We start from the raw sequence: 57,671 nt of genomic DNA on the forward strand, positions 1-57,671 counted from the left end.
TAGGGTCTAACATTTTCAACTTTAAGATGGCGCAGCGGACGGGACTCGAACCCGCGACCCTCGGCGTGACAGGCCGATATTCTAACCAACTGAACTACCGCTGCACTTAAAATTTTAACGTAAAGACTTGGTGGGCGCTGACGGGATCGAACCGCCGACATTCTGCTTGTAAGGCAGACGCTCTACCAACTGAGCTAAGCGCCCTTAAAAGGGCTATCATGTAAATGGCGCAGCGGACGGGACTCGAACCCGCATATTAAAGCGTGACAGGCCGATATTCTAACCAACTGAACTACCGCTGCACATACATAATATTGCTATTAAAGTACAAACAATTTATTAAAAAATTAAGTGGCGCAGCGGACGGGACTCGAACCCGCGACCCTCGGCGTGACAGGCCGATATTCTAACCAACTGAACTACCGCTGCACTTAAAATTTTAACGTAAAGACTTGGTGGGCGCTGACGGGATCGAACCGCCGACATTCTGCTTGTAAGGCAGACGCTCTACCAACTGAGCTAAGCGCCCTTTACGACTTCATCGTTTGTGTGGTGCATTATAGAGAATCTGTACCGCCTGTCAAACGCTTTTCGGTCTGTTTTGGTTTTTTTACATCTGAGTGCTTAAAAAATAGGTCATTCGCTATAAAAACAAACAATTTCGGCCACTTATTAAGCATTTTGAGTGAAAATTTTAGAATTGAGTAGCAACGTTTTTAATCAAATGAACGCAACTTTCTGATCAAAGTGGCATCTTTACACATTTAATGCATTTTTATAAAAATTTTAATTCATCTAAAGCACGGCCTGTAACACTCAATTAGCATTCTTTTAGTCTTCTGCTAAAGGCTGTGCTGAAATAAACACCAAAGCATCTTCATCAATCAACTCAAATAACTCGATTACATCTTGATTGCGCATACGAATACAGCCATGCGACTGAGGAATACCCATCGGTTCGGTATCCGGTGTGCCGTGAATATAAATATAACGCTGAAAAGTATCGCAGCCTGCACCCTGATTTATATTTTCTTCCAAACCACTGAGCCATAAAATGCGCGATAAAATCCAATCTCGTTCAGGATATTTTTCCGCCAAAGTAGAACTATAAATTTCACCGGTCGCTTGACGGGCAATAAAAACCGTATTTTTTGCTGCACTATGACCAAACTTAAATGCAATTTTATGCCAACCGCGCGGGGTCTTGCCGGAGTTTTCTTGCTCGCCAATGCCATTTTTACCTGAAGAGATGGCATAGCTTTTTTGATGCTGCGGCAAGATTAAGGTTTGTGTCGCCAAATCAATTAAGATCTGTGCTTGTGCTAAAAAATAAGACATCTTTTTACTCTATTTTTTGATCTGTAGCAGAGACGGATTCTGGACGCAGCCACAACCAAATTGCCACGCTTAACATGGTGACATCGGTAAAAATTTTCACCCAAAGCGGTGCTGTGGTAAATAACATTAAGATAGCACTCATCGACATCATCACACTGGCCAACCATTTGGCCTTGCGCGGTACGGTACCGTTAGCCCGCCATGCTCTTAAGGTTGCACCATATTTAGGATGACTCAGTAACCATGCATCCATTTGTGGCCAACCTTTGGAGGCAGACCATGCCGCGAGAATAAGAAAGACTGTTGTTGGCATACCCGGTAAAAGCGCTCCGATAAAGCCGAGGATGATAAAAATCACCACCAAACTTCGCCAAAACAACGTTCTCATAGCACTGTTCCACACACATAATTGCGGTAGTATAAAGCGTTTTTGCATTTTATCCGTGCTAATTCTGCACTTTCTAATCAGCGCCAGGTATTTTTATGTTTGCTTTAAATCAAGCGCCAACTCTTGATGAGCCTTGGCTACAGTTTAAAAATTTACAGGTCAGACAACTGGCGTTTTGCCTGAGCAGTCCCAATATTTTACAGTCGATTCCCTCAGAACTGCGTTTTAAGCAACATACTTTTCAATTACACAGCCAGCATACATGGGCCATCCATTTTAAAAATTACCATGCGCGACTGTTGTATTTAGATCAGCATCCGCAAGAATTAGAACTATTTTTACGGCGCCTTAAAAGTACGCGCTTAGGTTTACGCTTTGAGATGTTTATCTGGTTTTGGTTACTCGATCAGGCCTATCATCCCTATCAAGTCTTGGGACATAGCATTCAAAAAATAGTCGCACGACAAACCATCGGTGAATTAGACTTTTTACTCCTGAATCACGAAAACAACCAAGTAGAGCATTGGGAAGTGGCTTTAAAATACTACTTAGCCGAAACCGATTACACTTTGCCATGTTGGTATGGTTTAAATCGCAGCGATCAATTAATTCGAAAATTAAATCACTTTAGCCAACAGCAATTCCAATTTGATGAAGCGCTGGAGCAGACGATTGAGCAACGCTTTGTGGTGCTAAAAGGTCAGCTCTACCTTCCGCTACAACATCGCCTACGCCCCTTGCCAGATTGGGTCAATCAAGAGCGACGTTTGGGCTATTGGGGTAGCACTATTCCTGCCAATCATGCGCAGTTTTATCGTTTGCACCGCCAAGAGTGGATTTGCCCCGCTTACACCCCCACCAGTCAGCCTGCACATTGGTGGATCAACGGGTTATATCGACAATACGATCAACCCAATTATTATATGTTTAGAAATTCGGCGCTGCTTTTACAAGACTTTAAAAGTCAGATTGATCAGAAAAGTCTATCTCTATAACAATTGATTACTTTTCTACCATCAAAGACTCGTATTTTTTATAGTCTCAATTAATTAATCTGAATACACATCAAAATAATGACTTAATGCACTGGAGATGATGATGAAAAAGATTCTAGCGACTTCCCTGATTATGGCGTTTGTTTTAACCGGTTGTAATACGTTTAAAGGTATGGGTAAAGATGTATCAAAAGCAGGAGATGCCGTAACGCATACTGCTGAGAAAACTGAACATAAAATGTAATTTAACAACTGACATATAAACCTTATCCTTGGATAAGGTTTTTTTATATTTAAAACTCCCCTTATTTTGCGAACTCCCCTATTATATTGGCATATTTAGCATTGATTTGGCCGGTATGAACCACTCAGAAACTCTAGCACTTAGCTTACAATTATTACGTCAACCCTCTGTCACGCCAGTCGATCATCACTGCCAAAACATTATTGCAGATCGTTTAGAAAAAATTGGCTTCAATATTGAATCAATGCATTTTGAAGATGTCGATAATTTATGGGCACGCAAAGGTACAACTGAACCCGTTTTATGTTTTGCAGGTCATACCGATGTGGTGCCAACGGGCAGTCTTGATGCATGGAATTCAGACCCTTTTCTACCTGAAATTCGTGACGGTAAGCTATATGGCCGTGGTAGCGCAGATATGAAAACAGCGCTTGCAGCAATGGTGGTGGCCTCTGAGCGTTTTATTTCTAAGCATCCAAATCATCAAGGCTCGATTGCTTTTCTAATTACGTCCGATGAAGAAGGCCCGTCTATTAACGGCACAGTAAAAGTAGTAGAGACCTTAGAGGCACGCAATGAGAAAATGACATGGTGTTTGGTGGGTGAACCCTCAAGTACAGATCGACTGGGCGATATTGTTAAAAATGGCCGTCGTGGTTCATTAAATGCAAAGCTTACCGTTAAAGGCAAACAAGGTCATGTGGCTTATCCACATTTAGCCATTAACCCGATTCATACTGCATCGCCTGCGCTTACAGAACTCTGCACAACCGTTTGGGACCATGGCAATGAATACTTCCCTGCCACTTCTTTTCAAATCTCCAATATTCAATCCGGCACTGGTGCCACCAATGTCGTACCGGGCAGCATGATGACCTTATTTAATTTCCGCTATTCAACGGAAGTGACCGCAGAACAGCTCAAAGCACGCACTTTAGAGATTCTTGATCGCCATCAAGTCGATTATGAGATCGAGTGGACTTTATCGGGCTTGCCATTTTTAACACCGGTCGGTGAGTTGGTGAATGCCGCCAAGAATGCTATTCGTCATGTGACTGGCGTTGAAACAGAACTTTCAACCAGTGGCGGTACATCTGATGGTCGTTTTATTGCACCGACTGGTGCGCAAGTGCTGGAACTGGGTGTTTTAAATGCCACGATTCATCAAATTAATGAACATGTCAATGTCGCTGACCTTGAGCCATTGGCAGAAATTTATGAACAAATTTTAGTCGGCCTATTGGCTTAAATTTATTTAGCCTCATCAAAAAAGGAACTCAATGGAGTTCCTTTTTTATTTGCAACAGATCGGTAATCTAACTACTCAATTACAGCCCTAAAGTGCTCTGAATTTCTGTCAAATTGGGGATATGAAAAATCTGATCGGCCATACGCACGTATTGAAAAATTGTAGCGTCACTCGCATCACGTTCTTCATCCACAATTTCAGAAATACGCAAACGAATGGTTTTCGGCATTTCATTACACATCAAGGCAAAACGTTGATTTACTTCATCACCCTCAATTACCAAGGCAACACCTGCATTTTCGGCAGGATTATTGACCGCATGCACCGGCAATTTCACTTCATGCCATTCGACATACGGCACATGCGTTGGGCTGTTTAATGCTGACAAAACAATATTTTGCGGCAATAACATCGGCTCTTTACCATAGCAGTCAATAATATAAGCATCGATAAAACCAGTCGATACGGTAATCAGGTGATGTAATTCTTGTTGACTCAGCTTATCAATTGCAGAGCTTGAAACATTATTTTTGCTCATTTGGTTACCCCATGCTGGTCTCTAATAAATTTTCAACATTGCTTAGCAACTCTGCTTCTTGGAATGGTTTACCCATGTAATGCGTCACACCCAAGCTAAAGGCACGTTCACGATGCTTTTCACCAGTTCTTGAGGTGATCATAATGATCGGTAAATCTTGATGCACATCATGATGACGCACCAAGTTGGTCACTTCAAAGCCATCCATGCGCGGCATTTCAATGTCCAGCAACATTAAATCAGGTTTAACATTTTCCAGCTGCTCCATCGCATCTACGCCATCTTTGGCCGTGACAACATCATAACCTTGACGCTCAAGTAAGCGCGAGGTTACTTTTCGTACGGTCACCGAGTCATCGACAATCATAATTAAACGACGAGTATCGTTTTGACGCTGTGAGTCTCGATGCTCTGTAGTGTTCTTGATACGCTGACTGGTTTGAATTTGACGCGCAATATTTTGCCCATCTAAAATCAAACACACTTGACCATCCCCTAAAATGGTCGCACCGGCAACCGCACCAATCGATGTGAATTGCTGGCCAATCGGTTTCACCACAATTTGCGCACGCGAACCAATCAACTGATCCACCAGCAAAGCAATGGTTTGACCGCTGTTGCCTTTAATTAACAATACCGGTAAAGAATGCGCGACATTGGTTAAACGTGGTAACGCTTGGTCAGCCACAAATTCGGACAAATAGCGTAACTTATAAGAAGTATTGTCAATTTTAAACAAGTCGCTCTTGCTATTGAAATACTCTTCTAAGGCTGCTGGTGCAATTCGTACAATACGTTCAATTTGAGCCAATGAAATTGCAAATTGTTGATCGCCTGCTTTCACCATCAAGGCATCACTGACCGCAACCGTAGTCGGTACGCGAATGGTAAATGTCGTGCCTTGACCTAATGTTGAATCAACTGAAACATGACCGCCCAATGCTTTAATTTCACTTTGTACCACGTCTAAACCGACACCACGACCAGAAATCTGTGTTACTTCTTTGGCGGTACTAAAACCCGGATGGAAAATTAATTGTAAAATTTCCTGCGGCTCAAGCTGTTGTTCAGCTTTAATCAAGCCCAGATGCAGACCTTTTTCTTTAATCTTGGCCGCATCAATCCCTTTACCATCATCACTAAACGACACCAATACGTCGGTTCCTTGACGACTAATATTCAATTCAATATGGCCCACATCTGCTTTTTTCGCTTGCAGGCGCTGTTCCGTGTCTTCAATACCATGGTCAATCGCGTTACGCAGCATATGCTCAAACGGAGTCACCAAACGCTCAAGAATGGTCCGGTCCAACTCACCTTCTGTATTGTTAACAATCAGTTCAGTCGGACGATTTAACGTCGATGCAGTTTGACGCACAATCCGTTGCAAACGTGGCAACAGCCGTGAGAACGGCACAAGGCGTGTGCGCATGAGACTTTCTTGAATTTCAGCCTGAATACGCGATTGCTGTAAAAGCAAGCCTTCAGCATCGCGAATTTTTTCTGACAAGGTGGTTTTAAAATCCACCAAATCTGATGCAGATTCTGCTAAAGATTTTGACAATTGGTTAATGGATGAGTATTGATCCATCTCCAATGGGTCAAAATCGGCATAACGGGCTTTTTCCGAACCATGCTTGGCAATAATTTGTGACTCTAACTCACCATCCATTCGACGCAATTGATCCGCCAAACGCTTCATGGCCAATTCCATATCGTTTAACGTTGCCCCAAATTGGCTTAAACCCATTTCAATACGCGAGCGCGTAATAGAATTTTCACCCGACAGATCGATCATTTTCTCGACCAAGTCGGCAGAGATACGAATCATCTCGTTGCTGTTGTCGTGTTGTGAACTTAAGCCCCACTCACCCAACATCGCCGGTGGCTCAGTACCATCGCCTTCAATAAACTCAAAGGTTTTGGTAATCGCCAAGGTATTGGCTTCTGCCACACGATTAGGCAATTGTGCCGTACTATTTACAAACTCAATCGACTCTAGACTTAATCGTAGACTGTCAAAATTACTATAATCGCTTGCAAATATGGCGTGTTTTAACCACGTAAAGGTACTTTGTAGCAACAAGTCATAGACGTTTGAATTGAAATGATGAATTGCAAATTGTTCAAAAATAGTTTCAAGTTGATAAGAAATCACCGCAACCGATTCATTTTCAACCATACGCGCACCGCCTTTTAGACTGTGGGCTGCACGTTGTAATTGAAGCAAAATACTCCGGTCGCTTCGTTGCTCGAACCACTGCTTTAACAATGCGGCAGTGGTGTCTAAAATTTCTTGTGCTTCTTCTAAGAAAGCTTCTAAGGCAATTAAACGAATACTGTCTTCTGGCTCTTCAGATTCAACTGCTGTTACAACTATAGCATCCTGCGCTAGGCTGCTCTGCGTTGCAACTTGTTCTTCCACAGCAACGGCTGCTTCTTCAAGCGGCGCGATTGTAACGTCAATTGCAGTGCTTAAGTTCGCTACGGCACTCTGGCTTAAGCGACCTTGTGCAATCTGTTCAATATCATGCAAAATCGCAATCGATTCGGTTGCAGGATAGTCAATTTGTTGCTCACGAATAATTTGAATTCGATCGGCAACGTCATCTTGCACCAAACGTATAATACTGACCAGCTGTGGACTCACCTTAATTTGCTGACGAATCACCCGCTCATAAATCGATTCTAATTCATGCGAAATTAAACCAATATGTGGTGCCTGAATCATATTTGCACCACCTTTTAAGGTGTGTAAATATCGCATTAAATTATTCAGTGAAGTGGTGCTGTTTTGATCTTTGGCCCACGTATTAAGGTCTTGGTCAATACCGACCAATAATTCCTCAGCTTCTTCTAAGAAGATCTCCAGCAAATCGATATCAAATTCACGATTAACCTCTGCGGAGTGCATTTGCGCACGATCGGCACGTATTCTTTGTGAGATATCCGCTAAATCGACTGTCGGCGCTGCGACTGTCGGTACAGTAACTGTTGTTGAAGCAGCTACAGCAGCTGTTGCGACTGCAGCTGGCACAGCCGCTACATCAAGCTGTTGCAGGTCTTGCTGAACAAAGGCAGATAGATCATTCAATACGCCTTGAACATCGGCTGTTAAGATGACACGCTGACCTGCGGCCAAGGTATCAAATAAATGAATAAACTCTTGATGTGCCTGTCCAAACAACTCATAAGCATAGTCAATATTGAGCAGTTCTGGCTGTAAAACAAGCGCTTGATAACTTGATTTTAATTCTGTTGTAAACTGATGAATACCAGCAGCAGCACGATTATCCGTATGATCCAATAATTGTTGAGCTTGCTCACTTAAGGCATCAATATACTGTGGATATTCAGCTTTAGCGCGTTTCTCAAACTCAAATTCAGCATCTAACAGCAAATCAATGTTTAATGCGATCAGTTTCGAAACCAGACCTTGCGGATTAACATCTTCATCAATGGTCGTGGCAGCAAAACCATAGTTACTCCACGCACTATTAAAGGTGGCGTAAATAACATCTAATTTTTGCGTATCGCCTTGTCTTAAGGTATGCAAATAGTCGCGCACAAACTCAGCATACTGTGTTAGCAATGCTGTTTGATTTGAGCTAGAGACAATCTCATCTTGCAGCAAGGTCTTAAACAGATGCTCTACTTTGGTACTGGCTTCAAAAATTTGATCGATTTGCGCCATCGATGAGCTGCCGCGCAAGGTATGCAAGGCGCGAATAAGGCCGTTATAATCTTGACCTTGTTGTTGACCCTGAGCCAAAAAGCGATCAATGGTGGCCAAATGATCTTCAGCTTCTTCAATAAAGATCGCAACCGTTTCTTGGATATAATTATTATCTTCTTGTTCTAAAATATGGGCATCAGCTACAGGCTGATCTTGCAGCTCTAAACCAGTGATACCCTCTTCAGTGGTCAAGCAAGTTGCAAGCTGAAGTAAATCTTCTAATGCAGGTTCTAGACTTAGGTTCTGCTGGATTTGTTGTCCCAATAAAACCAAAGGACGTAAATCGATTTCAGCCAGCTGAACCGTTTTAAAAATGGGATACAATTTATATTGATAGATATTAAATACAGTTTGAGCAAAACGTTGAACCGTTGTATCTAAAGGCACTGAACCCGAGATCACACGATTTAAAGTGTCTTCAACTGCCCATGCCAACTCACCGGAAGATTTTGCCCCCACCATGCGTCCAGAGCCTTTAAGCGTATGGAAATGGCGGCGAATATTGGTCAGAATCTCTTGGTCATGCGGAGTTTGAGACCAAGCAGGCAATAACGTACTTAATTCAACAAAGATCTCTTCTAGTTCTTCAACAAAAATTTCTAAAATTTCTGCATCTTGATCAAGATAACTATCTTCAGGAAGCGTAGTCGTTTCAACTAAATTTTTTAATATTTCTTTCATAGCTTAGGCTTCTTACGTTTATCTGCCACCAAGAAGGGCGCTCAAACTTAATTGTCACCATCACGCGAAACCTAACTTTGAAAGTTAAGTTCATCTGGTCGATACTTATCTATAATTTATAAGCGAACCTTACCCTAAAGTAAGGCTCGCCTCTCGACAGCGCGAAGCTTACCTTATTCCGGTAATTTAAAGTCGGTTACAGATTCACGTAACGATTCAGCCATGTTGGCCAATTCAGATACTGAGCGTGCTGTATCAAACGTTGCTGTGGTGGTTTGTGAAGTAATTTCTTGTACCACATTCATGGTGCTTGAAATATGACCTGCTGAGGCAGACTGTAGTTTGGCTGCATCAGAAATGTTGGCAATCAATTTCGCCAAGTTGGTCGATACGCTTTGAATCTCATCCAGTGCAACACCCGCATCTTTAGATAAGTTAGCACCACGTACTACCTCAGATGTGGTTTGTTCCATCGAAATTACAGCTTCGTTGGTATCGGTCTGAATGGTTTTTACCAAGCCTTCAATCTGTTTGGTTGCAGACGCTGAACGTTCAGCAAGACGCTGTACTTCATCGGCTACCACCGCAAAACCACGGCCCGCTTCACCGGCCATCGATGCTTGAATGGCTGCATTTAATGCCAAGATGTTGGTTTGATCGGCAATATCGTTAATCAAGGCAACGATGTTACCAATTTCTTGAGAAGATTCACCCAAACGTTTAATACGTTTTGAGGTTTCTTGAATCTGTTCACGAATGGTGTCCATCCCCTCGATTGAGCGGTTTACCACATCTGCACCATTGGCAGCAATGCGTACTGAACGCTCAGCTACCACAGCAGACTCGGATGCGTTTGACGATACTTGGTCAATCGACATGGCCATTTCATTAATTGCTGCAGAGGCACCGGCAATTTCTTGCGCTTGATGCTCAGATGCTTCAGCTAACTGGTTGGTAATTCCCTGCGTATTGGCCGTATATTGCGCAACTTCTTGCGATGTATCGGTAATCCGCGAAACCAAATCACGTAATTGGTCAATTGCAAAGTTAATTGAGTCGGCAATGGCGCCGGTAAAATCTTCCGATACCGTTGCGTATGAACGTAAATCACCATCTGCCAAATCGGCAATCTCATCGAGTAAACGTAAAATTGCGTTCTGGTTACGATCGTACTCTTCTTGCAAACGTACTACGCGTTCTTTATCTGATAAACCACGTAGCGTCAGTAATTTAAATGCAGCAACTAAGAAACCAGTCAGTAATAACAGTAAGAATAAACCCGGAATAGCGATGGTTAAACTTGAGCCTGTAGAAAGTTTATTTAAGCTGGCCAACAATTCATCGGACTGTGAAAAAATAGAGGCAGATGCTTGACGTACTTTCACAATTTGGCTTGAGTTTTTAAGAATAACTGAAGATGCTGATTTTAATACATCATCATATTCCGTTTTAATACCGTTTAATGACTCACGTAATGCAGGATCTGATAGACGTTCTACACCCAGTTCGGCATTACCATTTAACTGCGCTTCTAAATAAGAACCAAAAGTTTCCGTATCCGCACTAAAGTCATCCGCAGATTCACGAGAGCTTGCAGTTCCAGTTAACACCGAGCTAATCGAACGTAAAATACGTTCTGCAATAAATACTTGGTTTTTAGCAATAATAACTTGGTTACTTGGCATGTTTTGACGTGCCATTTGGTCAACCATTAAGTTATATTCCGCTTGAATTCCGGGAATAGTTTCGCCAATGGCAATATTGGTGTCATATAACTGGTTAATGATTTTTTGTTGTGACGAAATCAAATCAATACCATCTGAAACCGATTTCCACTGCTTTTCTACTTCAGATAATGCCTGAGTTTGAGCATGAATATCTTTCACCGTCTCAAGATTTTCAGCAAAAGCCTTTTGAGATTGGGTTAGTTTATCAATCGATTCTTTGGTCCCTGAAGCAGTCGCCTCAGTGGCCTGACGAGAAATCGTCTGTGACAATAGACGTAAATCACCCACACTACGGGTTAATTCATTATTACGCGGTACACTATAGAATAAGTACAACAACAGGAATAGTGCTAAGACAAGACAAAAAATTGCACCCAAAATTAAGGGCTTGGACTTCTCACTGTCACCAAATACACGTGATAACTGATCTGTTTGTGCTTGAATCTTAGTTAATAAAGCATGACCAACCTTGCGATTGCTGCCTTCACCTGTATTTTTCTTTTTAAGTTTAAAGCCCATCCAGCCTCTCCCCGACTTTCGCCATCATTATTCAACACACAACTATTAGTTTATAAATTTTATAGATGCATTCATGTACTTTGGATTTTGTAATAAACGGCTAAATAAGAAAACATGCCAGTGTTGATTGTGCTGATAAAAATGCCCCTGACAATATTCTTTTAAATTACTATCTAACTCACTTTGATCAGAAAAGAAACTTTTCTTATTAAAGTGTTGAATCCCCAAAACTTGATCTACAACTAAACCGACATAATGGTCATTATGACTAACACACAGTACTTTTTGAGTGGGTGAAAACTGACTTCTTTGCCCAGAAATATATTGAGCCAAATCAGCCACTGAAAGTAACCGTCCACGAATATTGGCCAAGCCCATCACCCAAGATTGGGTATTAGGCACTGGCGTATATTTAGGTGGATAGATCACTTCTGCAACTTCCCCCAAAGGAGCAACGAAATACTGCCCCATCATTTCAAAAGCAATACCTGACCATCGGTTTACTTCATTTTCAGTGGTAACGTAGTTTTTATTGCCACGTTTAGCCAGCCGAAGTAATTCGATAAATCCATTCGCTGCCATAGCGCTTATCCTGCATTGAGGTATTGATTAATTACATCAATTAACTGTTTTTCATCTACAGGTTTGGTCAAATAATCAATTGCGCCTTGACGTTTGCCCCAAACACGGTCAGTGGCTTGATCTTTGGTACTTACAATCACAATAGGAATATGCTTGGTGGTCTCGCCACGTGCAATTTGACGTGTGGCTTGAAAACCATTTACACCCGGCATAACCACATCCATTAACACCAGATCTGGCAACTCGGCTTGTGCCATAGCGACACCATCAGCGCCATTTGACGCCTCTAGAACTTCAAAACCATGTTTGGTTAGAATTTCTCTAAAACGAAAGGTTTCAGTTGGTGAATCATCCACTATAAGGATACGTGACATGCTTTGCCCCAATAAAAATTAACTTATGCTGTTACGTGAGTTCGAATTGCGTCTAATAATTCATCTTTACTAAAAGGCTTGGTTAAATACTGATCAGATCCAACCACTCGACCTTTGGCTTGATCAAATAAACCGTCTTTACTTGACAGCATAATGACCGGAATATTTTGATAATTTTGAGAGTTTTTGATTAAGGCACAAGTTTGATAACCATCCAAACGCGGCATCATAATATCGACAAATACGATATCTGGATTAGCTTCAGCAATTTTAGCCAATGCTTCAAATCCATCAACGGCAGTCACGACATCACACCCTTCGCGTTGCAATAATGTTTCTGCTGTACGACGAATGGTTTTTGAATCATCAATCACCATGACTTTTAGATTTTGGAACTTATCGTCCATTTAATGACCCTTCCCATTGTTGAAATGCGCAATCAATTTGAGCAGAAAGTTTTATTACAAGTTATAACCATTTTTAACATATCTTTACTTGTCTTTTCAATGTACATTTTTTCTACCAAACCTCACTTACGAGCATTTAGCAAACCTAAATCACACTTTGAACAGAGCAATACGTTTTTTTTGACTTTAGATGGTTTTTTATTCTCAATTTTGAGTCTAATATACCATTTTCATTACTTGAAAATAAGTAATCTAGTCAACTTAAAACTGGGGGAGACAATGTGAAGTAAGTTTAAACAAAAACTTGCTTTCATTGCACAAATATAAATGACTCGAACATTCATTTTTCTGTTTTTGATGATTTTTCAGGTAACCGACCTATATGCCCAGAGCGTAAAACCAGCATGGTATCGCTACTATGACAGTCGGGGAATTCCCAACATCAGCACCAACGTCACACCCAATCATATTCGTTATGGCTATGAAGCTTTAGATCAAAATATGCAAGTGATTCAGCGTAATCGTGCCTATAATTCTGAAGCAGATATCAAACAAGCACCGCAACGTGCGGCACTGGCTAAAAAAAATGAAGCCGATTTAAAATTAAAAAAAGCCTACAGCAACAGTCAAGTGGCGCTGCAAAAACGCAATGATGCTTTGCTATATATTAAAAAACAGATCGCCTTTCAGCAAGAACAACTGAAACAATTACAAAATGATCGGATTTATTTTAAACGCCAACAGCTTGAACATTTACGCAAAGTAGAAACAGTTCCAGTGGCGTTAAAAAACAAGATCGATTACAACCAGAAAAATATTGAGGTGAAAAAGGAACTCATTGTCTCGTTACATACCCAATACGATAATACACAACTGTACTATGACAAAATCATTGCACGCTTAAAACTACTTGAATAAATTGCTTTTGTGTAGACATCAGCTTACTTTTACTGCAATCAATAAAAAAGGTTAATGTGCATGCGATTTCGACAGAATTTTAAAAAATTTATTCCAGCGCAGAAAACACAATATTTGATGTGTGGTCTATTCTTTTTAAATCTCTGTTTAAGTTTAAGTGCGTGTCAAAAAAATGAAATTGAGCCAAGCGTTAAAAAAATAGAAAAAATTGAACTTATTCCCCAAGATTTGGTGCTAGTCAAAGAGGGTTTTTCAATCGCTAAAACTGCATTTACCGGCACGATTGGCGCTATCAATCAAAGCAGCATACAGGCACAAGTCACAGCAACCGCAACGGCGGTCAATGTACAAGTGGGACAAAGCGTCTCTAAAGGCCAAGTTCTGGTACGTTTAAACAATCAAGACAATGCAGCGCGACTTGCCCAAGCTCAAGCCAACCTTCGCTCAACCGAAGCCCAAGCCACTTTAGCTCAAAATATGATGCAACGTAAAAAGCGCTTACTGGATCAAGGCTTTATCGCCAAAGTGGACTATGAACAAGCCGTCGTGGATTATCAAGCCCAGCTACAAAATGTGTATGCACAACAAGCCAATGTCAATATTGCGCAAAAAGCGGATGCCGATGGAACGATTTTCAGTCCAATTTCAGGCGTCGTGACTCAGCGCCAAGTGGATTCAGGCCAAACCGTTGCGGCGGGTCAAACCTTGTTTGAAATTGTTGACCCGAATCATTTAGAAATTCAGGCCAAACTGCCCAGTGATCAGCAAGCAGCCTTAAAGGTCGGTCAAGCCATTGAATATAATATTCAAGGAAATCCCACCCCATTAACTGCCGTGATCAGTCGTATTTCCCCGATTGCCGATCCTGTGAATCGCCAGATTGAATTCTTTGCGCGTCCGAATGAAAATATTAACTCACTCAGTATTGGGGCTTTTGTCGAGGGCAATATTCTTGCATCAAATCAAGTCGCTGGGCAGCTTATTCCACTCGACCTGATTCAGCATCTAGAAGATCAAGCCTATGTCTGGGTGATTCGTCAAAACAAGATTGAAAAGGTCAATCTACAGGTTTTAGAGCAACGCTATAGTGATAATTTAGCTGTGGTTCAGGGTTTACAATCAGCTGATCAAATCAGCCGGATTAAATTTAGCGATATAAATCTTCATCAACCCGTCACCATCAATCAAAAATAAATATTAAGCACAGGTCCTCAGTATGTGGTTTACTCGAATAAGTGTTAAATATCCTGTCTTTACCATCATGATGATGTTGTGCTTAATGGTCTTGGGTCTCGCCTCTTGGCAGCGCATGGGCGTTGAAGAATTTCCAGATGTCGATTTTCCATTTGTGGTGGTGTATACCAGTTATGCTGGCGCCTCTCCGGAAACCATTGAATCTGAAATCACCAAGAAAATGGAAGAACAGATCAATACCATTTCTGGTTTAAAACAGGTGATTTCCCAGTCAAGTGAAGGCCTATCGACCATTATTGTCGAGTTTAATTTGGATGTTTCTTCTGCTGTTGCGGCACAAGATGTACGCGATAAGATCTCTTCTGTCAGTGCACAATTCCGCGATGAAATTCAGGACCCAGTAGTTGAGCGTTATGACCCTACAGCCAATGCCATCATGTCGATTGTGTTTGAATCCGAAAATCTATCGTTACGTGATTTAAGTTCCTATTTAGAGCAACGTATCACGCCTCAACTTCGGACTATTTCAGGCGTCGGTGCCGTCAACTTACTGGGTGATGCACAGCGGCAAATTCGCATTGAAGTGGATCCGCATAAATTACAAAGCTTTGGTCTGGGTATTGATCAAGTGATTAACACATTAAAAAGTGAAAACATTGAAGTTCCGGGCGGAACCTTAAAACAATCCAGCTCTGAGTTGGTGGTGGAAATAAAATCTAAAGTGCTGCATCCGCAATCATTTGGGGATTTGATCATTGCCAATAAAAATGCTGCGCCCATTTTTTTAAAGCAAGTGGCCACCATTCGCGATACGCAGGCAGATTTAGAATCCAGTGCCTATTTAAATGGCAAAGCCGCGATAGCAATTGATATTTTACGCAGTGCGGACGCCAACGTGGTTGAAGTGGTCGATGCCACCTATAAAACCATCGCTGAGATTGAGCAACAATTGCCGGCCGGTACGGTGGCCAAAGTGGTGGTGGATAACTCCAAAGGAATTCGTGCCAGCATTAAAGATATTGCCCGTACCATTGTCGAAGGCGCCCTACTGGCGGTATTGATTGTATTGCTATTTTTAGGTTCCTTTCGCTCCACAGCCATTACCGGTTTAACCCTGCCGATTTCTTTATTGGGTACGCTCACGTTTATTTGGGCCTTTGGTTTTTCCATCAATATGATGACGCTGCTGGCACTGTCTTTAAGTATTGGCCTGTTGATTGATGACGCCATTGTGGTGCGGGAAAATATTGTCCGTCATGCCGATATGGGCAAAGATCATGTCACAGCCGCTTTAGACGGTACTCAAGAAATTGGACTGGCAGTTTTAGCCACCACATTGACCATCGTGGCGGTATTTTTACCGGTGGCCTTTATGGGCGGTATTATTGGACGTTTTTTCTATCAATTTGGCGTCACGGTCAGTGCGGCAGTGTTAATTTCCATGTTTGTCAGCTTTACCCTCGACCCCATGTTGTCTGCACATTGGGTTGAAAAACATGATCCAAACAAGAAACCGAATAGCGTGAAACGCTTTTTTAATTGGGTCTCTAGTAAACTCGATAACTTAAGTCATTACTATGAAAAACTGCTCAAACTGGCGTTACATTTTCGTGTGATTACCCTGTTGGTGGCCATCGCTTCGCTATTTGGCGCATTGGGCTTATCTAAGCTGATTGGCACCGAATTTGTGCCGGTGCCGGATAAAGGTGAAATTCGAATTAAGTTTGAAACCCCTGTTGATGCATCCCTTGAATACTCCCAAGCCAAGTTACTGCAAGTGGAACAGATTATTCGCCAGAATCCTGAAGTGCTTAATACCTATGGGATTATTAACGGCGTGACCGATCGCGGTAAAAACCATATCAGCCTGCGAGTAACGGTTACACCAAGGCAACAACGCAAACAAACCCTTAACGACTTAAACAATCAATTTCGTCAGCGATTACAATCGGTGGCAGGAATTATGGTGACCTCTGTCGCCTCTGCCGATGAAGTGGTGTCTGGCGGTCAAAAGCCCGTGCTGATCTCGATTAAAGGTCCAGACTTAGCCGAATTACAAAATATCTCCAATCGCTTTATGGCAGAAATTGCTCAAGTCAAAGGGATTGTCGATTTAGAAAGTTCACTTAAAGCACCGAAACCCAGTTTAAATATAGACATTAATCGTCTATTGGCCAGTGATTTAGGCCTGTCGGTCAATCAGATTGCCAACGTGATTCGTCCGCTCATTGCCGGCGATAATGTCACCTCTTGGCAAGATGAAAAAGGTGAAAGCTATGATGTTAATCTGCGTTTAAGCGAAAAAAATCGCAGTCTGCCACGCGATATCGAAAACCTTTATTTAAGCTCGCAAAAAACTGATGCTTCGGGACAACCTATTTTAGTTCCCTTAAGCAGTGTGGCCTCATTTAAAGAAAGTTTTGGTGCATCACAGATTAATCGTCGCGATTTAGCCCGTGAAGTGTTGGTAGAAGCCAATACTGCTGGCCGCCCTGCAGGCGATATTGGTCAAGACATTCAAAAAATTCAACATGAGTTTAAATTACCGGCAGGCTATAGCTTTGATACTCAAGGTGCCAATAAAGATATGGCGGAATCAGCCGGTTACGCCCTGACGGCGATCACATTATCCATTGTCTTTATTTATATTGTCTTGGGTTCACAATTTAATAGTTTTATCCATCCTGCAGCGATTATGGCCTCCCTGCCACTGTCTTTAATTGGCGTATTTTTAGCATTATTCTTGTTTAATTCGACCATGAATTTATTCTCGATTATCGGCATTATCATGTTGATGGGCTTGGTCACTAAAAACGCCATTCTATTGATCGATTTTATTAAAAAAGCCATGGATCGTGGTGTCGATCGCTATGAAGCCATTATTGATGCGGGTAAAACCCGCTTACGTCCCATTTTAATGACCACCAGTGCGATGGTGATGGGCATGATTCCTTTAGCATTGGGCTTAGGTGAAGGCGGCGAACAAAGTGCCCCGATGGCGCATGCGGTGATTGGCGGCGTCATCACCTCCACCTTGTTAACTTTAGTGGTGGTGCCCGTGATCTTCACTTATCTAGATGACTTTAAGAATTTTATGCTGCGTCAAATACGTAAAATCATGGCATAATTCAATCAATTCACTTGAGGGGACATTCTAAAATGTTCACCTCATTTTTTTATCGTATACTCTTATGCTTTAACGCTTAATTATCAGGACAGTTTCCATGCGCGCGAGTCGCTTTTTATTTGCCACCCTAAGAGAAACCCCCAGTGATGCCGAAGTTATTTCACATCAGCTTATGTTACGTGCGGGAATGATTCGTAAATTGGCTACGGGTTTATACACTTGGTTGCCAATGGGCGTACGTGTGCTAAATAAAGTCGAGGCGATTGTCCGTGAAGAGATGAACCGCGCAGACGCACTTGAAGTTTATATGCCGGTCACTCAGCCCTCTAGTTTATGGCAAGAATCAGGACGTTTTGTCGAATATGGTCCAGAACTTCTACGCTTTAAAGACCGCCATAACAACGATTTTGTACTTGGCCCGACGCATGAAGAGGTCATCACCGATCTTGCTCGTGGCGAGTTAAAAAGCTACAAACAACTGCCGATTAATTTCTATCAAATTCAAACCAAATTTCGTGATGAAGTACGTCCGCGTTTTGGCGTGATGCGATCACGTGAATTCACCATGAAAGATGCTTACTCATTTCATGTTGATCAAGCTTCGCTGCAAGAAACGTATGATGTCATGTATGACACTTACTGCCGCATCTTTACGCGTTTAGGTTTGAATTTCCGTCCAGTACAAGCGGACACTGGCTCAATTGGGGGTTCAGGTTCACATGAGTTCCATGTCTTGGCCTCAAGTGGTGAAGATGATATCGCTTTTTCTAGCGACTCCGACTATGCCGCCAATGTGGAAATGGCTGAAGCTATTTTGGTTGGTGAGCGTAAACCGGCCACTCAAACCCTGAACCTAGTGGATACGCCAGAGCAAAAAACCATTGCTGAAGTTTCGAGTTTCTTAAAATCTGATCCAGCACAATCCGTAAAGGCCTTGTTGGTACAAGGTGTTGCTGATGATCAAGGTCACGCACCTGTCGTGGCACTGTTTTTACGTGGCGATCATGAACTGAATGAAATTAAAGCTGAAAAACATGCCGCCATTGCCGCCCCTTTAACTTTTGCCACTGAAGAGCAAATTTCAGCGCTCGGTTTAAGCAGCGGTTTTATTGGTCCACAAGGTTTAGTTGAAAAAGGCTTAACCGTGATTGTCGACCGTGCCGCATCCGTTCTATCCGATTTTATTGCAGGTGGCAATGAAGTGGATAAACATGCGATAGGCGTAAACTGGGAGCGTGATGCACGCTTTAGCGAGGTGTATGACCTGCGTAATGTGGTTGAAGGCGATCCATCTCCAGATGGTCAAGGCACCCTTCAAATTAAACGCGGTATTGAAGTTGGTCATATTTTTCAATTGGGTCAAAAATACTCTGAAGCTTTAAACTGTAAAGTACTCGGTGAAGATGGCAAACCGCTTGTAGTGACCATGGGATGCTACGGCATTGGGGTGACGCGTGTGGTGGCTTCTGCTATTGAACAAAATTTTGATGATAAAGGCATTATTTGGCCTATGGCGATTGCACCTTTTGAAGTCGCTATTGTACCGATGAATGCGCATAAATCACCACGCACTTTAGAAGCGGCTGAAGCACTGTATGCCGAACTACAAGCTGCAGGTTATGATGTCCTATTGGATGATCGTAATGAACGTCCGGGGGTTAAATTCTCAGATCTTGAATTGACCGGTATTCCACACCGCATCGTGATTGGTGAAAAAGGCTTGGATGCAGGTACCTTTGAATATAAAGGTCGTACTGACAGTGAATCCGTCAATATCAGTAAAACAGAACTGCTGGCTAAAATTGCCAAATAAACTGTCACTTATTTAAGTAAAAAAAATCCCGCTCAAGGCGGGATTTTTTTCAACTGTAACTTAGCAAAATTTTAAAGAACCAAAACAGTTCCGATATGCCGGTGCAAGTGTCGTAATATTACCGGCTTTGGCATTGCCATTTTGTACCATATTCGACATTAAGCTGGTTAAAGAGTCATTTACATTGAGGGTAAAAGCATCTTGTAAATACATTGACCAACCTTGCCCGACCGCTTTTTCATACCCCGGATATTTAATCCCACCCGCTAACGAGGTCAGGGCAATGCCAAATAAATTTGAATTGACATCAAGTTGATGCACATTGTTTAAATTATAAGGCAAAACATAAGCATTTAGATTATTGGTCAGTAAGGTGTTATAGGCTGCATCACTTAACGAGCCTTGTACAGGAACAGCCAGACCTAGACCCGTCAATGTTTGCTGTTTCATATAGGTCTGAATACCGCCGACCAATAAAGGCAATAAAGCATTTGAAATACCTGCACCCGTCAATATATTACAGCCCCCAAATATAGAATCACCACACGATTGATTGACTTTCAATCCTGCCACCACATTATCCACGGTGGTTCCTAATCCTAAATTCGCAATTCCCACTTGAGTTAATCGGGTGCCATTTAAGGAGGCATTTGCATTGGAGGATGCTGCTTTGGTATCAATGGTTAAATCTCGATAGCGAACTTTAGCAAGATCTAAATTTAAAATTTCTGCATCTTTAACCCCTAAAAATGCAGAGGCTTGAGTGTAGCCAGACCCGAAAGAAGTTGAAAATTTTGACGCATCAATATCGGCACAATTTGCCGTACCTCTTTGACAGGTCACCGCAATATTTTGTTGTGCAGAAATATTCAAATTGGTTAATCCACTTAAATAACCACTAAAAGATTTCATATCCCCAATACTCATCGGGCCTTCTGCTTTTTCAGCACCTACCCGTATACCGACTACTTCTCGTGTTGCGGCTTGATCGCCGCCTTTAATCGCAAACTGAAAGAAGGGATTGGTTAAGACAAAATCTTTTAAAGCCGACTGATTGGCAATCGTATTATTGGAATCTAATCCTGTGGGCTGGCCTGGTAGCGTTGTCGGTAAAGTAATACAGGCACCCATTGGATTGGTGACACAACCAAAAGATAGCTCAGAGATATCAATATCACACGCGCCTGCGCCATTTGCACCGCCACAGCCCAACTGTAAAGATTTAATATTGGTATTTAACGAAAGTTCTGCCTGCATGGCTAACTTAAAAAAATCTAATCCCTGCGTACTGTCTTTTTCTTTGACCAATGAGAATAGCGCTTGACCTGTTACATTGGCCAGTGAATCATCATCTAAATGCGTCATGGCATAACTCATACTGGATACACTAAATGCAGAAGCCACTAAGCCTTTTAATAATATTTTTTTCATTATATATCCCTATTTATAATGATCTTTTAAAGTATTGATGGTTTTATCTAGGCGTAATTCCTAAAGTGCTACGCATTGCCCCACCGGTGATGGCAAAATCTGCAACTTTTTGCATATTCCCTGACGGTGACATGGCCATTTCAGCGCGGAATACACGGCCGATATTGCCTGCATCAATTTGCGCCTTCGTTAAAAAAGTAGATGCATGATTAAAATTGACTTTATTGTCTAAAACCAAAGTATCTTTTTTGACAGAAACTCTAGACTCTAATGCCACTTGCCCTTGCAGTTTATTCAGATTGACACTAGAAGATGTTGTGCTGCCATTTTCTTTTAGATCTTCAGTAGTCACACTGATATAACTTCCCAGCACCGCCTGATTTTTTTTCTCAGCATCGGTTAAATCAGTAAATTCAAAATTGGCTTTTAGACTTAAAAAATTACTCTCTGGTGTCGCTGTAGATGAATTGACTCCAGGAATAATAAAGAGCTCTCCCTTACCATCCAATTTAAAAGCAATTGAACTAAGTACATCATCTTTACGGGCAAAATTATCAATCGGAACTACTTTTTGAGTACAACTGTTTACACCTGTAGGACAGTTATATAAAGAACCGGGTAATTGACCGATTGCTACTTCAGCCTTGGCAGCAAACAATAAATGGTCGGCTTTAATGTAAATACCATCATCTTCAAATCCAATCACGCCATCTGATTTTAAATAAGCATCGATATTACGTAAACCGGCATAGTAGTTGACTTCTTCGCCATGTGAACCCTGAGCACCATCCACCACAATAATTGAGGTGGTTGAAGGTGCATTGGTCTTTTTATCAATACCGTAGCCTTCAGTTGAAAAAGCTGTGTTATAACCCAAGCCAGACTTTATCGTATTGTTATAAGTATAATTCTTAGCAAATAAAGCTATATTTGCATTTAAATTAAAAACAGGAATACCAATCCCCCATTCACCGGAAGGACTGGTTATTTCAGCAATGGAGTTATCGGCAATAAAACGCGTTTTGCGTGCAATGGCTTGAAAGTCTAAGCCACGAATGGCGATTAAGGCCACATTCTGCCCACTATTTTCAGGGGTCAGGTTGTAGCTTAAATAATTATTTCCGGCCCCGAGCACTTTTTTAATATTGTCATTAATAATGAAACCTAAACTCTTAATTTGTGCTGTATTAATATAAATATCACCAAAATCAATATAGGCATTGCGTCTATTTAAATCTGAAACTGAAGTCGAATTACGAATCGTTAATGGCGATAAATTTGAAAACTCCAGTGCATAACTACCATGTCCGGTATGCCCAATTTCTAAAGTGGTCGGCGTATCTGTGGCTGTTAATAATGAATTACCAGCTCGTGTAAAATCAGCAGAGAGCCCCATATGTAAGCCACCTGCACCTGCAAATTCATAGCCTGTAGCGGTCTTGGTGGTTTCGATTAAGTCGGGTGCTGTGCGGCTTACCGAGTTAAATTCTGCCAGTCCATTTTGGTTGGCATTTAAAAAAACTTTGCCATTGGTGACTGCACCAGAGGCGCCCATACGAATTAAGTTTTTCTGATTACCAGCATTCGCTCCATAACGTAAATCAATATTGATCGCTGGATTTTTTGCGCCACTGCGACTCGGATCGACATCGGTTAAATCGGATACTTTGTGTAAATTGATTAGATGATCTGTTTGACCATCTTTACTTTTAGTGCTTAATACCATCCCCTCACTGGAGTCTAAATACAAATAACCATCTAAAGAAAAGTTAAAATTAAAATCTTTTAAGGTTAAAAATTTTCCGTTAAGCCCATAGCCTAAACTGGCATTTTGTAACTGAAAATCTAAATGGGCTTTTTCATCACGATTGAACAAGCCCGCAGAGGTTTGCAGAAAAATGTTTAATGGCGATAAAGTTGAAAGACTTAAAGTACCTAAATTTTGTGAAGGCGTCGTACAGTCTGCGGAAGTACACAGGAGCATTAACTTTTCAATGGTGGCTTCAAAAGGAGAGATGCTGGCTTGAATTTTCACTCCCGCACTTTGATCGGTTTTGCCTACATCAAAATCAAGCGTACTTTTAATGGTGCTTAGATTTAAACCTTTCACCTCAACGTTATGTAGTCCTAACTTCATACTGCCTGTATTGCTGTAATCTATCCAATTGGCCTGATCAATGGTGATTTTAGAGGTTTCGTAAGCAATGGATATTCCATCTTGACCAGTCACCGCACCTAATGAAGAATCATTGAGCTGCTCTAAGGCATGGCTATGTTGTGCTAAAAAAATACAGACCGTTAGTAATTTTAATTTCGTTATTTTTTTCATTCTAACCTCCTTGTTTTTTCGAATAATTTATTTAGCAACGACTGCCCGCTGTTCCACTACAGTTATAGCTAAAAATTTTCAAATTACCCGACATATGCAAGTTGCCATGTACATTAACCCCCATGAACCCCGTTTCAGCACCTTGATCAAAAGCAGGAACAACTTTATTGTTATCGTAAGTTGTATAGGTACTTTTATTTAAATAACCTTCTTCGGCATTACTCTCAACAGCTAAACTTGAAAAACCTAAATTTCTTATTTTTAAAGGTTTATTATCATAAAAAGTCAAATTTATCGCAGTTTGAGGATTGCCATCTTTGTTGATGATCGTTGAACCATCTAAAGAAAACTTATCGATTTGAATCGTGCCTTGAATTTGCTTAAACACCAACCACTTTTTATTGTCTATATTGCCTACTTTTTCAACATGATTATTCGGAGAAAATGCAAACCGGCACAGTACATTGGCAACACAATCATATTGATAATAGGCTCCGGAAGGATTACCCGCATTAATCAGCGTCAGATCTGAAATCTGTTTTTTACTCATATCATTGGCGTATTGATGATTTAAAGATAATGTCCAACTCAGATCGACGCCCCCTTGTCCGGTGACATCTAGCAGCTGAGCATTATCCAGATTCATTAATTCTGCATGAACTGTACCACTGAGCAATAAAACCATCGCAATAGATATTTTATTTAACATTTTACATCCCTATAAACCGGTAGTTTTAAACTTAAGGTGCTGAATTAAAACACCATCAATTGCTGCAGAGCCTAAGTTAACCGCTGTTCCTGCTCCATTTTTAAACATCACACCTGTGGCATTTACATCCCTATTGGCTTTTAATAAGTTACTGGTTGGATCGCGTGTCACACTGCCAATAGAAATACTGCTGTGTGTGGCATTGTTGCCTTGGTAGGTAATGGTATTTCCAGATGAGAGCAGCGAAGAACCATTAAATCCACAAGTATAGACATTGCAGGTCGAACCTTGATAGGGACTATTGGCAGATAAATTGCTATAAGGTGCTGTATAATCGGTATAAATTTTATTATAAATATTTGCCACATTCGGTATGCGCGTAATCTCAAGAATAATATTATTACCTTCAGAGCCTAAAATAAAAGGCTGATGAATACTTCCCAACACCAAATTAATATTGGGACTATATAAATATAAACCTTCTTGATTATTAAATAACGGCGCTTCCGAATTTTGTTTTAATGCCGGAGTAGAATAATTTCCATCATTTAAAGTGGCTGTACTTAATCGAATGGCTTTGCTGTTTAAATTACTATCTGTTGATTTTAAGTTTTCAGGATTATCATTGGTATTTAAACGTAAAATACTGGCCATGCCTAAAGTTTGATTATATTGCGGTGTAGTGGAGGACATGGTTTGGAAAAGTTTGACTTGTGATCCATTTAAACTCAGTCCATTGGCTACGAATTGTAGCCTCAAACGTTGGTTTTTATCTAAATCAACATCATTGGTCGGATCAGTAGTCATTGGTTTAGCCAATGGTGCACCTGTAATTGGATTAACACTATGACTGGAATTCCAGCTCCGTGAGAAAGCATCCAACCAAAAGCCCAACTTAATATTATTATCACTTTCATCGGCACTTACTTTCGCTAAAGGCGCCTCTAAAGCCAAATAACTAATATCCCCTGCGGTATTGGTACTAGAAAATTGTTGAATATTGTTGGCAATACCTGCTCGAAATAACCAAGGGTTAATTGCACTCCCCCAATCAAATCCATTATTACTAAATCGTTGATTTAAATTATTATTGCTGGCCGATAAAGCCAAACCATAAATAAAAATATCTGCTTTGGTTCTTTTATTGGCAGCATCAGCCGCACTTATCTTAAGATTGGCATAATTTTCCCCCGTAGGAATAATTCGAATAAAGCCTGTGTCATATTTTTCTGGATTAATCAGACCGACTTGGTTATAGCTTGAGGCACTGGACAGATCATTTGCGGCCTGAAAAACCATTTTAAAGTTTTCAGGGAACAGTGCCATACCCTCACCTGTGGTTTGTGCAAGATGATCATCTGACAAAGATTCAAGCGCATGAACTGATTGGCTAACCAGAAGAACAGCAATTACACTTGCCAAACAGAATTTTTTAAATCCTGTACTGCAACGTTGAGTCATCACGACTTTCCTTTTTATCAGATGCTCCGCATCATTATTTTCGTTTTATCCTAAACTTGGTATTACCGTTTTTATTTATTGGTCGTTACGACAATATTCTAACCAAGGATCTATCATTTTTTATTATGCTGAATATTTACTCAATTGCAAAAAAAATGGCTCAAATAGGGGCAATTTCCGATGAATGAATCGCACAAAAAACAAACGGACCCAAATGGTCCGCTTGTCGAATTATTTATATTTTACGCTTTAGGTAAAGTCACCCCAGTTTGACCTTGGTATTTACCGCCACGGTCTTTATAAGAAGTTTCACAGACCTCATCTGACTCAAAGAACAACATTTGCGCCACACCTTCACCTGCATAAATACGTGCCGGTAAGTTGGTGGTATTGGAAAATTCCAACGTCACATGCCCTTCCCACTCAGGTTCAAGTGGTGTCACATTCACAATAATACCGCAACGCGCGTAAGTCGACTTACCCAAACAAATGGTCAATACATTACGTGGAATACGGAAGTATTCAACTGTACGTGCCAAGGCAAATGAATTGGGCGGAATAATACACACATCAGATTCAATATCGATAAAGCTTTTATCGTCAAAATTCTTTGGATCGACAATGACGGAATGAACATTGGTAAATACTTTAAACTCACGCGCACAGCGCACGTCATAACCATAGCTTGAAACACCATAAGAAATCAGTTTTTCACCCGACTCATCATAACGCACTTGGTTTTCTGCATACGGTTCAATCATGCCGTGATTTTCGCTCATTTCACGAATCCAACGATCAGATTTAATGGTCATTCTGTCATCCAAAATAGTTAAAGCAGTTATTGCGCTGTACTTTAACTGAAATTGCGAATAATGAAAATGAGGAGAAGATTTTTTATAAAATCTCTGCCTTAATCTGCTCATTTTAAATGGGTTGAAATCACGCTAAAAACACACAAAATCAGCACGCAGATACGCTTAGAATTCCCTTTAAAAGCTTAACCTTATTTAAGCTTTTAAAGGTCAGTGTAGCGTGAATTGACGATCTTTAAAAAATTCGATTGCTGGCTTTGTGCATTGCAGGCAATTGATCTAAAATTTTCTGTGCAATGGCCATATAATTTTCAGCCGCATCATCACCGACAATTACCGAAGGTGTTCCTGCATCTGCATTTTCTCGAATCTTAACATTTAAAGGCAAACGCCCGAGTAAAGGAATGTGATATTTTTCAGACAATTGATCACCACCACCTGTACCAAAAATTTGCTCCTCATGCCCACAATTGGAACAAATATGTGTCGACATATTCTCAATCACGCCCATCACTGGAATCTGTACTTTATTAAACAGCTCAATGCCTTTCGTGGCATCCATTAAGGCGACATTTTGAGGTGTAGTAACAATAATAGCCCCAGTCACAGGAATACGCTGGGCAAGGGTTAATTGAATATCACCCGTGCCAGGCGGCATATCAATCATTAAAACATCTAAATCAGGCCACAAAGTCTGATTAAACAACTGCATCAATGCCCCCGTTGCTTTAGGACCACGCCAAGCCACAGGGGTATTATTATCACCAGTTAAGTGTCCAATTGATAAAACAGCCATGCCATAAGCATCAATGGGAACAAAATTTCCTGCTTCAATCATCGGCGTACGTCCGGCATTACCCAACATGGTGGGAATACTTGGACCATAAATATCAGCATCCAAAACACCAACTTTTAAGCCTAATTTTTGCAGTGCTAAGGCCAGATTGACCGTGGTGGTTGACTTACCCACGCCGCCTTTCCCCGAAGATACCACAATGACATTTTGAATTCGTGGATGTTTAGGGACATCTCTTTGTTGAGGTGCAGCTTTTTGAATTGGTGGATTATTGGGATCGGCTAGATTTGCTGTTTCCGCACTATTCGTCTTTTGCGAAGCATCGATTACCGGTGGAAGTTTGGGAGCAGCCGCAACAGAACTTTGATTCGATTTACTTGAACACTGGTGATCTTTTTTTGCATGTTCAGGATTAGAACAACTTTCACTTTGTTTTTGCTGAATCACGTGCAGATTCAACTCCTGAACACCACATAGCTCTAAAGCTTGCGCAAGGTCATCATGGATTTTTTGCAAAGAATCTGCTTCCGCAGGATAAGTATTGATGGTGATTTGTAGAACTTGACCTTCAATATTAATTTGCGTAATTCGATCCTTTAAAGCATCCTTTGAATTCGGCAGTAAGTAAGTTTGTAGTACATTCTGCACCGCTTCCTCTTTTACCTCTTGCGAGGGTGAAAAAACAGATTTAAGCGACGAAAGCCACGACATAAGTTACTCCAAGTACGTACATACAACTGAATAAGCTAGTGTAACTTCAAACAAGATGAAGGTTAAGTAAAGTTATAGATAAGTTTATCCAGCTCATTTAAAGCAGATCCTCTGCGTTGTCACCTGAACAGAAATCTATTCAATTTTACGCAGAAAGCAAAGTGACCGATTTTCCTTATTTTTGAGAAAAACCAGTTTCTCAATAAGATGCATCAAATGTGATGTTACAAAAAAATATCGTTTGTTAAAGTCAAGCCAAAGCAATCTATAAAACCAATATCTCAGTTATGTCTGATTTTTTGCCATTTGATTTTTTCAGGAAACTTTATGAACATCAAAGCAAATATATGATTCATATAAATTTTAAAATTAAAACCCAGCCTCAACGATAGTTTTTTGTTGCGTCTTATGATCTACGCTATTAATTGCTCTAAAATTTAACTTCACAACATGCAAGACATATTCAAAAATTAATGTGACCAAAGTAACATTTAAATATTATGATTTTTAAGAAAAATGGTTAATTTATAAACAATTGAAAATTTTTATTAAATAAAAACAAACGAATGTTTAACAAATAAATTCAACAACTTAACAATAAATAATTCTAAAATTTCAACTCAACATTCTATATATATATTATTTTTACTGTAATTTATTTTTCTAGAGCATTTACTCTTTTTTTTATTGTGTTATTTTTGTCACATGGAGTAACAAACGATATGCGGTGTAAAATCGAAATTATCAAAAATGCATACTGAACACAAATAACAGCAATCCACAGTAAAGAATTTGCATCTCAAGGGAAGACAAATAATGAAATTAACGACACTTACTACAGCAATTATTGTTGCAACAATTCCAATGACCGGCGCATTTGCAGCCGCTCTAGATCGTTCTGGCCAATCAATTAGTGCATTTTTACAACCAGGTAACTATTTTGAAGCAGGTATTTCAGTTTTAGATCCAAATGTTTCAGGCAAAGTAAACAGTGGATATAGTCCAAATCCTGCAGCGCCGGCATCAGCCATTGGTCTTCAAGATACAAATTTATCAGATATGGGAGATGATTATTATTTTCCAAGTGCAGCATTAAAATTACAAGTAACGGATCATTTCTCTTTTGGTCTAATTTATGATCAGCCTTTTGGAGCTGATGCAACTTATTCAACGACAGACTCAAGCTCACCTGCTGCTCTACCAGGTTCATTAGCTGCATTTCAAGGCCAAGGTTTATTCCATGATGGAACAGAGGCCACTAAAGTTGAAGTTAAAACGCAAAATATTTCTATGATTTTGGGTTTTCAACCAACTGAAAACTGGAATTTATACGGTGGTGGTGTTTATCAAACCGTAAAAGGCGATGTGCAATTACGTGGTCTGGCTTATGGCGGTAAGGGAACTTTCGGTACATATAATGCCAGCATGAAAGAAGACAGTGCAGCAGGCTGGTTAGCGGGGCTTGCATATCAAATTCCTGAAATCGCCCTTAAAGCATCTGTTACTTACCGTTCAGAAATCGATCATGATGCGGCTACAACCGAAACTTTCGCTGCACCTTCAGCGTTTGCAGGTTTAAATGCTCTTCCAAATGGAAGCACATCGATTACCACACCTCAATCAGTAAACTTAGACTTCCAAACCGGCATCATGGCAGATACAGTGGCTTTTGCTAACGTACGTTGGGTAGATTGGTCGAATTTTTCAATTCGCCCAACTAAATTCGGTACTGTTTCACAAAATCCTCTTGTAGCTGCAAGTACTGGTAAACCACAGGGTTTTGATTTAGTTGCTTATACAGATGATCAGATTTCTGCAACTGTGGGTGTAGGTCGCAAATTAAGTGAACAATGGGCAGGAAATGTTTCTGTAGGTTGGGACTCTGGCGCTGGTAATCCAGTATCGACTTTGGGTCCAACTGAAGGTTATTGGAATCTTGGTTTGGGTATGCAATTTAGCCCAACGCCAGCAACCTTTATTGCCGGTGGTGTTAAATATTTCTGGTTAGGCGATGCTAAAGCACAAGCTGGTTCACAATTCGGCACTCCCGCTACTGTCGCAAATTTTGAAGACAACCATGCTATTGCATATGGCTTGAAAATGGGCTACCGCTTCTAAATTTAATTTATAAATTTAATAAAAGACCATTGCTTGCAATGGTCTTTTTCACTTTAATTTATATTATTTGTAAATATGACAATGCGATATGTCTTAAATTTAACCAAAAAAAACTTAATCAGAAAAAAATTTATTTATTAAAGTAATTACTTTATTTATATTTAAGAATCATAAACATATAAAAAATAATATTAGTTTGTTTGCTCTATTTATACTATTTTTGAATTCATCAGTTCACTTCTCAAGCACGACTGAGCATTTACTCTTTTTTTATTTATGTTACTTTGCCCTAACTTTTAGTTACAAAGCAAGATCTGGGGAAAGTATCTATGAAGCTTAATCTTATTCAAACAGCTATTTTACTAAGCTTAATTCCAACAACATCAACATTTGCAGGCGGACTCGACCGCTCTGGACAATCAATTTCTGCCTTTTTACAGTCAGGTAATTATGCTGAAGCGGGAATTTCTGTTTTAGACCCTGATGTACAAGGTAAAGATCTAGCTGGAAATAAAGTCAGTGATATGGCTGAAGATTATTACTTCCCTACTGCTGCTATTAAAATTCAAGCCACCGATAAAATTTCACTCGGTTTACTTTACGATCAACCTTTTGGTGCTGATTCTCAGTATGCAACCGATTCTACTACCTTTGGTTTTGGTGGACAAGGTACAGCGGTTGAAGTTAAAACCAATAATATTACAGCGTTAATCGGTTACCAACCGAATGAGAACTGGAATTTTTATGCTGGTCCAGTTTATCAAACAGTAGATGCTAAAGTATCTTTACGTGGTGCCGCATATGGTGGTCCAGCTGCTGTTGGTGGTTATGATATTAGCCTTAAAGAAGAAGAAGCTTACGGTTGGTTAGCAGGTTTTGCTTATTCAATTCCTGAAATTGCGCTAAAAGCAGCTGTGACTTATCGCTCAGAAATTAAACATGAAGTAGAAACTCTAGAAACATTTGGTTTAGGTACTGTTGTATTTCCAAGTAGCATAACTGATATCACTACACCGCAATCAGTTAATCTTGATCTACAAACAGGTATTGCTCAAGATACTTTAGCGTTTGCCAATATTCGTTGGGTACACTGGGATCAGTTTGCCGTTACACCTGATGTACTTAAAGCAAAATCAAATAACAACTTAATTGACTATTCAGATGACCAATGGTCAGCGACGGTCGGCCTTGGACGTAAATTTAACGCCAAATGGTCAGGTACTGCGGCAATTGGTTGGGATTCAGGTGCAGGTAATCCTGTAACCACACTGGGTCCAACTGAAGGTTATTGGAGTGTAGGTTTAGGCGGTCAATATAGCCCTGCTGAAAACTATTTCATCGCTGGTGGCGTAAAATACTTCTGGTTAGGTGATGCTCAAGCTCAAACAGGCGGTAAGGTTGCTGGAAACTTTGAAGACAACACTGCAATCGGTTATGGTATGAAAATTGGTTACCGTTTCTAATTTAAGCAAGAATTAAATGTAAAATCAAAAAAGGGCGCAATAAGCGCCCTTTTTTATGCTTTTAAATTAAGCCGGAATATCACGAATAGAAGCCTGACGAATCGCTTGCTTTAATGCCTCATAACCATGAATGGCTGGAAACTGTGGAAACTCCGCGATCACATTGTCGGGTGCATCAAACAAGAAACCGTGGTCTGCTTCACTTAACATGGTGGTGTCATTATAAGAGTCACCCGCAGCAATCACGCGAAAATTTAAACCATGCAATGCTTTAACTGCTTGACGTTTTTGATCGGGCTGACGCAATTTGTACGCAGAAATCATCCCCGCATCATCAGTTTCTAATTTATGACAAAAAATAGTCGGCCAATCTAATTGCTTCATTAACGGATGTGCAAATTCATAAAAGGTATCCGACAAGATAATCAATTGGAAATGCATACTGACCCATTTGATAAATTCTTTTGCACCTGGAAAAGGTCCCATATCTGCAATGACTGCTTGAATATCATGCAGACCTAAACCGTGTTCTTTTAAAATATTCAGGCGCTGCGTCATTAAGACATCGTAGTCTGGAATATCACGCGTGGTGGCTTCCAATGCTTTAATACCGGTTTTTTTAGCGAAGTTAATCCAAATTTCTGGAACCAACACTCCTTCCAGATCAAGACATACAATTTCCATGGATTTTCCCAATGTGAGTCAAAATTTTGCATTATCATAGCTTAAAAATTGATAGATTTGCTGCGCTTTTTTAAATCTATTTTATTCATAAGTAATTATTTTTTATTACTAAGCACTTTGCTTCAATGCCATTAAAATTGTTGTGAATTAAATTAAAATAGCTCTTTAAGTGTCCAAGCTTATACGCCAGGAATATTATGACCACCATCCCTACTATTGATCTTGTCGATGCGCTTGCTGCTGAATATGCGGATCAATCGCCCAGTGAAATTCTACAACTGGCTTTGAGTCAACACGGTGAGATTGCCATTTCATTTTCAGGTGCTGAAGATGTGGTTCTTATTGATATGGCCTCGCATTTAGGCCTGCCTTTTCGAGTATTTAGTTTAGATACAGCGCGTCTACACAGCGAAACCTATCAATTTATCGAAAAAATCCGCCAGCATTATAAAATTGATATTGAAATTTGCTTTCCAGAAGCCCAAGCGGTTGAAGATTTAGTCAGAAATAAAGGCTTATTTAGTTTTTTTGAAGATGGTCATCAAGAATGCTGTGGTATTCGTAAAGTTAAACCGTTACGTAAAAAATTGGCTACATTAGATGGTTGGATTACGGGTCAGCGTAAAGATCAAAGTCCGGGAACACGACAAGATATTCCTGTCATTGAAGTTGATGCGGGTTTTTCTGGACCGGGTAAACAATTGATTAAATATAATCCTTTGGCCAATTGGACCAGCAGTGATGTATGGAATTATATTCGCATGATGGAAGTACCTTATAATTCTTTACATGACCGTGGTTTTATTTCCATTGGCTGCGAACCGTGTACACGTGCCGTGCTTCCCAATCAACATGAACGTGAAGGTCGTTGGTGGTGGGAAGAAGCCACGCATAAAGAATGTGGCCTACATGCTGGTAATTTAACAAGATAATCTCAAAAAACCACTGAAAATCAGTGGTTTTTACTAACTTTTACAGATAAATCTGTTCCTTTGTAATTGAAAAAAGATATACTCAAACAACGGTTTTTATAATTCTAATGAGCCTGTTCAGACAAGAACAGCCAATCAAATTGCAGTGAGGCATTGCGCGTTATGCGTCCATTACATCCTATTGATTTTATTTTTTTATCGCTAGAAAAACGTCAACAACCGATGCATGTTGGCGGACTATTTTTATTTCAAATACCAGATAATGCACCGGAAACCTTTCTACAAGATTTAGTTCAAGATATTCGGAACTCCAAATCTGTACCGATTGCCCCTTTTAACAATAAACTCAATGGACTGTTTTGGGATGAAGATCAAGAGTTCGATCTAGACCATCATTTTCGACATATTGCCCTACCGCATCCGGGACGGATTCGTGAATTACTGACTTATATCTCACAAGAACACAGCGCCTTAATTGATCGGGCTAAACCGCTGTGGACCTGTAATATTATTGAAGGGATTGAAGGTAATCGCTTTGCCATGTACTTCAAAATTCATCATGCCATGGTCGATGGAATTGCAGGTATGCGTTTGGTGGAAAAATCGCTGTCGCGCGATCCTGAGGCCAAAAGTATTGTACCGCCTTGGTGTGTGGAAGGACCGCGTGCTAAACGCTTAAAAGAGCCGAAAAAAGGGCGTATGAAGAACATCCTTGGGGCAATCAAACAACAGTTTGAAACCACGCCAAAAGTGATGTATGAGTTATCCCAAACCATCTGTAAAGATATGGGTCGTAATCCGGATTACGTCTCTAGTTTCCAAGCACCGAGTAGTATTTTAAATCAACGGGTCAGCTCATCGCGTCGTTTTGCTGCGCAATCTTTTGAATTGGGGCGTTTAAGCAAAATAGCCAAGGCATTGGATGTGACCATTAATGATGTGGTGCTGGCGATTTGCTCAGGGGCGCTGCGTGAGTACTTAATCAGTCAACATGCATTACCCAAAAAACCGCTGATTGCCATGGTACCCGCCTCAATTCGTGATGATGATTCTGAATTATCCAATCGTATCACCATGATTTTAGCCAATCTGGGCACACATAAAGAAACACCGCTGGAACGCTTATATATTATTCGTCGCAGTGTATTAAATGCCAAAGAACGTTTTAAGCGCATGAACTCAAATCAGATTTTAAACTACAGTGCATTGGTATACGGTGCGGCAGGCTTTAATATTGTTTCCGGCATGATGCCGAAACGCCAAGCCTTTAATATTGTCATCTCCAATGTACCCGGGCCACGTGAACCACTGTACTGGAATGGTGCAAAATTAGATGCGCTCTATCCGGCGTCTATTGTTTTAGATGGCCAAGCCTTAAACATTACCATGACCAGTTATTTAGATAAATTGGAAGTGGGTCTAACCGGTTGTCGTAATGCGTTGCCTAAAATGCAAAATCTTCTGACTCATTTAGAAGATGAGATTCAACAGTTTGAAAAAATTGTTGCGCAAGAAAATCCCAAGTTACAAGCGGTAGGCTAAAGCGTAAATATTAAGACATAATCATAAAGGAAGTTAGGGGGCGTATTATTCGCCCCTTAATTTTTAATGGTTCGACATTGATTAAGCAGTTGATGACATACTGAACGAATCATGGCAGCCGTAATCTGAATTTCTTTACCATGCTCATTAAGGATATAACCATTTTGAGTTGGTTTTTTCTCTGAAACATTCAAATTTGATTTAATAGCACTTTGGCTGATACTCATGTCATACCTCTTTTTTTGCTAAGCCGAAAAGGAAGAATTTGGCTTTGGCTACGATGTATGACTAGTATTCAAAATTAACGTTAGAAAGTAAAATTTCAGATGTAACAAGTGTTTAACGACATCCTGTTACAATTTCAGCTGAGAATGATATCGTATTGCTCTTGCGTATATAGATTTTCAACCTGAAACTTGATCACACGTCCGATAAAGTGCTCTAAATCGGCTACAGCAGGTGCTTCGGCTGTTAACAATCGGTCAATCACCAACGGATGTGCCACCACGGTAAACCCACTTTTCGATTCAAAAGCACGTGTATATCTTAAAATTTCTCGAAAAATTTCGTAACACACGGTCTCGGTGGTCTTCACATAGCCCCGACCCTGACAAGTGGCACAAGATTCACATAATAAATGCTCTAACGATTCACGGGTGCGTTTACGGGTCATTTCAACCAAACCCAGCTCTGAGACTTGGGTAATTTTAGTTTTGGCGTGGTCGCGCTCTAACATGCGTTCGAGTTGACTCATGACCTCTTCACGATGCTCAGCTTCTTGCATATCAATGAAGTCGATAATAATAATGCCGCCCAAGTTACGTAAACGCAGCTGGCGCGCAATCACTTGTGTGGCTTCCATGTTGGTTTTAAACACGGTGTCTTCCAGTGTTCGCCCACCCACATATGAGCCAGTATTGACATCGATGGTCGCCATGGCTTCGGTTTGATCAATCATCAAATACCCGCCAGACTTTAAAGCCACACGCGTTTGTAAGGCTTTTTGGATATCCTCTTCAACATTGTATAAATCAAAAATTGGACGCTCACCCGGATAATGCATTAGTCTGTCTTGCATACTCGGTACAAACTCAGCAACAAATTCTTGCAATTTGGCATGAATTTCGCGCGAATCGACTGAAATTTTAGCTGTGTCTTGATTGGCTAAATCACGAATCACCCGTTGAGGTAAAGGCAGTTCTTCAAAAACTAAGGATGGCACCACGATGCTTCTTTGTTTGCGCTGAATAAATTCCCACAGCTTGGCCAAATAAGCCATATCTTGGGCAATCTCAGCCTCAGAAATACCCTCAGCAGCGGTACGCACAATGACACTACCGGGTAGCTTATGTTGAGTTTGAATTGCCTCTATGATGGCGCGTAAGCGATTACGCTCTGCCTCAGACTCAATACGCTGCGACACTCCAATATGATGACCATACGGCATCAACACTAAGTAACGTGAAGGAATGGAGAGATCGGTATTTAAACGCGCACCTTTACTACCGAGCATGTCTTTCATGACTTGCACGGTCAAGATTTGACCCGGTTGCAGCAATTCAAATACATTCGGTGTGGGTTGATTACGCGGCCAAATCATATCGTTGATATGTAAAAACGCCGTACGTGATAGGCCAATATCCACGAAGGCCGCTTGCATACCCGGCAAAACGCGAACCACTTTACCTTTGTAGATATTTCCGACTAAACCACGTTTAACTGTGCGCTCGACAAATAGTTCATTCACTGTACCATTTTGGATTAAGGCCACCCGACATTCCATCGGGGTGACGTTAATCAACAATTCGTCAGACATAATAAAACTCAAAACATTATAAGAATTCTTTTTTTCAGCGATTAATTTAGTGCCTTAACCGCTTTTAATAACTGCATGGTTTCATGTAGAGGTAAGCCCACCACATTGCTATAGCTTCCTTCGATTCGAGGAATATAACGTGCCGCAATACCTTGAATTGCGTACGCGCCTGCTTTACCAAGCGGTTCACCTGTGGCCCAATAATCTTCCATATCATTGCAGCTTAAGGTTTGAAACTGTACCTGAGTGCGTACCACTATACTTGATTTTTTAGAACTTGTACGCACGCAAACTGCTGAATAAACATCATGTTTACGCCCCGAAAGAACTTGCCACATTTCAAAGGCATGCTGTTTAGAATCGGGCTTGCCTAGAATTTGCTGATCTATGCTGACACTGGTATCCGCAGCTAGAATGATCGCGTGTGGATAATGCTTGAATACGGCATCCGCTTTGGCACAAGCCAGTCGCTCGACATAGCTTGCCACCTCTTCATCTGCAATAACTGACTCATCAATTTCTGGACTAAAAATTTCAAATTCAAGTCCAAGTTGCTGTAGCAGTTCACGACGGCGCGGCGAACTGGAGGCTAAAATCAAATGCGCCATTTTTTTAAGACAAAATAAATAAGCGGAAAAACCAAAATACTGCTCAGTAAGGGCTGCCAATGTCGCGCAATGGAAAATTGTACGCCTGCCATAATTTGTGCCATCCAAGTCATAAACAAATGCGCTAAAATGGCCAAAAACACGATAATCCACAAATTCATAAAGGTTAAAATACGCCGCTCACGGGTTAAAAACCGCGCAACAAAGGTAATCACCACAAAGCTTAGTGCATTTAGGCCCAATGGCGCATCAACCAATAAATCGGTGAAAATACCGGTGCCAAAAGCAAACCAAATACCACACCACGTCGGCTGACACATCACCCAAAACAACATCACCAACAGCATAAACAGTGGACGCGCCCCAGAGACGGCATAAGACAATGGATAGACCATCAACACCGAAGCAATAATCACTGAAAAGACAATGGCAATTAAAGGATCACGATTATTCTGTGAGCGTAATTTAGCGATTAACATAGGGTTGCTCCATCGCTAAAGAATCAGAGAACAGCACCACCACATGATGACCACCAGCCAATTGTGCGGCTGGAATCACTTCAATTTTGGCAAATTCACCCGAATTATGTCGATTGACCTTGGAGATGGTACCAACCAAATAACCCGCAGGAAAATGTGCACCCAGACCTGAGCTATAAACTTTTTCACCCACTTTAATGTTGGCACTGGTCGGCACATATTCCATTTTTAAATGCCCCAGATCACCTGTACCGGAAACAATGGCACGCATACCGGTATTTTCTAGGCGAACCGATAGTGAATGTTCTTTATCTGACATCAACATGATGCGGCTACTGTGCGGATAAACATCAATCACTTGTCCCATGATGCCTTTATCATCCAACACGGTTTGACCGACCTTCAGCTGACTACTGGCACCGCGGTTAATCACAATTATATGTCGCAGTGGATCTGCATCGGTACCAATCACTTCTGCAATTTCAATACGGCCATCAATAATTAACGGCGTATCGAGTAGACCTCTTAAACGGGTATTTTCAGCAGAAAGTTCGGATAATTTTTGCAAACGCACTTGGGCCTGTAAAAGTTCCGCCTGCATCGCGGTATTTTCACGGCGCAGTTGTACTTCAGACTTGGTTTGTTGACTGAGCCATTCTCGCGATAACACTGGGTAACTTGCCAAGGCATAAATCGGATTGTATGCCGCATACAAGACATCACGTGCAGGTTTAATCACATGCGGCATGCGCCAGTTAAAAAACAGCACAACCCAACATGTGATGACCGCAATGATAAATGAGCGAAAAGATGGCGGTTGTCTAGAAAACAGATTTGTTTGCACCCGCCTAACCCTTAACCTACAAACAGCATATCGTGATTTGGATTATCAAAGAATTCCAATACTTTACCGCCACCACGAGTCACACACGTTAATGGATCTTCTGCAACCATGACGGGTAGACCGGTTTCTTGTGCCAGTAATTTGTCTAAATTACGCAACAATGCACCACCACCGGTTAACACAATACCGCGTTCGGCAATGTCCGATGACAACTCAGGCGGAGTTTGTTCGAGTGCAGATTTTACCGCAGAAACAATATTTTGCAGTGGATCAGAAATCGCCTGCATAATCTCATCCGAAGTCACGGTAATGGCACGAGGGACACCTTCTGCCAAATTACGACCGCGCACTTCAATTTCAAGCGGTTTAGCGCCTTCATCTGGCAAAGCCATACCGACTTCTTTTTTAATCACTTCAGCGGTGGTTTCACCAATCACACAACCATGCGCTTTACGCACGTAATTGATGATTTGCTCATCAAAAACATCACCGCCAATACGCAGTGAGTCAGCATAAACACAGCCTTGCAATGAAATAATTGCAATTTCAGTGGTACCACCACCTACATCAACCACCATTGAACCACAAGCTTGTTCAACTGGCATACCGGCACCAATTGCCGCTGCCATCGGCTCTTCAATTAAGCGCACATCACGTGCACCGGCATTAAATACCGCTTCACGAATGGCACGGCGCTCAACCAATGTCGATTTACATGGCACACAGACCACAACACGTGGCGCAGGTGGGAAAAGACGCTTTTCATGTACCTTACTGATAAATTGATTCAGCATGGTTTCGGTCACTTCAAAATCAGCAATCACACCATCTTTCATGGGACGAATTGCGGAGATATTTGCCGGTGTACGACCAAGCATTTGCTTTGCATCAAGACCGACCGCGGCAACAATTTTTTGTGAACCACTGTGACGAATCGCCACAACCGTCGGTTCATTTAATATAATGCCTCGTCCTGGTGCATAAATAAGTGTATTTGCTGTACCTAAATCAATGGCTAGATCGGGCGAAAACAAGCCAATTAGTCTTTTTAGAATCACGGAGACGTTCTCGATTAAACTTTATGTGGACGCAAGGTGGCAACTTTAACTAAATGTGATGCTTTGAACAAGTCAATCGCTTATTATAACGCACGATATTTTGAATTTTTTTAACACTGATCAGGTGATGTTATGTCTACATCGGATGCACAGCATTCTGCAGATTTAAATGCACAAACAGTTTCAGCAATCGCCAATCTTGCTCGATTGTCGCTCAATGATACGCAATCTGCTGACTATGCTCAAAGTCTAAATAAAATTTTAGGCATGATGGAAAGCTTAAAAGGCATCAATACCGAAGGTGTTGAGCCGCTTAAAAGCCCCTTTGATAACCCTCAACCGTTACGTGAAGACGTGGTTTCTGAACAGAATCATCGTGAAGAATATCAAGCCGTTGCACCTGCAACACAAGATGGCTTGTATTTGGTTCCACGCGTGATTGAATAAAATTGATTCAGTTAAATCCCTTTCATTAAATTAACGTAAAGAATTTTCTCATGACTGATTTACATCGCTTGTCAATTCGTGAAATCACTGAGGGTTTAAGCCAAGCTAAATTCTCATCTCGCGAACTGACCGAACACTATTTAAAACGTATTGCCACACTTGATGGCCGCGTACAAAGTTTTGTAACTGTGACGCCAGAACAGGCTTTAGCGCAAGCAGATGCCGCAGATGCCGCACTAAAATCGGGAACAGCCGGCATTTTGACCGGTGTGCCGATTGCACATAAGGATATTTTTTGTACGTCCGGCATTAAAACCACTGCCGGCTCTAAAATGCTAGAGAACTTTATCTCGCCTTATGACGCCACTGTGGTGGCAAAAGGTAAAGTGGCCGGTTTGGTGACGTTAGGTAAAGTCAACATGGATGAATTTGCCATGGGCTCTACCTCGGAATCGTCTTATTTTGGTGCCACTAAAAATCCGTGGGCACTGGATCATGTTCCGGGCGGATCATCCGGCGGTTCTGCGGCAGCAGTGGCAGCAGATTTAGCCCCCTTTGCCACCGGTACAGACACTGGTGGTTCAATTCGCCAACCCGCATCTTTTTGTGGTTTGACTGGACTGAAACCAACCTATGGCCGTGTCTCACGCTTCGGAATGATCGCCTATGCCTCATCGCTTGACCAAGGTGGGCCGATGGCACGTTCAGCGGAAGATTGCGCGTATTTGATGAATGTGATGGCCGGTCATGACGCCAAAGATTCCACCTCTATTGAAAAAGAGGCAGATGATTACGTTGCCAACCTTAATGCAACCGCTGTAAAAGGTTTACGCATTGGTATTCCAAAACAATACTTTAATGTGGCCGGCTTAGATGCCGAAGTTAAAGCACGTGTTGAAGAATCACTGAAAAAACTACAAGAGATGGGCGCAACCTTGGTTGAGATTGATCTCAACATGACCGAAAGCTATGTGCCGACCTATTATTTGATCGCCCCTGCTGAAGCATCCTCTAACTTGTCACGTTATGACGGCGTGCGTTATGGCTATCGCTGTGAAAATCCTGTGGATTTAACCGACCTATATAAGCGTTCACGCTCTGAAGGTTTTGGTGCAGAAGTGCAACGTCGTATCTTAATTGGTACCTATGCGTTATCTGCCGGTTATTACGATGCGTATTATGTGAAAGCGCAAAAAGTACGTCGTCTGATCCAACAAGATTTCTTAAAAGCCTTTGAATCGGTAGATGTGATTGCTGCACCTTCTGCGCCAACCACAGCCTATAAAATTGGTGCATCCCTCGATCCAGTTGAGATGTACTTAGGTGATATTTACACCATCGCGGTTAACTTGGCAGGTTTACCGGCCATTAATGCCCCAGTCGGTTTTGACCAAGATAATTTACCCGTCGGCTTACAATTGATTGGTAATTACTGGTCAGAATCACAATTGTTGTCTGTGGTACATCAGTATCAACAAGCCACCGATTGGCATACGCAACGTGCGGCAATTGCTGAGGAGAAAGCATAATGGCTCAAGCTCAAAAGAAAGCGAAATCACTGTTGATTGAGGGCTGGGAAGTGGTCATTGGGATTGAGATTCACACTCAACTCAACACCCATTCTAAAATTTTCTCAGGCGCGTCCACCACCTTTGGTCAAGACCCAAATACCCAAGCCAGTCTTGTAGATTTGGCGATGCCGGGCGTGTTGCCGGTACTAAACAAAGAAGTGGTTGATCTGGCCATTCGCTTTGGTTTAGGCATTGATGCGTATATCGACAAAGCATCTATTTTTGCTCGTAAAAACTATTTTTACCCAGACTCCCCAAAAGGCTATCAAATCAGCCAGATGGACAATCCGATTGTTGGCTTGGGTCACATCGACATTCAACTTGAAGATGGCAGCATTAAGCGCATCGGCGTCACTCGCGCCCATCTTGAAGAAGATGCCGGTAAATCCATTCATGACCAATTTGACGGCATGACCGGCATTGACTTAAACCGTGCTGGCACACCTTTACTGGAAATTGTTTCTGAACCGGATATGCGTTCGGTTGAAGAAGCGCTGGCCTATATCAAATCAATTCATACTTTGGTGCGCTGGCTGGGTATTTCTGACGGCAACATGGCCGAAGGTTCATTCCGCTGTGACTGTAATGTGTCGTTACGTCGTCCGGGTAATGAATTTGGTACGCGTTGTGAGCTTAAAAACCTCAACTCATTCCGTTTCATTGAACAAGCGATCAATGTTGAAATTGAACGTCAAATGGAAATCTTGGAGTGGGGTGGCAAAATTGACCAAGAAACTCGTTTGTTTGATCCTGTGAAAATGGAAACACGGTCAATGCGTTCAAAAGAAGAAGCGAACGATTACCGCTACTTCCCTGATCCTGACTTGTTGCCGGTGATTATCTCGGACGCGCAAATTGAAGCTGCACGTGCGACTTTGCCCGAATTACCCAAAGCACGTCGTGAACGTTTTGTCGCTGACTTTGCTGTAACCGAGTACGATGCGCACGTGTTAACCTTAACCCGTGAAATGGCTGATTTTTATGAAGCCGTTGTGGCGGCCTGTGGCGGTACAGCTCAAGGTAAAGTCGCAGCAAACTGGGTGATGGGCGAATTCTCTGCGGCTTTAAACAAAGCCAGCCTAGACCTTGCACAATCCCCTGTGTCTGCTGAACAATTGGGCGGCATGATTGCACGTATTGTTGACAATACCATTAACGGCAAAATCGCCAAGCAAGTGTTTGGCTTTATGTGGGAAGCAGAAGGAAAATCTGCGGATGACATTATTGCTGAAAAAGGTTTAAAGCAAGAAACTGACACTGGTGCGATTGAAGCAATTATTAAAGATGTACTTGCAGCCAATGAAAAAATGGTCGAAGAATTCAAAGCCGGTAAAGACAAAGCCTTTAATGGTCTAGTTGGTCAAGTCATGAAAGCTGCAAAGGGTAAAGCTAACCCTGCGCAAGTGAATGAATTGATGAAGAAGTTGTTGGGTTAGTCTGATTAGTTTTGTAAAAACCCGCTTTAGGGCGGGTTTTTATTTAAGCGAAATCCTAGGTTAAAAGCTATTCCTAATTCAAATGAAAGTAAAATCATGAGTGCCATAACTATATTATTTGTCTTTAATAAGTATTCTGTATAAGATAACGTGATTTTTTCAGAGCTAGAGCCAGATATCGGGTAGGTTATGAACTGTGTATATTCATTATATTTCAACCACTTATGATGAGATGCATTTCTTAATTTACTATCATATTCAAGACTAAAAATATTAAAGATACCTGTATTCCCCTCAAAACATTTCATCTTGGTTGTCTTATCAAGAGTTAAGTATCTTTGATATGTTAATTTTTCACTTTCAAATTTATTATATTTTCTTTGGTTTTCAATATTATTTAAAAAAGCTATCGTATTTATATTTGAACCTAGAATCTCAAACACTTCACCATATATCATTTTTGTGCGCTTAAAATTAGTTGACGAAACCTTCGAATTTTTAAATATTTCAATCTCTAAACGTGCTTGCAAATTCATTTGCTTAAATTCTTGATAATTTGAAAAGAAAGTATCAAAAATCTCCATATAGTCATTAATTTTTTCTTCTAGTTTAGGAAGTAATTCATCTTTAGCAAACTTATGAAATTCTGAATTATTTTTTTGTAAAATACTTCTAGAAAAATCTCCTAATATATCCATATCCCTAGTTAGCCGTTCACTACCAATAAACATACTAATAAAACGAAATATTAACTCGGTTAACTCTTGCCCTTGAATGATTTTATCTCTCTGAAGTAAATTTCCTCTAGTATTAAATTTGTATGCCTTATATAAATTTTTCCAAATTTCTTCAATGTTTGAAACTCCCATTATTCCCTCTATCTTTTCAGGATTATAATTTTCCCCAAAAGCTTCTTTAAGAATTTCATTCATTTGATATAAAAATGGTGAATATAATTCTTTATCCCTAACCTCATCTGGCACTGTGAAATCTGTACTAAAATTAACTACTAAAGACTTTTTTTCATCGACATCTCCACTTTCAACATAAATTAGATTTTCTAACTCATTAAATGAAATTTTCACATGTGGTGGATTATCTAATAACAAAACTAATTTAGAATTAGCTTCACAATGTGGGCATGTGAAGTGTAACTCTTGCTTCAATCCATGAGAAATTTGCGTTCTAGTAGTTATAAATCCATCACAAGTTAAACATTGAAAATATATTCTTGAGATCATATTGTCTTGATATTTCTATATAATTTTTCATACTAATTACTATATGATATTTCTATATAATTTTCATTATCTCTAGTAAATTAAAACAACATGACTATCAAAAAGGTATTTTCAATTACTAAACCTGAAGACTTAGGATTCATTCAACTTTCAAAGTCCTTCTTTATGCGCAACTAACACCCTCACCCCAACCTTCTACCACAAGGAGAAAGAGCTTTCATTACGGATTCAATACCAATAAACTCAATAATGAAAAGTCCCCTCTCCTTTTTAAGGATGAGCGTTATTAAGCGCAAGAGGGAGAGTTTTTTTATTTCAATTACTTTTCTATTCCTCAAAATCTACTACACTATACAAAAAATCATTCTCTCTATTATTTTAATAATATTTACCACGTTCAAAATATAAAAGGACAAAAATGAAAACGACCATCCTCACACTTTCTGCGCTTGCATTTCTCAGCACCAGCACTTTTGCAGAAACTAAATTGAATGTTCCTGCTAAAGAAGCCAGCTCAATCTTTAAAGCTGCGGGCTTTACAAAAACAAAAACCGGTTGGAAAGGTAACTGTGATGCAGGTGAAATCACCACATACAAGGATATTAATGGCGATGGTCTAAAAGATGCCATCATTTCAGACTCTAGCACCATGTGCTACGGCAATACAGGTATCGGTTACTATATTGTTGCACAACAAAAAAATGGACAGTGGAAAACTATTTTAAAACAAGCAGGCATGCCTGAATTCTTAAAAACTAAGGGCAAAGATGGTTGGCCAGATATTGAAAATGGTGGTTCCGGTTTCTGCTTCGGAGTTTTACGTTGGACTGGTCAGGAATATAAAATTCACCGCTATGAATATCAGGGTAAAAGCTGCACATTAGATTAAAATAATCAGTTTTTAAAATGCAAAAAAGTCCCTCTTTCAAAGAGGGAATTTTTTAAATCACTTACGAATCACCCCCAACTTATTCCACACATCTGGCGTTAAAAAAGTCATCATCAATTTATTTAAATCTAAATAACGCACTACGCCTTTTAACTGTTGTTTTACTTCAGGATTCTTTAAAATTTCTTCGCCGGTTATGCTTCCCAGTTCTTGAAAACTATCTCCCACCGCTTGTAAGCCTTCCGCCTGAATCACCGCTTTGGTTTGTGCTGAACATTGCTCTACAATCACCCGTTGTAAGACTTGCGCCAGTTTCTGATCCAGCTGATTTTTCTGCTCATCAGTTACATTGCTAAAACCTTTTAAATCAGGATGGCTAGATAACGCCACAAAGGTCCACTGCAACACGGCAGTTTTATCGGTTGCAGTGGTGGCTTTCACCAAACAATTACTCAACTGATCGACCGTTGGTCCAGCCATCGCAATTTGTGTCGCGCCCAACAATGCGCCTGCCAATAATAGCGAATGTCCAATATGTGAAAATCTATGACGAACAACATTTATTTGGCGTGACATAGGCTAATCTCTGATGAATAATAAGCTTCTTTGTAGCATAAAAATAATTTATATGCCTGTTACGACTGTGTAAGCACAATATTCACAAATTTGAATTGAGTAAAATTTAACGATGATGGCTTAGCCTTATTTTAAATACAATGACGATAAAACAGGTTTAAATCAATTCAAAATCAGGATAAATAATCGTTCTTAAAAGCATAATATTAACTTTATAAAATACTCAAAAATATCTAAAAAGAGTAAAAATATGCTCAACACAATTTTGATAGTCATATTGGCAATACTGATTATTTTTTGGCTTTACGGCTTTATTTTTTATGATGATACAAATATACCAAATCACATCTGTGGCTATCCCATTTCAGCACGCAGCCAATTTTTATGCGCGGTATTTTGCTATCCTTTTGTTCAGTTTTATAAATGCTTTAGGACACTCTGCGGCTGGATGAGCTATATTCTGCTCGATGTTATTTTTGAAATTCTGATTATGGGCATCTGGCAGATTCTTTGGCTCATGATTCGAGGGATATTCATGCTGATCTTTAGAGTTTTTGACTAAATTTTTAAAATAAATTCCATCCGCTGTTGAATTGAGTCTCTCATTTTCAATTCGCGCATTCAAAATGAGAGACTCAGTTTTAGTTCATCTGCTTCAACATATGCTTGGCACCGGCATGATTATGATTATTGGCCAAATTCTGTAAAATCCCCTTTGCGCGTGCATTGGAGTTAGAAAAACGACTGCTGTAACTCGGCACACTGGTTAAACAACGCGCCACTAACATGCCTGACTCTGTATACACGTTCGCCCCACTACTGGATAACTTACCAAAGTTATAAGCACGCTGGGCATTATTACAGGCATTAAATTGATTCTGACCTTTGTTTAAATCACGGCGTGCCGCCACAAACGATTTAAGCTGCTGCTGTTGTGGTGTTTCTGCAACGCGAACAGCTGCTTTTTCTGCTACTTCCGCTACAACTTTGTTGTCTTTTTTAGGCTCCACTTCTTTTTTAACTTCGGCCTCTTTTTTCACTTCACTTTCTTTTAGCACTTGCGCTTTGTTGGGCGGATTTTTTACGCTCTGATTATGTACGGGTTTTAGCGCAGGACTTGCGTTACTCGTTGCAGTTACATTGCTATAAAACCGTCTGGCCTCGTCAGCACTCATCACTTTGCTGAGTAAGCCCACCACGCGTGCATTACTTTCATTATTTTTTCGCTCAAAGGTTGGCTCAATCGAGACAATCCACGTTTTGCCATCCGACTGTACGCACTTATACGCACCAATGCCTTGTTTGACATTACTTTGACTGGAGAGCAATTTTTTACTCCAACTGTCCTTCACAAGGCTGAATGCACTTTTATGCAATAGGGTAAATTGCCCATTTTTAGCCGAACAATATTTATTCAATTGTTGTCTTGGATAGAGCGAATCTGTAGCCGAAGTGGTGCTGGTGGTACTTTGATAGATATATTCTTTGGCTTGCCCATTGCTGTTATTAATATTCTTTTCAACAATCAATTGTTGCGCTGAAACAAAATGCTTCACTGAATCTGAATTTGAGCTTTGCATACTGGTACAGCCTTGTAAAACTATTGCCGCCCCACCCATCCAAATGAATGTTCTAAAATTCACGTCTTCATTCTCAATTATTGTATTGCCCTGAAAGTATAGGAAAATTGAGAAAATCACAAATATAAAACATGAATGGTATTGACCATTTTAAGCTCAGATTATGCCATTACCACCAAATACAGCCCTTAAACTGCCAACCCCTAAATGCTTTATGCCAAAAGATTGAAGTGAGCAACAATTAAAAAGTTATTAAAAAAATTTGTGTATGAAAAAAATAAGCTGCGCAATCCGTTACTGCGCTTAATAAGCTGAGCGCCCAGCTGAATATATCGCCAGATTCTCAAAAAAAATTCAGCTTATTTTCTTCATAGAGTCTTAAGCCATCATAGATACGCGCTAAAACAGTATGGATACCATCAGCGAGTTGAACATATTTGAACCTCGGCATTTATTGCAGATGGTCTGTCTGTTTTTCTGATGTGAAGTTGCTTAAATCCATCCGGTGTTGCTAATTTCCAGCACTGCTATAGTGGGTATGCACAGGGTTAAATTTGCTTCGAAAATCGGGCTGTTAATCCGATTTTGCCACGGCTTCAATTAAATCCAAATTCCATACCCCACCAGCGGCCACGCCCTTACACATACCGGTGGAACGATTCAGGGTTTGAATAAAGCTTGTGCCATTCCAAATCCATTCATTCAGTGCCCAACAATCACCAATTCCGCGTCCCTTTTGCGCACTACTGATTTCCCCCACAGCAAAATCGGATGCAGATTCGGTCACCAAATGGGCTTTGCCTTGTAAAGACTGATCTATCACCCACGCGCCATAGCCTTCGTTATATGCACCACGCCAGCACAAGGTGGTCGCCAGCACTTTTTGATTGCTCAATTTATACAGCTCTATCTTTTGTGGCTGAACTCCATTTTCGCCATAAATTCCTTCACAAAACTCCTCTGTCGCTTGATTCTTAGCGTGGGCCGCCATTAAGACTTTATGCAAGGCTAAGTATTGCGGTGTCTGTGGGCGCAGGGTTCGGTAAGGTCGCATTGCGGTGTTAACTTTTTTTACCCGCAGCTTGGGCTGTGGCATTAATACGTTTGCCTCACTGAGCGCGCCTTTTTTAATCAAAGCACCGAGCGTTCCCACGCGCTGTTGAAAATCATCCATTTTTAATAAAGTCGCCGTCATGCCTTGATCGGAAATGGTCCAGCTATAATCTGCATTTTTAAACACAATATTTACATTTTTTGCAGCGTGTTGTAATAAGCCTTTGACTTGCGGCTGACTCAACGTGCCCATTAAAGGCAGTTCTGAGCCATCGACTGTTAGCGCCCCCAAATCTTCTGCATTGATATATAGATGAATATTGTTAAGCTTAGTTTTATCTAAAGCACGCTCCCCATTTGCCAAAGCGAACTGCAGCTGAATAGGCTGTTTGGCACCGGCTTTACGCGTCAGTAAGATAGATGCTGGCATATTTTCGCTACGGTCATCTTGATAACCGGCTGCGCGGCAGGTACCGGTATTACTACAGGAAACTTCCCAATCTTGATGAGAAAAAGTCATCCCTTGTATATCTTTGGCAAAGGTTAGTGGACTGGCGGCCATAAAACATAAAAAAGACATCGCGCTATAGGAAATTTTCATTCTTCTGATCTCAACTTTTTTCTTAATATACAGCGCAATAGCCCTATACAGTGTAGTGAATTATTTAAACCATCGCTCTATCGCCAATCAGCCTGAGCCGAGTGCTGCGAGCACATAAAAAATGCAATAAAAAAAACCCGCATATTGCGGGTTCAATATCAGCTTAGTTTATTTATTTAAAGTCGATTCAAAAGCTCTTAAACGCTTGTAGATTGACAATAATTCAATAATGGTCGGCCATGATTCAATCAAATACTGAAAAGATTCACGTACCTTGCCAAAGACATTCAGGATTTGCATCATCAAGCCCAAGGTAATCGTGCCTGCGGCAATACTCGGGAACAATACAAAAAGTCCGTAAATATTGTCCAATTGCATATACCAAATCCGCACCAAATTGAAATAAGCGTAGTGAAAATACAGACGGAAATAATTAAAGCGCACTTTACTAAACAGCTGTTTTAAGGTCAGCGGATCGGCGCGATCAGCATAATCTTCACCGTATACCAATTCTTTACGATATGCCGCTTCCACTTTCTGATTGTTAAATTCTAGTCCCGGTAGCTTGTAGCCGACCAACATTAAAATGACCGTGCCTAAAACTGCCCAGCCCACAGCCGCCCACACCAAAGCGTAGGGTATGCTGCCAATGATGGGTAACGACTTCACATGCGAAGAAAGTTGCAACAATACCGGTAAAAATGCCATAAGTGTCATTAAGGCTTGAATCAAACTCACGCCCAAACTTTCTGTGGTTTTGGCAAAACGCATAGTGTCTTCTTGAATACGCTGTGATGCGCCTTCAATATGGCGTAACTGTTCCCAATGTGCGGTGTAATAATCATTCATTGCAGTACGCCAGCGGAAAATATAATGGCTGACAAAGAATAGATTAAATACAGCAATGGTCACGTAGACCATGGCCACATATAAAAAAGTCATGGTTTCGCTATACAGTAAATTGACATCGCCACCGCCACTGCCCAGCATTTTCTGAATTAAGTCATAAAATGGGCTGTACCAAGCGTTGACCACCACATTGACTTGTACCGCAAACCAGATATTGAACAGAATAAAAGCAGAGCCCCAAACTGACCAGCCTTGCCACGGATTACTCGATTTAAAGCGCCAAAATACGGCAAAAATAACCGTTGAAATAAAGAACCAAGTATAAAACCATAAGAATGCCGGCGACCAAAAACGGCTCACGCCAATCACCAATTCAGTTTCATTATAGTGGGCTGCAAAACCCAGTATTGTGCCCCAACCACTGCCGCCGGAATACCACAGCGTAATATTGATCACAAACCAAACTAACAACGACAAAAAGAACCACTTGGGATTCGGAAAAAAAGATTTAAACATTACGTGTGGATATTCCTTTATTTTAGTTAGCAACCCAGCTTCAGCCAAACACAGTTTAGCTGAATCAATGCTACGGTCATTTGTATAATCTTTTCATCTTTGTAGCAACTTATTAACGCGTTGTGAAATATTTTTTATGCTCGATTTTACTGTTATAGCTCCCCAGCATCAAATTGGCTTTTTAAGACCTCCAATCGCGTTAAATATAAACACCTTCAACCCGCATCAAAATAGCCTTTTAACCTAGCGACTATCTATTCTTTGCAGCGCTTAAAATTGATCTAGCGCTTAAGTTAAGCTTTATAAATGAACTGAATATTAAAAATATTATTTTAATGTCTTGCATGCCAGTTGATGAAAAAAGCTGCATCTTAATACACTTTACAAATCGTAATAACTCTTCACTTTTCAAGTAAATATTGATGCTTCATAATAAATCTGAGCTGATTATTTTGATGCAAGTCACAATATATCTAAATTAAGTTAATGACTACCGAAAATTTGGTATGATCAACAGATATTTAAATCATATCTTGGGGAGAAAGCACCATGGAAAATTCTGTTATTGAGTTACTCAAGTCAGTGACACTAGAGAAGTCAAATTGTCCACCTTTGGTCTTTGAGCAAGGGACGCTGTTAAAAGTGGTCATGCATACACCCAATGGCTTATTGGTGGCAGATGATTCCGATTTTAATTTCATTATTTCAGCTCAAGATGAAAACAAAGTATGGCGTGAAATTTAAGCGATAAATTGGGTTAGAATTTTTATCTTCACTAAAAGAATAAATTTTTAAATTCTAACCTCAGTCCATCTTTATCTAATTCTTGAGTAATTATTCGCTGAATCTAAGTTCGAAAAATCGATTTCTCAGCGCATGTTTACAGTATTAAAAAGCCTTATTTTCTTAAGGTACTGATAAAACTGAGCACCGAGAACAACCATAAAAACAGCACAAAACTACGCTGCTGAGTAAAGTGACTGACATCTGTACCATGCAAAATATTATGTCGGCTCATGGTCACGGTGGAACTATTGTCCATTTTATAAGCTGCCAACTCTAAAAAATAAACATTCATTTCACAGGCAATTTTTACTTTATGCCACAGGCTCTTTATTTCATGACCTTTTAAACCTGGTACAATTTTATAGACATCCATAAACTTGGTTTGGTTTTGGATTAAGTAACCACGATCCAGCAAAACATCGGTTAGTAAACCTTCTAATTGTGCATATAAAAGCGGAACACAGCCAGCAAAGCATTGCATTTCATACAGCTTAAACGCCTCTTGAATGACCACACGGCGCTGTGCTTTATGATCGCCCATCTGTAGGGCATCAAAAGCTTCTAATAACTCTGCTTGAAAATATTCAGTCTTAACAACATCCAACAGATTAAAATCTGGCTGGCTTTCATGTTGCTGGATCAGCGTCCACAGATGGATTAAATTCAGCGCATCATTGGCCACTTTGGCATCGGTAGCTTGATTTAACTGCTCGGCCAATACCTCAAAATATGGTTCATTTTGTGCTAGATCTTTTAACTGGCCCAGTAAAAACTGATGTTCATCCGCAGCCATTGTATGTAGATATTGATGGGCTTCGGTCAAGATCGTTTTGCCCAGTTGTTTACCGTGCTGATGTTGGGGAATACGAGTAACTTCTCGTTCAAGATCTTCATTTTCAACATCATCAAAATATTCATTGCCCATGGACTTATCACTCATACACTATCGCTTAACGCAGTATTATCACTGTTATTGGCACGGCAATATATAAAAATCTCCTTTTGAAAAGAATTCAGCTATTCCCTTGTGCATCTATTGCCTATCTCATGTAAAATCATGGACCTTGCATTAGCGCTGAGAAAGAGAGTTATATCCGTGCGTAATATTTTAGTCACTAACGCCCTTCCATACGCCAATGGCCCGATTCATATGGGTCACTTACTTGGTTATATCCAAGCTGATATTTGGGTGCGTGCCATGCGTGCGATGGGACACGATGTGACTTATGTCTGCGCCGATGACGCTCACGGTACAGCCATTATGCTGCGCGCTGAAGCCAATGGCATCTCACCAGAACAACAAATTGCCAATGTGCAACAAGAACATATTCGTGACTTTGATGGTTTTGGCGTACATTTCGACCATTATGACTCAACCAATAGTATTGAAAACAAAGCCCGCGCCGAAGAGATTTATCTGAAAAATCGTGAAGCCGGTAACATTGCCGTACGTCCGGTCAATCAACTGTTCGATCCTGAAAAAGGCATGTTCTTATCTGATCGTTTCATTAAAGGCAGCTGCCCAAAATGTAAAGCTGAAGATCAATATGGCGATGCCTGTGAAGTCTGTGGCACTACCTATAATGCCATTGAACTGATTGATCCACGTTCAACCTTAAGCGGTGCAACGCCGATTGAAAAATCATCCGATCATTACTTCTTTAAACTCCCTAACTTTGCCGAATACCTGCAAAAATGGACGCGCGATGAAGGTCGCCTACCGGTGTCGATTGCCAACAAGTTAGATGAATGGTTTGAAAATGGCTTAAACGATTGGGATATTTCCCGTGATGCTCCGTATTTTGGTTTTGAAATTCCAGATGCACCGAATAAATATTTTTACGTTTGGGTCGACGCACCGATTGGTTATATGTCGAGTTTTGAAAACTATATTAAAGCCAAACGTCCAGATTTAGACTTTAATGAGTTTTGGAAAAAAGATTCTAAAAATGAGGTTTATCACTTCATTGGCAAGGACATTGTCTATTTTCATGCCTTGTTCTGGCCTGCGATGCTTGAAGGTGCAAACTACCGCACGCCATCGGGTTTATTCGTCAACGGTTTCTTGACGGTGAATGGTCAGAAGATGTCAAAATCGCGCGGCACTTTTATTAAAGCCGAAACCTATTTAGAGCATTTAAACCCTGAATATTTACGTTATTACTTTGCGTCTAAACTATCGGACAAAGTTGAAGATTCAGATTTAAACTTGGATGATTTTATTCAAAAAGTAAACTCGGATTTAGTCGGTAAAGTGGTCAACATTGCCAGTCGTTGTGCCAAATTCATCAATACCAAATTTGATAACCGATTATCTGCAACCTGTGCTGAGCCGGAATTGGTCAATAGCTTTATTGCTGCTGGCGACTCGATTGCCAAAGCCTATGAAGCACGTGAATTCTCGGCAGCCATTCGTGAAATTATGGCGCTGGCGGATAAAGCCAATCAATATATTGATGAGAAAAAGCCGTGGGCATTGGCAAAAATTGAAGGCCAAGAACAACAAGTACATGATGTGTGCTCGGTTGGGATTAACTTATTCCGTCAATTGGCGATTTATTTAGCGCCGGTGTTACCAACCTTAGCTGCACAAGTGCAAGACTTCTTAAAATTGGAAAGCTTTGATTTTGTATCAGCTCACACTGTTTTAGTGAATCATGAAATTGCACTATTCCAACCACTCATGCAACGGGTTGATCCAAAAGCAGTTGCAGCAATGGTTGATGCATCGAAAGATTCTTTGGCAGCTGCCGCTGAACCTGTGAAAGTTGAAAAGAAAAAAGATAAGAAAGTCTCACCTGTCAAAGTTGAACCGAAAGTCGGTGAAGCAGAGATTATTGGTATTGACGATTTTATCAAGGTCGATCTTCGCGTGGCACAGGTTTTAAATGCAGCCATCGTTGAAGGTTCGGATAAACTGCTTCAATTGACTTTAGATGTCGGTGAAGCTGAGCCACGTAATGTGTTTAGTGGCATTCGTGAGTTCTATAAGCTTGAAGACTTAACAGGCAAATTGGTGGTAATGGTGGCAAACCTTGCGCCACGTAAGATGCGTTTTGGTATTTCCAATGGTATGGTGCTGGCTGCCGGTAATGGTGAAGGTGTCTGGGTGATTTCACCTGAATCTGGCGCTAAAGCAGGCGATAAAGTGTCATAATTTAAAACATTTATTAAGCCCTGATTGATTTCAGGGCTTATTCTTTTTTAGAACATAAAGCTTATGACTACCTTTAGCGACTTTTTAAAAAATTTAAGATTAGATAAAAATCCGTTCGCCTTTTTCACAACAGAAAATGAATTGAAGCAATCAGTAGAGATTTTTACACCTGTAAATGATTATGAAAGTATTCTGTCTAATTTTTCATCCGACAACTCCTTAATCATTTTAGGTGATAGAGGTGCTGGAAAAACTGCCCTTTTAAAAAATTTAGAATCAAAAATTGATAGAAAAAAAATAATTTCAGTATCTATTACCGATTTTTCTGATTTACCACTAAATTTTGATTCAAAAGATTTTTATCAATTTTTAATCACAAAAATTTCTGTACAATTATTTTCTTCTCTAGCCAACGAAAAAACAAGAATAAATAAACTCGATCAAGAAGAAAAAATATTACTAAGCTACCTCCTTCAAAACTTCGTGCCCCAAATTTCAAAAGCATATTTAAGAGATCAAATTAAAACTATTCAAATTCCATGGTATAAATTAACTTACAAAAAATTTGAAAAATTTATCAGAGATATTTTTAATTATAGTGCTACTGCGGCAAACACACTCGTCGATGATTTTTTATCTAAACATTTTTCAGGACTTCCTCCAATCACTGAAAATATCAAAATTAAAGAATACTTCCCTGAACTAGATATAAATTTCGAAGAAAATTTTTTAGACCAAGATATATCTTATTTTCTTATTGAAAGAATTTTAAAAATCATAGAAAAATTACAGTATAGTAAAGTAATAGTACTAATTGACCGAATCGATGAAGATCAACGATTTGAAAATGATGCTGAGTTAATTGCAAACTATACTAAATTAATCTTAACTGACGAAAAATTACTGCTAACACCAAAATTACAGATTATTTTTACAAGTTGGACAACTCCATTTAATTTTATTAAGCAATATGTACGAACTCAGAAACATAGTTTTACAGTTATTGATTGGTCAAATCGAGACTTGGAAAATGTTATAAACAATCGGCTAAAAGCTTTTTCTGAAAACAAAGTTTCTAATTATAAGGAACTATTTACAGCTGATGTTATCGACGATGATATTAACCAAATTTTAAAATTAGCAAATTCTACTCCTCGTGATCTTTGGCATATTTTCTCTAATTTATTAAGAATTCAATATGATAAAGACTCTCTTAGCAATAAAATTGAAAAAAACTCTATTAGCTTTTCTTTAAATAGATTTATTAAAAATTTCAATTACTTTGAGTACTATCCCAAAAAAACGAATGCTCGTTCTAATTCTATGGATATTTTTTCATATATAGATTTGCTACTTAAATTAGATGGTAATACTTTTAATGCTAAACAATTAAAAGAAAAAAACCAGCTACAACATTCGACAGCTCAAAGCTATATATCTAGTATGGAAAAAATGGGCTTAATCAGTTTGAGTAATCCAGATAGTGGTTCTGCTCAATATATAATTAGAGATCCTAAAATTTCATATGCTCGTGAAAAAGGGATTAAAATTTATCGTAATTAAAATCACATGATCTGCGACATGGATATCACTCGTTCGTTAGGAGCACAACGATGTGCCCCTAGCAAACGAAGAGATTTTATTACTTTTTCTCAGTCATAAATAAAACATAACTACACGTAAACACTATAGATCTTCACCAGATTAGAGGTTTTTACTTTTAAAAACTCAAGAATTTAAAATTATACTTATTTATGCTAAAAATAACTCACCCTTACCCAATTAGAATAGCCATGAAAAAAATCACTCAATCTATTTTACTCAGCGCGATTGCATTAAGCACTCTGCCGCTGATGACCCACGCAAAAAGCGTAACTCAGCCTGCAATTGCCCAGCAAAAACAAGTGGCGGGCTTTTATCAACATCAAATGGGCAATGTACAAATTACTGCATTACTTGATGGCACCAACTTCATGTCGCCAGATATGTTTAAAGATATTTCAAAACAACAAGTGCAGCAAATTTTAAAGAAATATCATGCGGCGCAAAGCAAAGGGATTCAAACCTCGATTAATGCTTTTTTAGTCAATACAGGCAGCTCACTGGTTTTGGTGGATAGTGGTGCAGCCAGTTGCTTTGGTGCGCATTTGGGCTCTATTTTAAAAAACTTAACTGCAGCGGGTTATCAGGCTGAACAAGTCGATACCATTTTATTGACCCACTTGCATCCCGATCATGTCTGCGGCATTAGCAATAACGGTGTGGCCAATTTCCCCAATGCCACCGTGTATGTCTCTCAAGATGAGGCAAACTACTGGTTAAACCCTAAGCAAAGCCAAGTTAAACCAAAAGATTACACACAAACCGTCGCTATGATTAAAAAAGCCATCGCGCCCTATCAAGCGAGCAATCAATTTAAAACCTTTAAATTGGGCGATCGAATTCAAGGGTTTAAGGTCATCAATACCTCAGGTCATACGCCAGGACATTATAGTTATCGTTTAAACACGCAGGATGGCAATGTGGTCTTTATTGGCGATATTGTGCATTCCCATACCGTCCAGTTCGATCAGCCTAAAACCGCCATTGAATATGATATTGATCCTAAAAAAGCCGTACAAACGCGCCTTAAGCAATTTGCAGGTTATGCCAAAAATGGTGACACCATCGCCGCACCGCACTTGCCTTTTCCGGGTATTGGTCATATTTACTCAGCCGATGGTAAGAGCTATCAATGGCTACCTGTCTCTTTTAAAGATTAAGCAATAGCCACTCATTTTAAGCAGATAAAAAAACGCGAAGCAGGCTGAGTAATCAAACTCATCTTGCTGCGCGTCTAGATTAAGCATAAATTTCAGTTACTTTAAGTTTAAAAACAACCATTCAGACTGTGAACTTTTCACTTTTTTAAAAGCAATGCCCACTTAATCAATTCAATTCAATAGGCACGTGCTTGATCAGACTTAGTCTGTACGTTGCCACAAAGTCACTTGCGATAAAGTATGTTGAAAGCGTCGACTGGTTTCACGAATCACAAAAGGCACATCCAGCGGATCATTTAATAATTTAAAATCATCGGCCAAGATATTTTTTAATCCATCCAAGGTTTTAAAACTTTCGCCATCTTTTTTAAAGCCGCCCAGCCATTTTTCGCGTGGGGTAAATTCTTCTAACCATACATAAGGTGAGGCAATTAACACCACGCCACCCACTTTCAATAGATTTTTTAATGACAGTAAAAACGCCTGTGGATCACTTAAACGATCAATCAGATTCGCAGCCAAAATAAAATCAAAATCTTTGAAATTTTGTTTTAAATTACAAGCATCACCTTGGAAAAATTGCA

At 40.2% G+C, this 57,671-nt stretch carries 48 protein-coding genes and 5 tRNA genes (1 of these 53 running past the window's edge); 19 read left to right on the plus strand and 34 right to left on the minus strand.

The features are described from left to right. Positions 1-27 precede the first annotated feature (27 nt). The 7 genes from SE27_RS10935 to SE27_RS10965 all read right to left on the minus strand — a co-directional run bounded on the left by SE27_RS10935 (position 28) and on the right by SE27_RS10965 (position 1,726). Positions 28-104 (minus strand) — tRNA-Asp (locus SE27_RS10935). Positions 105-128: 24 nt separating this feature from the next. Next, a tRNA-Val gene (locus SE27_RS10940) sits at positions 129-204 on the minus strand. 21 nt (positions 205-225) lie between these two features. Continuing rightward, positions 226-302 (minus strand) — tRNA-Asp (locus tag SE27_RS10945). A 50-nt stretch (positions 303-352) separates the two neighbouring features. Continuing rightward, positions 353-429 (minus strand) — tRNA-Asp (locus SE27_RS10950). Between the two features lie 24 nt (positions 430-453). Next, positions 454-529 (minus strand) — tRNA-Val (locus SE27_RS10955). A gap of 302 nt (positions 530-831) precedes the next feature. Continuing rightward, positions 832-1,338: a cell wall-recycling L,D-carboxypeptidase ElsL gene (gene elsL, locus SE27_RS10960; RefSeq protein ID WP_039623350.1), complete on the minus strand. Its 507-nt coding sequence runs from the start codon at positions 1,336-1,338 to the stop codon at positions 832-834. A 4-nt stretch (positions 1,339-1,342) separates the two neighbouring features. Continuing rightward, complete coding sequence (locus tag SE27_RS10965; protein ID WP_039623352.1) at positions 1,343-1,726, minus strand: YbaN family protein; 384 nt, start codon at positions 1,724-1,726, stop codon at positions 1,343-1,345. Between the two features lie 95 nt (positions 1,727-1,821). Here SE27_RS10965 and SE27_RS10970 point away from each other — a divergent pair, with 95 nt between their 5' ends. The 3 genes from SE27_RS10970 (at position 1,822) to dapE (ending at position 4,214) form a co-directional block, all read left to right on the plus strand. Beyond that, positions 1,822-2,721 carry a DUF1853 family protein gene (locus SE27_RS10970; protein WP_039623356.1) on the plus strand — a complete coding sequence of 300 codons (900 nt, stop codon included), beginning with the start codon at positions 1,822-1,824 and terminating at the stop codon, positions 2,719-2,721. 103 nt (positions 2,722-2,824) lie between these two features. Then, the gene (locus SE27_RS10975; RefSeq protein WP_039623358.1) at positions 2,825-2,965 is read left to right on the plus strand and encodes an entericidin A/B family lipoprotein; all 141 of its coding nucleotides are present in this window, start codon (positions 2,825-2,827) and stop codon (positions 2,963-2,965) included. A gap of 115 nt (positions 2,966-3,080) precedes the next feature. Then, positions 3,081-4,214, plus strand: coding sequence for a succinyl-diaminopimelate desuccinylase (gene dapE / locus SE27_RS10980; protein WP_039623359.1), 1,134 nt, complete (start codon positions 3,081-3,083; stop codon positions 4,212-4,214). 79 nt (positions 4,215-4,293) lie between these two features. Here the strand turns inward: dapE and SE27_RS10985 are convergent, their stop codons facing one another. The 6 genes from SE27_RS10985 to pilG form a co-directional block, all read right to left on the minus strand. Continuing rightward, positions 4,294-4,752, minus strand: a complete 459-nt coding sequence (locus tag SE27_RS10985) for a hypothetical protein (RefSeq protein WP_039623361.1) — start codon at positions 4,750-4,752, stop codon at positions 4,294-4,296. Between the two features lie 4 nt (positions 4,753-4,756). Continuing rightward, positions 4,757-9,169, minus strand: a complete 4,413-nt coding sequence (locus SE27_RS10990; protein WP_039623362.1) for a hybrid sensor histidine kinase/response regulator — start codon at positions 9,167-9,169, stop codon at positions 4,757-4,759. Positions 9,170-9,342: 173 nt separating this feature from the next. Continuing rightward, a complete protein-coding gene (locus SE27_RS10995) occupies positions 9,343-11,415 on the minus strand; it encodes a methyl-accepting chemotaxis protein (RefSeq protein ID WP_039623364.1) in 2,073 nt (690 codons plus the stop codon). 45 nt (positions 11,416-11,460) lie between these two features. Next, positions 11,461-11,997: a chemotaxis protein CheW gene (locus tag SE27_RS11000; RefSeq protein ID WP_039623366.1), complete on the minus strand. Its 537-nt coding sequence runs from the start codon at positions 11,995-11,997 to the stop codon at positions 11,461-11,463. A 5-nt stretch (positions 11,998-12,002) separates the two neighbouring features. Then, the gene (locus tag SE27_RS11005) at positions 12,003-12,371 is read right to left on the minus strand and encodes a response regulator (RefSeq protein WP_039623367.1); all 369 of its coding nucleotides are present in this window, start codon (positions 12,369-12,371) and stop codon (positions 12,003-12,005) included. Positions 12,372-12,394: 23 nt separating this feature from the next. Then, a complete protein-coding gene (gene pilG, locus SE27_RS11010) occupies positions 12,395-12,778 on the minus strand; it encodes a twitching motility response regulator PilG (RefSeq protein WP_039623369.1) in 384 nt (127 codons plus the stop codon). Between the two features lie 327 nt (positions 12,779-13,105). On the opposite strand from pilG, the gene SE27_RS11015 reads away from it, so the two are divergent. The 4 genes from SE27_RS11015 to SE27_RS11030 all read left to right on the plus strand — a co-directional run bounded on the left by SE27_RS11015 (position 13,106) and on the right by SE27_RS11030 (position 19,830). Beyond that, complete coding sequence (locus tag SE27_RS11015; RefSeq protein ID WP_052251735.1) at positions 13,106-13,696, plus strand: hypothetical protein; 591 nt, start codon at positions 13,106-13,108, stop codon at positions 13,694-13,696. Between the two features lie 117 nt (positions 13,697-13,813). Next, positions 13,814-14,890, plus strand: coding sequence for an efflux RND transporter periplasmic adaptor subunit (locus tag SE27_RS11020; protein WP_052251758.1), 1,077 nt, complete (start codon positions 13,814-13,816; stop codon positions 14,888-14,890). A 22-nt stretch (positions 14,891-14,912) separates the two neighbouring features. Further along, positions 14,913-18,017 carry an efflux RND transporter permease subunit gene (locus SE27_RS11025; protein WP_039623375.1) on the plus strand — a complete coding sequence of 1,035 codons (3,105 nt, stop codon included), beginning with the start codon at positions 14,913-14,915 and terminating at the stop codon, positions 18,015-18,017. Positions 18,018-18,114: 97 nt separating this feature from the next. Further along, entirely contained in the window at positions 18,115-19,830 is a 1,716-nt protein-coding gene (locus SE27_RS11030; RefSeq protein ID WP_039623377.1) for a proline--tRNA ligase, read from the plus strand. Positions 19,831-19,890: 60 nt separating this feature from the next. On the opposite strand, the gene SE27_RS11035 is transcribed toward SE27_RS11030, so the two are convergent. From SE27_RS11035 to apbC, 6 genes are all read right to left on the minus strand, one after another. Beyond that, positions 19,891-21,261 (minus strand): hypothetical protein, encoded by a 1,371-nt coding sequence (locus SE27_RS11035; RefSeq protein WP_039623379.1) that lies wholly within the window; start codon positions 21,259-21,261, stop codon positions 19,891-19,893. 43 nt (positions 21,262-21,304) lie between these two features. Further along, positions 21,305-23,590: a DUF6160 family protein gene (locus SE27_RS11040; protein WP_039623381.1), complete on the minus strand. Its 2,286-nt coding sequence runs from the start codon at positions 23,588-23,590 to the stop codon at positions 21,305-21,307. Between the two features lie 31 nt (positions 23,591-23,621). Next, on the minus strand, positions 23,622-24,299 hold the full coding sequence (locus tag SE27_RS11045; protein WP_039623383.1) for a DUF6160 family protein: 678 nt from the start codon (positions 24,297-24,299) through the stop codon (positions 23,622-23,624). A gap of 9 nt (positions 24,300-24,308) precedes the next feature. After that, positions 24,309-25,760 (minus strand): hypothetical protein, encoded by a 1,452-nt coding sequence (locus tag SE27_RS11050; RefSeq protein ID WP_039623385.1) that lies wholly within the window; start codon positions 25,758-25,760, stop codon positions 24,309-24,311. Between the two features lie 242 nt (positions 25,761-26,002). Next, a complete protein-coding gene (dcd, locus tag SE27_RS11055) occupies positions 26,003-26,572 on the minus strand; it encodes a dCTP deaminase (protein ID WP_039623387.1) in 570 nt (189 codons plus the stop codon). A 235-nt stretch (positions 26,573-26,807) separates the two neighbouring features. Further along, positions 26,808-28,079: an iron-sulfur cluster carrier protein ApbC gene (apbC, locus tag SE27_RS11060; protein WP_039623389.1), complete on the minus strand. Its 1,272-nt coding sequence runs from the start codon at positions 28,077-28,079 to the stop codon at positions 26,808-26,810. Between the two features lie 816 nt (positions 28,080-28,895). Between apbC and SE27_RS11065 the strand changes: the two genes are divergently transcribed. After that, complete coding sequence (locus SE27_RS11065) at positions 28,896-30,197, plus strand: OmpP1/FadL family transporter (RefSeq protein WP_039623391.1); 1,302 nt, start codon at positions 28,896-28,898, stop codon at positions 30,195-30,197. Between the two features lie 329 nt (positions 30,198-30,526). Continuing rightward, positions 30,527-31,660, plus strand: a complete 1,134-nt coding sequence (locus SE27_RS11070; protein ID WP_039623393.1) for an OmpP1/FadL family transporter — start codon at positions 30,527-30,529, stop codon at positions 31,658-31,660. Positions 31,661-31,726: 66 nt separating this feature from the next. On the opposite strand, the gene thrH is transcribed toward SE27_RS11070, so the two are convergent. Beyond that, on the minus strand, positions 31,727-32,344 hold the full coding sequence (gene thrH, locus SE27_RS11075) for a bifunctional phosphoserine phosphatase/homoserine phosphotransferase ThrH (protein ID WP_039623397.1): 618 nt from the start codon (positions 32,342-32,344) through the stop codon (positions 31,727-31,729). A 197-nt stretch (positions 32,345-32,541) separates the two neighbouring features. Here thrH and SE27_RS11080 point away from each other — a divergent pair, with 197 nt between their 5' ends. After that, positions 32,542-33,276 carry a phosphoadenylyl-sulfate reductase gene (locus SE27_RS11080; protein ID WP_039623399.1) on the plus strand — a complete coding sequence of 245 codons (735 nt, stop codon included), beginning with the start codon at positions 32,542-32,544 and terminating at the stop codon, positions 33,274-33,276. A 162-nt stretch (positions 33,277-33,438) separates the two neighbouring features. Continuing rightward, on the plus strand, positions 33,439-34,818 hold the full coding sequence (locus SE27_RS11085) for a WS/DGAT/MGAT family O-acyltransferase (RefSeq protein ID WP_039623400.1): 1,380 nt from the start codon (positions 33,439-33,441) through the stop codon (positions 34,816-34,818). A 56-nt stretch (positions 34,819-34,874) separates the two neighbouring features. Here the strand turns inward: SE27_RS11085 and SE27_RS14000 are convergent, their stop codons facing one another. The 6 genes from SE27_RS14000 to SE27_RS11110 form a co-directional block, all read right to left on the minus strand. Continuing rightward, positions 34,875-35,045 (minus strand): PA1571 family protein, encoded by a 171-nt coding sequence (locus tag SE27_RS14000; protein ID WP_171160691.1) that lies wholly within the window; start codon positions 35,043-35,045, stop codon positions 34,875-34,877. A 134-nt stretch (positions 35,046-35,179) separates the two neighbouring features. Next, complete coding sequence (rng, locus tag SE27_RS11090; protein ID WP_039623403.1) at positions 35,180-36,634, minus strand: ribonuclease G; 1,455 nt, start codon at positions 36,632-36,634, stop codon at positions 35,180-35,182. 41 nt (positions 36,635-36,675) lie between these two features. Next, positions 36,676-37,242: a Maf family nucleotide pyrophosphatase gene (locus SE27_RS11095; protein ID WP_039623405.1), complete on the minus strand. Its 567-nt coding sequence runs from the start codon at positions 37,240-37,242 to the stop codon at positions 36,676-36,678. Beyond that, positions 37,230-37,721, minus strand: coding sequence for a rod shape-determining protein MreD (mreD, locus tag SE27_RS11100; RefSeq protein WP_039623407.1), 492 nt, complete (start codon positions 37,719-37,721; stop codon positions 37,230-37,232). Before mreD ends, SE27_RS11095 begins: the two co-directional genes overlap by 13 nt. Further along, positions 37,708-38,565, minus strand: a complete 858-nt coding sequence (mreC, locus tag SE27_RS11105; protein WP_039623408.1) for a rod shape-determining protein MreC — start codon at positions 38,563-38,565, stop codon at positions 37,708-37,710. Before mreC ends, mreD begins: the two co-directional genes overlap by 14 nt. An 11-nt stretch (positions 38,566-38,576) precedes the next feature. Further along, on the minus strand, positions 38,577-39,623 hold the full coding sequence (locus SE27_RS11110; RefSeq protein ID WP_039623410.1) for a rod shape-determining protein: 1,047 nt from the start codon (positions 39,621-39,623) through the stop codon (positions 38,577-38,579). Positions 39,624-39,755: 132 nt separating this feature from the next. Between SE27_RS11110 and gatC the strand changes: the two genes are divergently transcribed. The 3 genes from gatC to gatB are packed head-to-tail and all read left to right on the plus strand — an operon-like array spanning position 39,756 to position 43,077. Then, positions 39,756-40,070: an Asp-tRNA(Asn)/Glu-tRNA(Gln) amidotransferase subunit GatC gene (gatC, locus tag SE27_RS11115; protein ID WP_039623412.1), complete on the plus strand. Its 315-nt coding sequence runs from the start codon at positions 39,756-39,758 to the stop codon at positions 40,068-40,070. A gap of 50 nt (positions 40,071-40,120) precedes the next feature. Then, the gene (gatA, locus tag SE27_RS11120; protein WP_039623415.1) at positions 40,121-41,599 is read left to right on the plus strand and encodes an Asp-tRNA(Asn)/Glu-tRNA(Gln) amidotransferase subunit GatA; all 1,479 of its coding nucleotides are present in this window, start codon (positions 40,121-40,123) and stop codon (positions 41,597-41,599) included. Beyond that, entirely contained in the window at positions 41,599-43,077 is a 1,479-nt protein-coding gene (gatB, locus tag SE27_RS11125) for an Asp-tRNA(Asn)/Glu-tRNA(Gln) amidotransferase subunit GatB (RefSeq protein ID WP_039623417.1), read from the plus strand. Before gatA ends, gatB begins: the two co-directional genes overlap by 1 nt. A gap of 26 nt (positions 43,078-43,103) precedes the next feature. Here the strand turns inward: gatB and SE27_RS11130 are convergent, their stop codons facing one another. Then, entirely contained in the window at positions 43,104-44,318 is a 1,215-nt protein-coding gene (locus SE27_RS11130; protein ID WP_039623419.1) for a hypothetical protein, read from the minus strand. 418 nt (positions 44,319-44,736) lie between these two features. On the opposite strand from SE27_RS11130, the gene SE27_RS11135 reads away from it, so the two are divergent. Beyond that, the gene (locus SE27_RS11135; RefSeq protein ID WP_039623421.1) at positions 44,737-45,207 is read left to right on the plus strand and encodes a hypothetical protein; all 471 of its coding nucleotides are present in this window, start codon (positions 44,737-44,739) and stop codon (positions 45,205-45,207) included. 57 nt (positions 45,208-45,264) lie between these two features. Here SE27_RS11135 and SE27_RS11140 read toward each other — a convergent pair whose 3' ends face one another. From SE27_RS11140 to sbmA, 5 genes are all read right to left on the minus strand, one after another. Then, positions 45,265-45,783 carry a hypothetical protein gene (locus tag SE27_RS11140; protein ID WP_039623423.1) on the minus strand — a complete coding sequence of 173 codons (519 nt, stop codon included), beginning with the start codon at positions 45,781-45,783 and terminating at the stop codon, positions 45,265-45,267. A 382-nt stretch (positions 45,784-46,165) separates the two neighbouring features. After that, complete coding sequence (locus SE27_RS13850) at positions 46,166-46,408, minus strand: hypothetical protein (protein WP_148308935.1); 243 nt, start codon at positions 46,406-46,408, stop codon at positions 46,166-46,168. Positions 46,409-46,424: 16 nt separating this feature from the next. Next, entirely contained in the window at positions 46,425-47,426 is a 1,002-nt protein-coding gene (locus SE27_RS11150; RefSeq protein ID WP_039623427.1) for a hypothetical protein, read from the minus strand. 511 nt (positions 47,427-47,937) lie between these two features. Next, positions 47,938-49,017 carry a DUF1176 domain-containing protein gene (locus SE27_RS11155; protein WP_227504638.1) on the minus strand — a complete coding sequence of 360 codons (1,080 nt, stop codon included), beginning with the start codon at positions 49,015-49,017 and terminating at the stop codon, positions 47,938-47,940. Between the two features lie 168 nt (positions 49,018-49,185). Continuing rightward, entirely contained in the window at positions 49,186-50,382 is a 1,197-nt protein-coding gene (sbmA, locus tag SE27_RS11160; protein ID WP_039623429.1) for a peptide antibiotic transporter SbmA, read from the minus strand. Positions 50,383-50,931: 549 nt separating this feature from the next. On the opposite strand from sbmA, the gene SE27_RS11165 reads away from it, so the two are divergent. Then, entirely contained in the window at positions 50,932-51,126 is a 195-nt protein-coding gene (locus SE27_RS11165; protein WP_039623432.1) for a hypothetical protein, read from the plus strand. Positions 51,127-51,280: 154 nt separating this feature from the next. On the opposite strand, the gene SE27_RS11170 is transcribed toward SE27_RS11165, so the two are convergent. Beyond that, positions 51,281-52,108, minus strand: coding sequence for a hypothetical protein (locus SE27_RS11170; protein ID WP_227504639.1), 828 nt, complete (start codon positions 52,106-52,108; stop codon positions 51,281-51,283). A gap of 156 nt (positions 52,109-52,264) precedes the next feature. On the opposite strand from SE27_RS11170, the gene metG reads away from it, so the two are divergent. From metG to SE27_RS11185, 3 genes are all read left to right on the plus strand, one after another. Further along, positions 52,265-54,325, plus strand: coding sequence for a methionine--tRNA ligase (gene metG, locus SE27_RS11175; protein WP_039623436.1), 2,061 nt, complete (start codon positions 52,265-52,267; stop codon positions 54,323-54,325). Positions 54,326-54,388: 63 nt separating this feature from the next. Further along, positions 54,389-55,888: a P-loop ATPase, Sll1717 family gene (locus tag SE27_RS11180; RefSeq protein ID WP_039623437.1), complete on the plus strand. Its 1,500-nt coding sequence runs from the start codon at positions 54,389-54,391 to the stop codon at positions 55,886-55,888. Between the two features lie 230 nt (positions 55,889-56,118). Further along, entirely contained in the window at positions 56,119-57,087 is a 969-nt protein-coding gene (locus tag SE27_RS11185; RefSeq protein ID WP_039623439.1) for an MBL fold metallo-hydrolase, read from the plus strand. 201 nt (positions 57,088-57,288) lie between these two features. Here SE27_RS11185 and ovoA read toward each other — a convergent pair whose 3' ends face one another. Further along, on the minus strand, positions 57,289-57,671 hold the 3' end of the coding sequence (gene ovoA / locus SE27_RS11190) for a 5-histidylcysteine sulfoxide synthase (protein WP_081406897.1). It continues 1,765 nt past the right edge of the window; 383 of the gene's 2,148 nt are visible here — the last part of the coding sequence; its start codon lies beyond the right edge, outside the window; its stop codon occupies positions 57,289-57,291.

Origin of the sequence: Acinetobacter harbinensis (assembly GCF_000816495.1) — a bacterium.
GTDB lineage: Bacteria > Pseudomonadota > Gammaproteobacteria > Pseudomonadales > Moraxellaceae > Acinetobacter > Acinetobacter harbinensis.

Coding starts and splice junctions, on each gene's coding strand:
- SE27_RS11165 (WP_039623432.1), top strand. CDS start 50,932: ATGGAAAATTCTGTTATTGAGTTACTCAAGTCAGTGACACTAGAGAAG.
- SE27_RS11030 (WP_039623377.1), top strand. CDS start 18,115: ATGCGCGCGAGTCGCTTTTTATTTGCCACCCTAAGAGAAACCCCCAGT.
- apbC (WP_039623389.1), bottom strand. CDS start 28,079: ATGTCGTGGCTTTCGTCGCTTAAATCTGTTTTTTCACCCTCGCAAGAG.
- dcd (WP_039623387.1), bottom strand. CDS start 26,572: ATGACCATTAAATCTGATCGTTGGATTCGTGAAATGAGCGAAAATCAC.
- SE27_RS11130 (WP_039623419.1), bottom strand. CDS start 44,318: ATGATCTCAAGAATATATTTTCAATGTTTAACTTGTGATGGATTTATA.
- rng (WP_039623403.1), bottom strand. CDS start 36,634: ATGTCTGACGAATTGTTGATTAACGTCACCCCGATGGAATGTCGGGTG.
- gatC (WP_039623412.1), top strand. CDS start 39,756: ATGTCTACATCGGATGCACAGCATTCTGCAGATTTAAATGCACAAACA.
- SE27_RS11095 (WP_039623405.1), bottom strand. CDS start 37,242: ATGGCGCATTTGATTTTAGCCTCCAGTTCGCCGCGCCGTCGTGAACTG.
- pilG (WP_039623369.1), bottom strand. CDS start 12,778: ATGGACGATAAGTTCCAAAATCTAAAAGTCATGGTGATTGATGATTCA.
- SE27_RS10975 (WP_039623358.1), top strand. CDS start 2,825: ATGAAAAAGATTCTAGCGACTTCCCTGATTATGGCGTTTGTTTTAACC.
- mreD (WP_039623407.1), bottom strand. CDS start 37,721: ATGTTAATCGCTAAATTACGCTCACAGAATAATCGTGATCCTTTAATT.
- SE27_RS10995 (WP_039623364.1), bottom strand. CDS start 11,415: ATGGGCTTTAAACTTAAAAAGAAAAATACAGGTGAAGGCAGCAATCGC.
- SE27_RS11045 (WP_039623383.1), bottom strand. CDS start 24,299: ATGTTAAATAAAATATCTATTGCGATGGTTTTATTGCTCAGTGGTACA.
- SE27_RS11000 (WP_039623366.1), bottom strand. CDS start 11,997: ATGGCAGCGAATGGATTTATCGAATTACTTCGGCTGGCTAAACGTGGC.
- sbmA (WP_039623429.1), bottom strand. CDS start 50,382: ATGTTTAAATCTTTTTTTCCGAATCCCAAGTGGTTCTTTTTGTCGTTG.
- SE27_RS11035 (WP_039623379.1), bottom strand. CDS start 21,261: ATGAAAAAAATATTATTAAAAGGCTTAGTGGCTTCTGCATTTAGTGTA.
- gatB (WP_039623417.1), top strand. CDS start 41,599: ATGGCTCAAGCTCAAAAGAAAGCGAAATCACTGTTGATTGAGGGCTGG.
- SE27_RS11040 (WP_039623381.1), bottom strand. CDS start 23,590: ATGAAAAAAATAACGAAATTAAAATTACTAACGGTCTGTATTTTTTTA.
- SE27_RS10985 (WP_039623361.1), bottom strand. CDS start 4,752: ATGAGCAAAAATAATGTTTCAAGCTCTGCAATTGATAAGCTGAGTCAA.
- SE27_RS10990 (WP_039623362.1), bottom strand. CDS start 9,169: ATGAAAGAAATATTAAAAAATTTAGTTGAAACGACTACGCTTCCTGAA.
- SE27_RS11185 (WP_039623439.1), top strand. CDS start 56,119: ATGAAAAAAATCACTCAATCTATTTTACTCAGCGCGATTGCATTAAGC.
- SE27_RS11020 (WP_052251758.1), top strand. CDS start 13,814: ATGTGTGGTCTATTCTTTTTAAATCTCTGTTTAAGTTTAAGTGCGTGT.
- SE27_RS11170 (WP_227504639.1), bottom strand. CDS start 52,108: ATGAGTGATAAGTCCATGGGCAATGAATATTTTGATGATGTTGAAAAT.
- SE27_RS11065 (WP_039623391.1), top strand. CDS start 28,896: ATGAAATTAACGACACTTACTACAGCAATTATTGTTGCAACAATTCCA.
- SE27_RS11005 (WP_039623367.1), bottom strand. CDS start 12,371: ATGTCACGTATCCTTATAGTGGATGATTCACCAACTGAAACCTTTCGT.
- SE27_RS11140 (WP_039623423.1), bottom strand. CDS start 45,783: ATGTCACGCCAAATAAATGTTGTTCGTCATAGATTTTCACATATTGGA.
- SE27_RS11015 (WP_052251735.1), top strand. CDS start 13,106: ATGACTCGAACATTCATTTTTCTGTTTTTGATGATTTTTCAGGTAACC.
- SE27_RS11180 (WP_039623437.1), top strand. CDS start 54,389: ATGACTACCTTTAGCGACTTTTTAAAAAATTTAAGATTAGATAAAAAT.
- SE27_RS10970 (WP_039623356.1), top strand. CDS start 1,822: ATGTTTGCTTTAAATCAAGCGCCAACTCTTGATGAGCCTTGGCTACAG.
- SE27_RS11070 (WP_039623393.1), top strand. CDS start 30,527: ATGAAGCTTAATCTTATTCAAACAGCTATTTTACTAAGCTTAATTCCA.
- dapE (WP_039623359.1), top strand. CDS start 3,081: ATGAACCACTCAGAAACTCTAGCACTTAGCTTACAATTATTACGTCAA.
- thrH (WP_039623397.1), bottom strand. CDS start 32,344: ATGGAAATTGTATGTCTTGATCTGGAAGGAGTGTTGGTTCCAGAAATT.
- SE27_RS10965 (WP_039623352.1), bottom strand. CDS start 1,726: ATGAGAACGTTGTTTTGGCGAAGTTTGGTGGTGATTTTTATCATCCTC.
- SE27_RS11080 (WP_039623399.1), top strand. CDS start 32,542: ATGACCACCATCCCTACTATTGATCTTGTCGATGCGCTTGCTGCTGAA.
- SE27_RS14000 (WP_171160691.1), bottom strand. CDS start 35,045: ATGAGTATCAGCCAAAGTGCTATTAAATCAAATTTGAATGTTTCAGAG.
- gatA (WP_039623415.1), top strand. CDS start 40,121: ATGACTGATTTACATCGCTTGTCAATTCGTGAAATCACTGAGGGTTTA.
- SE27_RS11155 (WP_227504638.1), bottom strand. CDS start 49,017: ATGAAAATTTCCTATAGCGCGATGTCTTTTTTATGTTTTATGGCCGCC.
- SE27_RS11050 (WP_039623385.1), bottom strand. CDS start 25,760: ATGACTCAACGTTGCAGTACAGGATTTAAAAAATTCTGTTTGGCAAGT.
- SE27_RS11025 (WP_039623375.1), top strand. CDS start 14,913: ATGTGGTTTACTCGAATAAGTGTTAAATATCCTGTCTTTACCATCATG.
- SE27_RS11135 (WP_039623421.1), top strand. CDS start 44,737: ATGAAAACGACCATCCTCACACTTTCTGCGCTTGCATTTCTCAGCACC.
- elsL (WP_039623350.1), bottom strand. CDS start 1,338: ATGTCTTATTTTTTAGCACAAGCACAGATCTTAATTGATTTGGCGACA.
- SE27_RS11085 (WP_039623400.1), top strand. CDS start 33,439: ATGCGTCCATTACATCCTATTGATTTTATTTTTTTATCGCTAGAAAAA.